Origin of the sequence: Streptomyces telluris, from assembly GCF_024519335.1 — a bacterium.
Classification (GTDB): Bacteria; Actinomycetota; Actinomycetes; order Streptomycetales; family Streptomycetaceae; genus Streptomyces; species Streptomyces telluris.
The window spans coordinates 115,344-165,508 of the sequence record NZ_JANIID010000017.1; the positions used below are offsets into that span (position 1 = coordinate 115,344).

At 72.2% G+C, this 50,165-nt stretch carries 42 protein-coding genes (1 of these 42 only partly in view); 20 read left to right on the forward strand and 22 right to left on the reverse strand.

Translation table 11 applies throughout. The features are described from left to right. The 5 genes from NQU55_RS19510 to NQU55_RS19530 form a co-directional block, all read right to left on the reverse strand. A protein-coding gene (locus NQU55_RS19510; RefSeq protein ID WP_168095814.1) for a metallophosphoesterase family protein crosses the window boundary here: on the reverse strand, nucleotides 1-428 show its 5' portion. It extends 82 nt beyond the left edge of the window; only the first 428 of its 510 coding nucleotides appear in the window; it begins with the start codon at nucleotides 426-428; the stop codon falls past the left edge of the window. Nucleotides 429-444: 16 nt separating this feature from the next. Continuing rightward, a complete protein-coding gene (locus NQU55_RS19515) occupies nucleotides 445-2,562 on the reverse strand; it encodes a catalase (RefSeq protein WP_372504747.1) in 2,118 nt (705 codons plus the stop codon). 227 nt (nucleotides 2,563-2,789) lie between these two features. Beyond that, nucleotides 2,790-3,479 (reverse strand): HAD family hydrolase, encoded by a 690-nt coding sequence (locus tag NQU55_RS19520; RefSeq protein WP_168096608.1) that lies wholly within the window; start codon nucleotides 3,477-3,479, stop codon nucleotides 2,790-2,792. Further along, nucleotides 3,476-4,678, reverse strand: coding sequence for a zinc-dependent alcohol dehydrogenase (locus tag NQU55_RS19525; RefSeq protein ID WP_256790905.1), 1,203 nt, complete (start codon nucleotides 4,676-4,678; stop codon nucleotides 3,476-3,478). Before NQU55_RS19525 ends, NQU55_RS19520 begins: the two co-directional genes overlap by 4 nt. Before the next feature lie 188 nt (nucleotides 4,679-4,866). After that, the gene (locus NQU55_RS19530) at nucleotides 4,867-5,865 is read right to left on the reverse strand and encodes an L-histidine N(alpha)-methyltransferase (RefSeq protein WP_168093099.1); all 999 of its coding nucleotides are present in this window, start codon (nucleotides 5,863-5,865) and stop codon (nucleotides 4,867-4,869) included. Nucleotides 5,866-6,098: 233 nt separating this feature from the next. Between NQU55_RS19530 and NQU55_RS19535 the strand changes: the two genes are divergently transcribed. After that, a complete protein-coding gene (locus NQU55_RS19535; protein ID WP_168093098.1) occupies nucleotides 6,099-6,758 on the forward strand; it encodes an endonuclease in 660 nt (219 codons plus the stop codon). Between the two features lie 115 nt (nucleotides 6,759-6,873). Here the strand turns inward: NQU55_RS19535 and NQU55_RS19540 are convergent, their stop codons facing one another. Continuing rightward, entirely contained in the window at nucleotides 6,874-7,455 is a 582-nt protein-coding gene (locus tag NQU55_RS19540) for a hemerythrin domain-containing protein (RefSeq protein ID WP_168093097.1), read from the reverse strand. A gap of 154 nt (nucleotides 7,456-7,609) precedes the next feature. Between NQU55_RS19540 and NQU55_RS19545 the strand changes: the two genes are divergently transcribed. Then, nucleotides 7,610-7,975 carry a DUF488 domain-containing protein gene (locus tag NQU55_RS19545; protein ID WP_168093096.1) on the forward strand — a complete coding sequence of 122 codons (366 nt, stop codon included), beginning with the start codon at nucleotides 7,610-7,612 and terminating at the stop codon, nucleotides 7,973-7,975. 140 nt (nucleotides 7,976-8,115) lie between these two features. Here the strand turns inward: NQU55_RS19545 and NQU55_RS19550 are convergent, their stop codons facing one another. Then, nucleotides 8,116-8,973, reverse strand: a complete 858-nt coding sequence (locus tag NQU55_RS19550) for a geranyl diphosphate 2-C-methyltransferase (protein ID WP_168093095.1) — start codon at nucleotides 8,971-8,973, stop codon at nucleotides 8,116-8,118. A 75-nt stretch (nucleotides 8,974-9,048) separates the two neighbouring features. Continuing rightward, a complete protein-coding gene (locus NQU55_RS19555) occupies nucleotides 9,049-10,326 on the reverse strand; it encodes a family 2 encapsulin nanocompartment cargo protein terpene cyclase (protein WP_277355349.1) in 1,278 nt (425 codons plus the stop codon). Between the two features lie 537 nt (nucleotides 10,327-10,863). Between NQU55_RS19555 and NQU55_RS19560 the strand changes: the two genes are divergently transcribed. The 3 genes from NQU55_RS19560 to NQU55_RS19570 all read left to right on the forward strand — a co-directional run bounded on the left by NQU55_RS19560 (nucleotide 10,864) and on the right by NQU55_RS19570 (nucleotide 15,309). Then, the gene (locus tag NQU55_RS19560; RefSeq protein WP_256790907.1) at nucleotides 10,864-12,078 is read left to right on the forward strand and encodes a phosphatidylserine decarboxylase; all 1,215 of its coding nucleotides are present in this window, start codon (nucleotides 10,864-10,866) and stop codon (nucleotides 12,076-12,078) included. A gap of 41 nt (nucleotides 12,079-12,119) precedes the next feature. Next, the gene (locus NQU55_RS19565) at nucleotides 12,120-13,526 is read left to right on the forward strand and encodes a S10 family serine carboxypeptidase-like protein (RefSeq protein ID WP_168093093.1); all 1,407 of its coding nucleotides are present in this window, start codon (nucleotides 12,120-12,122) and stop codon (nucleotides 13,524-13,526) included. 418 nt (nucleotides 13,527-13,944) lie between these two features. Continuing rightward, nucleotides 13,945-15,309: a cytochrome P450 gene (locus NQU55_RS19570; RefSeq protein ID WP_168093092.1), complete on the forward strand. Its 1,365-nt coding sequence runs from the start codon at nucleotides 13,945-13,947 to the stop codon at nucleotides 15,307-15,309. A gap of 16 nt (nucleotides 15,310-15,325) precedes the next feature. On the opposite strand, the gene NQU55_RS19575 is transcribed toward NQU55_RS19570, so the two are convergent. Further along, nucleotides 15,326-16,264 carry an amidohydrolase family protein gene (locus NQU55_RS19575; protein ID WP_168093091.1) on the reverse strand — a complete coding sequence of 313 codons (939 nt, stop codon included), beginning with the start codon at nucleotides 16,262-16,264 and terminating at the stop codon, nucleotides 15,326-15,328. 322 nt (nucleotides 16,265-16,586) lie between these two features. Between NQU55_RS19575 and NQU55_RS19580 the strand changes: the two genes are divergently transcribed. Next, nucleotides 16,587-17,192 carry a carbonic anhydrase gene (locus tag NQU55_RS19580; RefSeq protein WP_168093090.1) on the forward strand — a complete coding sequence of 202 codons (606 nt, stop codon included), beginning with the start codon at nucleotides 16,587-16,589 and terminating at the stop codon, nucleotides 17,190-17,192. An 82-nt stretch (nucleotides 17,193-17,274) separates the two neighbouring features. Then, entirely contained in the window at nucleotides 17,275-17,514 is a 240-nt protein-coding gene (locus NQU55_RS19585) for a hypothetical protein (protein WP_168093089.1), read from the forward strand. Nucleotides 17,515-17,619: 105 nt separating this feature from the next. Here the strand turns inward: NQU55_RS19585 and NQU55_RS19590 are convergent, their stop codons facing one another. Further along, nucleotides 17,620-18,054 carry an ester cyclase gene (locus tag NQU55_RS19590; RefSeq protein ID WP_168093088.1) on the reverse strand — a complete coding sequence of 145 codons (435 nt, stop codon included), beginning with the start codon at nucleotides 18,052-18,054 and terminating at the stop codon, nucleotides 17,620-17,622. Nucleotides 18,055-18,214: 160 nt separating this feature from the next. On the opposite strand from NQU55_RS19590, the gene NQU55_RS19595 reads away from it, so the two are divergent. From NQU55_RS19595 to NQU55_RS19615, 5 genes are all read left to right on the forward strand, one after another. Then, complete coding sequence (locus tag NQU55_RS19595) at nucleotides 18,215-18,703, forward strand: hypothetical protein (protein ID WP_168093087.1); 489 nt, start codon at nucleotides 18,215-18,217, stop codon at nucleotides 18,701-18,703. 340 nt (nucleotides 18,704-19,043) lie between these two features. Continuing rightward, a complete protein-coding gene (locus NQU55_RS19600) occupies nucleotides 19,044-20,171 on the forward strand; it encodes an outer membrane protein assembly factor BamB family protein (protein ID WP_168093086.1) in 1,128 nt (375 codons plus the stop codon). Between the two features lie 147 nt (nucleotides 20,172-20,318). Then, nucleotides 20,319-20,672 carry an SH3 domain-containing protein gene (locus NQU55_RS36845; protein ID WP_168093085.1) on the forward strand — a complete coding sequence of 118 codons (354 nt, stop codon included), beginning with the start codon at nucleotides 20,319-20,321 and terminating at the stop codon, nucleotides 20,670-20,672. 214 nt (nucleotides 20,673-20,886) lie between these two features. Further along, on the forward strand, nucleotides 20,887-21,219 hold the full coding sequence (locus NQU55_RS19610; RefSeq protein ID WP_168093084.1) for an antibiotic biosynthesis monooxygenase family protein: 333 nt from the start codon (nucleotides 20,887-20,889) through the stop codon (nucleotides 21,217-21,219). A gap of 223 nt (nucleotides 21,220-21,442) precedes the next feature. Next, nucleotides 21,443-21,634, forward strand: a complete 192-nt coding sequence (locus NQU55_RS19615) for a DUF1272 domain-containing protein (protein ID WP_168096418.1) — start codon at nucleotides 21,443-21,445, stop codon at nucleotides 21,632-21,634. A 26-nt stretch (nucleotides 21,635-21,660) separates the two neighbouring features. On the opposite strand, the gene NQU55_RS19620 is transcribed toward NQU55_RS19615, so the two are convergent. Both NQU55_RS19620 and NQU55_RS19625 read right to left on the reverse strand, forming a co-directional pair. Then, on the reverse strand, nucleotides 21,661-22,695 hold the full coding sequence (locus NQU55_RS19620; RefSeq protein WP_168096419.1) for a MerR family transcriptional regulator: 1,035 nt from the start codon (nucleotides 22,693-22,695) through the stop codon (nucleotides 21,661-21,663). A 190-nt stretch (nucleotides 22,696-22,885) separates the two neighbouring features. Next, the gene (locus tag NQU55_RS19625) at nucleotides 22,886-23,599 is read right to left on the reverse strand and encodes an MOSC domain-containing protein (RefSeq protein WP_168096420.1); all 714 of its coding nucleotides are present in this window, start codon (nucleotides 23,597-23,599) and stop codon (nucleotides 22,886-22,888) included. An 82-nt stretch (nucleotides 23,600-23,681) separates the two neighbouring features. Here NQU55_RS19625 and NQU55_RS19630 point away from each other — a divergent pair, with 82 nt between their 5' ends. Beyond that, entirely contained in the window at nucleotides 23,682-24,371 is a 690-nt protein-coding gene (locus NQU55_RS19630) for a LysE family translocator (RefSeq protein ID WP_168096421.1), read from the forward strand. A 133-nt stretch (nucleotides 24,372-24,504) separates the two neighbouring features. Here NQU55_RS19630 and NQU55_RS19635 read toward each other — a convergent pair whose 3' ends face one another. From NQU55_RS19635 to NQU55_RS19650, 4 genes are all read right to left on the reverse strand, one after another. Then, nucleotides 24,505-25,626 (reverse strand): alpha/beta hydrolase, encoded by a 1,122-nt coding sequence (locus NQU55_RS19635; protein WP_256790908.1) that lies wholly within the window; start codon nucleotides 25,624-25,626, stop codon nucleotides 24,505-24,507. Nucleotides 25,627-26,013: 387 nt separating this feature from the next. Next, nucleotides 26,014-27,711, reverse strand: coding sequence for an amidase (locus NQU55_RS19640; RefSeq protein WP_168096378.1), 1,698 nt, complete (start codon nucleotides 27,709-27,711; stop codon nucleotides 26,014-26,016). 167 nt (nucleotides 27,712-27,878) lie between these two features. Beyond that, the gene (locus tag NQU55_RS19645; protein WP_256790909.1) at nucleotides 27,879-29,147 is read right to left on the reverse strand and encodes an aspartate aminotransferase type Ic; all 1,269 of its coding nucleotides are present in this window, start codon (nucleotides 29,145-29,147) and stop codon (nucleotides 27,879-27,881) included. A 211-nt stretch (nucleotides 29,148-29,358) separates the two neighbouring features. Then, nucleotides 29,359-30,177 (reverse strand): NAD(P)H-binding protein, encoded by an 819-nt coding sequence (locus NQU55_RS19650; RefSeq protein WP_256790910.1) that lies wholly within the window; start codon nucleotides 30,175-30,177, stop codon nucleotides 29,359-29,361. Nucleotides 30,178-30,264: 87 nt separating this feature from the next. On the opposite strand from NQU55_RS19650, the gene NQU55_RS19655 reads away from it, so the two are divergent. Next, nucleotides 30,265-31,251 (forward strand): AraC family transcriptional regulator, encoded by a 987-nt coding sequence (locus NQU55_RS19655; RefSeq protein ID WP_168093436.1) that lies wholly within the window; start codon nucleotides 30,265-30,267, stop codon nucleotides 31,249-31,251. A 57-nt stretch (nucleotides 31,252-31,308) separates the two neighbouring features. Here the strand turns inward: NQU55_RS19655 and NQU55_RS19660 are convergent, their stop codons facing one another. Continuing rightward, entirely contained in the window at nucleotides 31,309-32,847 is a 1,539-nt protein-coding gene (locus NQU55_RS19660) for a hypothetical protein (protein ID WP_256790911.1), read from the reverse strand. Nucleotides 32,848-33,521: 674 nt separating this feature from the next. Between NQU55_RS19660 and NQU55_RS19665 the strand changes: the two genes are divergently transcribed. The 3 genes from NQU55_RS19665 to NQU55_RS19675 are packed head-to-tail and all read left to right on the forward strand — an operon-like array spanning nucleotide 33,522 to nucleotide 38,183. Further along, complete coding sequence (locus NQU55_RS19665) at nucleotides 33,522-35,426, forward strand: ATP-binding protein (protein WP_168093435.1); 1,905 nt, start codon at nucleotides 33,522-33,524, stop codon at nucleotides 35,424-35,426. Then, nucleotides 35,332-37,176: an ATP-binding protein gene (locus NQU55_RS19670; protein WP_256790912.1), complete on the forward strand. Its 1,845-nt coding sequence runs from the start codon at nucleotides 35,332-35,334 to the stop codon at nucleotides 37,174-37,176. The genes NQU55_RS19665 and NQU55_RS19670 overlap by 95 nt, the downstream gene beginning before the upstream one ends. A 23-nt stretch (nucleotides 37,177-37,199) precedes the next feature. Then, the gene (locus NQU55_RS19675; RefSeq protein WP_256790913.1) at nucleotides 37,200-38,183 is read left to right on the forward strand and encodes a hypothetical protein; all 984 of its coding nucleotides are present in this window, start codon (nucleotides 37,200-37,202) and stop codon (nucleotides 38,181-38,183) included. A 92-nt stretch (nucleotides 38,184-38,275) separates the two neighbouring features. Here NQU55_RS19675 and NQU55_RS19680 read toward each other — a convergent pair whose 3' ends face one another. After that, nucleotides 38,276-39,475: a serine hydrolase domain-containing protein gene (locus NQU55_RS19680; protein WP_256790914.1), complete on the reverse strand. Its 1,200-nt coding sequence runs from the start codon at nucleotides 39,473-39,475 to the stop codon at nucleotides 38,276-38,278. Nucleotides 39,476-39,802: 327 nt separating this feature from the next. Between NQU55_RS19680 and NQU55_RS19685 the strand changes: the two genes are divergently transcribed. After that, complete coding sequence (locus tag NQU55_RS19685) at nucleotides 39,803-41,428, forward strand: alkaline phosphatase D family protein (protein WP_168093599.1); 1,626 nt, start codon at nucleotides 39,803-39,805, stop codon at nucleotides 41,426-41,428. Between the two features lie 49 nt (nucleotides 41,429-41,477). Here NQU55_RS19685 and NQU55_RS19690 read toward each other — a convergent pair whose 3' ends face one another. From NQU55_RS19690 to NQU55_RS36850, 4 genes are all read right to left on the reverse strand, one after another. Next, a complete protein-coding gene (locus NQU55_RS19690) occupies nucleotides 41,478-42,302 on the reverse strand; it encodes a nucleotidyltransferase domain-containing protein (RefSeq protein ID WP_168093600.1) in 825 nt (274 codons plus the stop codon). Continuing rightward, nucleotides 42,269-43,087 (reverse strand): phosphotransferase enzyme family protein, encoded by an 819-nt coding sequence (locus tag NQU55_RS19695; protein ID WP_168093607.1) that lies wholly within the window; start codon nucleotides 43,085-43,087, stop codon nucleotides 42,269-42,271. Before NQU55_RS19695 ends, NQU55_RS19690 begins: the two co-directional genes overlap by 34 nt. Before the next feature lie 96 nt (nucleotides 43,088-43,183). Then, nucleotides 43,184-43,957, reverse strand: a complete 774-nt coding sequence (locus tag NQU55_RS19700; RefSeq protein ID WP_168093601.1) for an SOS response-associated peptidase — start codon at nucleotides 43,955-43,957, stop codon at nucleotides 43,184-43,186. Nucleotides 43,958-43,981: 24 nt separating this feature from the next. Then, a complete protein-coding gene (locus NQU55_RS36850; protein ID WP_168093602.1) occupies nucleotides 43,982-46,501 on the reverse strand; it encodes a polyprenyl synthetase family protein in 2,520 nt (839 codons plus the stop codon). Nucleotides 46,502-46,738: 237 nt separating this feature from the next. Here NQU55_RS36850 and NQU55_RS19710 point away from each other — a divergent pair, with 237 nt between their 5' ends. Continuing rightward, a complete protein-coding gene (locus NQU55_RS19710) occupies nucleotides 46,739-49,000 on the forward strand; it encodes an MMPL family transporter (protein WP_168093603.1) in 2,262 nt (753 codons plus the stop codon). Continuing rightward, on the forward strand, nucleotides 48,997-49,701 hold the full coding sequence (locus NQU55_RS19715) for a hypothetical protein (RefSeq protein WP_168093604.1): 705 nt from the start codon (nucleotides 48,997-48,999) through the stop codon (nucleotides 49,699-49,701). The genes NQU55_RS19710 and NQU55_RS19715 overlap by 4 nt, the downstream gene beginning before the upstream one ends. Nucleotides 49,702-50,165: the final 464 nt, after the last annotated feature.

A 50,165-nucleotide genomic window follows, 5' to 3' on the forward strand; every position in this document is an offset into this window, starting at 1 on the left:
CGGTAGGGCTGGCGGCGCCGGTCGGTCGGTGAGCCGGGGTTCAGCAGGCGCAGGCCGCCGGGGGCGGTGGTGTCCCAGGGAATGTGGCTGTGGCCGAAGACCAGGACGTCGGTGGAGGGGAAGCGTTCGGCACAGCGGCTCTCACGGCCGCGGGCCGGGCCGGTCTCGTGGACGACGGCGAAGCGCAGCCCGCCGAGCTCGGCGTGAGCGGTCTCGGGCAGGCGGGCACGCAGTTCGGGGCCGTCGTTGTTGCCGTGGACGGCGATGAGGCGGCGGGCGCGGGCGGTGAACAGCTCCAGGGTGGCGACGTCGGTCCAGTCACCGGCGTGGAGGACGACGTCGGCGTCGTCGATCGCGGCCAGGAGGGGCGGCGGCAGCCTGCGGGCCCGGGTGGGCAGGTGGGTGTCGGAGGTCAGCAGCAGCCGCATGACGCCGGCCCCCACCTCAGTTGAGCAGTCCGGGACGGTGGGGGAACCGGTGCTGCCCGACGGCGTCGGCGAAGGCGTCGGCGAGGTCCTCCGCCGGGGCGGTGCCGTTGCCGGTGAACACCCCGTAGTCCGGAGCGGACTCGCCCAGGACGGTGTCCTCGGGCAGCCGCGCGGCGGTGAGCAGCCGGGTGCCTTCGCCGAGGACGGCCAGCGGCTTGCCGTGCCGGTACGCCTCCTCGACGAACCTCACGGCCGCGGGGTCGGCGGCCAGGGCGGAGACCGCCCGGGCGCCGTCGGGGACGAGGACCGCGTCGTAGAGGACGGAGCCCATGGTCGGCAGGGCGCGGTCGACGTCGAGGGGTTCGCCTCCGGCGCCCTGGACGGTGCCGGCCCTGGCGGCCAGGACCTCGACGATCGCGCCCCGGGCGGTGAGCCGGTCGCGGACCGCCGTGACCTGCCCGGCGTCCGTGCCGTCGGCGGCCAGGACGGCGACCTTGCGGGTGCGGATGCCCTCGCCGGCCAGGTTCTCCTGGCTGAGGGCGGGTGAGGCGGCCGAGGTGACGCCGCCGACCGGTGCCGGGGCGGGCAGGCCGAGGCCCTCGGCGACCTCGGCCGCCAGGTCCTGGCTGACGTGGGCGAGGTTGCCGGTCATCCGCTCGCGCACCTCGACCGCGTTGACCTTGCCCAGCTCGAAGCGGAACGCCTCGACGATGTGCCGCCGCTCCCAGTCGGCCATGCTGTTCCAGAACAGCGCCGCCTGGCTGTAGTGGTCCTTGAAGCTCTCGCTGCGCACCCGGATCTTGTCGCCGTCCACGCGCTCCGCGTAGTGCCGGAAGACCCCGGCGCCGCCGCCCGCGCCCGCGTGGGCGGGGCAGCCGCCGCCGAGCGAGTTCGGGAAGTAGTTGGTGCCCGGGTGGATGACCTGCTGACCGAAGCCGTCGCGGTGGTTGTGGTGGACGTCCGCGATCGGCCGGTTGACGGGGAGCTGGCTGAAGTTGGGCCCGCCGAGGCGGATCAGCTGGGTGTCGAGGTAGGAGAAGTTGCGTCCCTGGAGCAGCGGGTCGTTGGTGAAGTCGATGCCCGGGACGACGTTCGCCGTGTGGAAGGCGACCTGTTCGGTCTCGGCGAAGAAGTTCTGCGGGTTGCGGTCGAGGACGAGCCGGCCGACCGGCCGTACGGGCACCTGCTCCTCGGGGATGATCTTCGTGGCGTCGAGCAGGTCGAAGTCGAAGGCGAACTCGTCCTCCTCCGGCACGAGCTGGACGCCGAGCTCCCACTCCGGGTACGCGCCCGCCTCGATGGCCTCCCACAGGTCGCGGCGGTTGAAGTCGGGGTCGCGGCCGGCCGCGATCTGCGCCTCGTCCCACACGAGGGAGTGGACGCCGAGCGCGGGCTTCCAGTGGAACTTCACGAACGTGCCGCGCCCGTCGGCGGTGACGAAGCGGAAGGTGTGCACGCCGAAGCCCTGCATCATCCGGAAGCTGCGCGGGATGGCCCGGTCCGACATCAGCCACATCAGCATGTGGGTCGACTCGGGCTGGAGGGAGCAGAAGTCCCAGAAGGTGTCGTGCGCGGAGGCGCCGGTGGGCATCTCGTTCTGCGGCTCCATCTTCACCGCGTGCACGAAGTCGGGGAACTTGATCGCGTCCTGGATGAAGAACACCGGCATGTTGTTGCCGACGAGGTCGTAATTGCCCTCGCGGGTGTAGAACTTGGTGGCGAAGCCGCGGACGTCGCGGACCGTGTCGGCGGATCCGCGCGGCCCCTGCACGGTGGAGAATCGGACGAACACCGGTGTGCGGCGGCCCGCCTCGGCGAGGAAGTCGGCGCAGGTGTACTCGCTGAGCGACGCGTACGGCTCGAAGTAGCCGTAGGCGCCCGCACCCCGGGCGTGCACGACGCGTTCGGGGATGCGCTCGTGGTCGAAGTGCGTGATCTTCTCGCGGTTGTGGAAGTCCTCCAGCAGGGTGGGGCCGCGGTGCCCGGCGCGCAGGGCGTTGTCGGTGTCGTCGACGCGCACCCCCTGGTCGGTGGTGAGCGCGTCGTGCCGCGGCGCGGCGCGGAACCGGTCCAGCTGCTGGTCCTTGGCGTCCGGGTCCGAGGAGCCTCGGCCTGACGCGGAGTGAGCGGGCACGCGTGTACGTCCTTCCTCGTCATGCGGTTCTCCCGGGGCCGGCGGCGGCGCCGCTCGCCCCTTCAGGCTGACCCGCCTGCCCGGGGGCGGCAAGCCGAAACGGGTGGGCCGCCCGCGCCGGGAATGCTCCAGGTGGCCCAGCGGTGTGCCTGCGCACCGCCGGTCCGCCGGTCCGTCGGCCGACGGCGGGGCACGAACGGGTGCCGTGGGGAGGCGGGCCCGGCGCCTTACCGTTCGCCTTCCCGTTCCCGGCCGGCGAACGGGCTGTCGTCCAGCCCTGCCAGCAGGTCGGCCGGGTTCCGGTAGACGGCCACGGCGCCCTCCGCCTCGAGTTCGGCGCGGGCGATGCCGCCCGATCGCAGGGCGACGCAGTCCACCCCGGCGGCGCGGGCCGCCTTGACGTCCCACACGGTGTCCCCGACGAACAGGGCACGTCCGGCGTCGGTCCCGGCCTGCTCCAGCGCCTGGTGGACGGGATCCGGCGCGGGCTTGCTGGAGTCCACGTCGTCGGCGCTGGTGGCGGCGTGGATGACGTCGTCGGCGCCGATCGCGCGGCGGAGCGCGCCGAGCTCGGAGCCTTGGGCGGAGGTCACCAGGACGATCCGCCAGCCGCGGCTCGCGAGGGCCCGCAGCAGGTCGGGCGCGCCGTCGAGGACCGGCAGCCGGTCGAACCACGTCGCGTAGATCGCCTTGTGCGCACAGCTGACGGCCTCGTCCCCGGCCCGGTCGCGGTCCTCGCCGAGCAGGCGGTCCAGCAGCCGGCCCGATCCCATGCCGACGGTGTGGTGGATGTCCGTCATGGCGACCCGGTGCCCGGCCTGGTGGAACGCCTCCCACCAGCTGACCGCGTGCAGGTAGTTGGTGTCGACCAGAGTGCCGTCCACGTCGAACAGCGCCGCCCGGGGCCGGGGGCTCATGCCACCGCTCCCGGGGTGAGCACGGTCTTGACCATGCCGTCCTGCTTGGCCTGGAAGGTGCGGTAGGCGCCGGGGCCGTCCTCCAGGGGCAGGGTGTGCGTGGCGAAGCCCTCGACGCCCAGCGGGTCGGCGTCGGTGAGCAGGGGCAGGATGTCGGGCACCCAGCGGTGGACGTTGGCCTGGCCCATGCGCAGCTGGATCTGCTTGTCGAAGAGCGTCAGCATCGGCAGTGGGTCCGTCATCCCTCCGTACACGCCGGAGAGGGAGATCGTGCCGCCGCGCCGGACCGCTTCGATCGCGGTGCGGAGCGCGGCCATGCGGTCCACACCGGCCCGTTCCATGAGCTTTTCCGCCCAGGCGTCGGGCAGGAATCCGACGAGTTGCTGGGCGGCCTTCGCGCCCGAGGATCCGTGGGCCTCCATGCCGACGGCGTCGATGACGGCATCGGTGCCGCGGCCCGCGGTCAGGTCGCGGACGGCGGTGACGACATCGCCACCTCCGGTGTGGGAGCGCAGGTCGAGGACGGTGACGCCGCGGGCGGCGGCCCGTGCCAGCCGCTCGGGCACCAGGTCCACGCCCACCACCAGGCCGGCGCCCCGGTGCAGGGCGATCCGGGCGGCCATGTCGCCGATGGGTCCCAGGCCGAGGACGGTCACGCTGCCGCCGGGCGGGATCGCGGCGTACTCGACGGCCTGCCACGCCGTGGGCAGGACGTCGGAGAGGTAGACGTACCGCTCGTCGGGCGGGCCGTGGGGCACCTTGACGGGCAAGGTGTTCCCGAACGGCACCCGCAGGAACTCCGCCTGGCCACCGGGCACCTGTCCGTAGAGCTTGCTGTACCCGAAGAGGGCGGCGCCCTTGCCCCGGGTCCGTACCTGGGTGGTCTCGCACTGCGAGTGCAGTCCCTGGCCGCACATGAAGCAGGCGCCGCACGACACGTTGAAGGGCACGACGACCCGGTCGCCGGGCACCACGGCGCTGACGGCCGGGCCGGTCTCCTCGACGATGCCCATCGGCTCGTGGCCGAGGATGTCCCCGGGCTCCAGGTAGGGGCCGAGGATCTCGTAGAGGTGGAGGTCCGATCCGCAGATGCCGGTGGAGGTGACGCGGACGATCACGTCCGTGGGGTCCTCCAGCCGGGGGTCGGGAACGGTCTCCACCCGGACGTCCCGTCTGCCGTGCCAGGTCAGGGCCCGCATGGTGTCTCCTTGTGCTTTCGCCGGTGTTCGCCCACCGGCAGCCCCGCACCGGCGTCCACCGGCGCGGGGCTGGTGACGGGTCCCGGGTTCCCCGGGGCGGGACGGGCAAACAACGCGGCGGCAGGTCCCGTGCCGGGCACCCCGTACGGCCTCAGCGCCCCCCTGCGAGCCGTGCCCGACGACTCGGCTCACCTCAGCAGCAGGGCCGCGTACTGGAATTCCTCCTCCACCCAGTGTCGGCGGCACCGGAAGCCGAAGGATTCCACTTCCCCCAGCAGTTCGCCCAGCTCGAACTTGTGCAGCACGTCGAAGAAGAACGTCTCGTCCTCGGCGAAGTCGAGGGCCGTGCCGAGCCGTGAGACCACCACCCGCTGGCGCCTGGTGCTGCGGATCTCACCTCGGACCTGCCTGCGGGGGACGTCGTAGACCACGTCCGGTTCGAAGAAGGCCGGGTCGAAATCGGCTCCGTATTCCCTGTTGAGGTGAGCCAGGGTGTTGAGGGCGAACAAACGGCGCACCGGCCGTTCCCCCGTGCAGCCGGCGCGGTAGGCCCGGCGTACGGCGTCCACCGGCTGGAAGAGGTCGGCGCAGATCAGCACGTGGTCGCCCGGTCCGCAGCAGGCCCGCAAGGCGCGCAGGAAGCCGGACCGCTCGGGTGGCGTCAGACACCCGAAGGTACTGCCGAGCATGACCATGAGGCGTCCTGTCCCGCCGCCCCGGAGCCACGGCAGGGCGGTGGCGAAGTCGCCGTGCACCAGAGTGATGCGGGCCGCCGGCCACCGGGTCCCGAGACGGCGGGCGGCGGCCCGCATCGGTTCGAGGCTCACGTCGATGCCGGTGTACGCACCGAGGAGCCCGCTCGTCTCCATGGCCGCGAGCAGGATCTCCGACTTCTCCGCGCTGCCGGCCCCGAGGTCCACGAGTTCGGTGGCGCCCGACAGGCGCACCATCTCGGCTCCGTGGTCGCGCAGCAGCCTGCGTTCCGAGCGAGGAGGGTAGTAGGCGGGCAGGCGGCTGATCTCCTCGAACAGCTGTGAGCCCACCGTGTCGTAGCCGTAGCGGTGCGGGATCCGGCGAGGCCTCTCGGCGAGGCCCGCCCGCAGCTCGTCCTCCTCGCCGCCGGCCGGCCGCGAGTCCGGCGCGAGAGCGACCTCGACGACACCGGCCCCGAGACGCTCCACGCTCATCCACTGCTCCTGGCTCTCGGGCCGCCGGCCTTCGCCCCGTCCTATCACCGCCCCCGCGGCATCGCTTGCGCAGGAGAGCGGGTCAGAGGCCGTACGGCCGCCGCCGGAGCCGCCCTCCAGCCGATTCCGGCCTTCCCGAATGGCTTCGGCCTTCCGGGTGATCGCGCGGAGCGGGCGAGGCGACGACGGGCGTCCGCCGACCGGGCGGGGCCGGAGCAGGACACACTCGTCCCATGAGCACCGGCGACCAGCGGACCGCGGCCACGCTGCTGCGGATGTACGGGCGGACGTACGCCGAGGAGGCGGGCATCCGGCTGCGGGACACCCCGCAGCCGCTGTACCGGCTCGTGGTTCTGGCCTGTCTGCTCAGTGCGCGGATCCGGGCGCCCGTCGCGGTCGCAGCCGCACGCTGCCTGGCGGAGGCCGGGATAAAGGATCCGCGGCGGATGGCCGGGGCGACCTGGCAGCAGCGCGTGGACGCCCTGGGCAAGGGCGGCTACCGCCGCTACGACGAGCGCACGGCCACCCAGCTCGGCGACGGCGCGCACCTCCTGCTCGACCGCTATCGCGGCGACGTCCGGCGGCTGCGCGAGGAAGCGGACGGCGATCCCGGGCGGCTGCGGAAGCTGCTGCAAGAGCTTCCGGGACTCGGGCCGGCGGGCGTGAACATCTTCCTGCGGGAAGTCCAGGGCGTGTGGCCGGAGGTGCACCCGTGTTTCGACGCCAAGGCCGCCGAGGGAGCCGCACGCCTCGGCTTGCCGCGCGCGTCCGGCGCGCTGGCAGGGCTCGTCAAGCATGACGATGCTCCGGCGTTCGCGGCCGCGCTGGTGAGGGCCGCCCTGGACAAGGAGGTCGCCGAAGAAGTGAGGAAAGCCGCCCGGAAGGGGACCTGACCGGCGCCGAAGGACGCCCCGCAGGCCGGCGGGGCGTCGTCACCGAGACGGCTGCCGACCGAGGTGAGGGCCCACCGTCCCACGGTCGGCGCCGGGTCGACGGCCTCGCCCCGGCTCAGCTCCGGCCCAGCACCTTGCGCATCGCGTCACGGGCGCGGTCCGCCACGGCGGCGGGAGGGCCGAACAGGGCGTTCTTGGCGGCGGAATCCGTCCCCGGGTGCGGGCGTGTCGGTGCGACGGCCTCCGCCGCGCGCACGGCCTTGGCGAGCGCCTGCAGCCGGGCAGGGTCGCCGGCGTCCAGCAGCCGGGTGAACTCGTACGTCTCCTCGGCCCGCGCGTGGGCGCGCACGGACTCGCGCAGGGACGTGAACTCCTCGACGAAGGCGGGGCCGTCGGGATCCAGGCTCTCCAGCCGCTTCAGCGCCCGCTTGGCCTCGTCCTCCTCCTTGAGCCGGTCGGCCACCACGTGTTCGCCGCCCTCCGCGGCCCGCCGGGCATAGGGGTGGACGACCTCTTCCTCGGCGGTCTCGTGCACCGCGAGCAGGTGGACGAGATGCCGGAAGGTATGCCGCCGCTCCTCTCCGGTGTGTTCCAGTACTTCGTCGAGCAGAGTCCGGATCTCCTCGTGCTGCTTCATGAGCAGAGCCACGACGTCATTGCTCTCCGGCCGCAGGCCGGCGGTGTCCGGGTACCCCATGAGTGTCCTCCTCGGGGATGTCGGTCGTATGCGTCGGCACGGTTCTGCGGCTACCCCGGAACGCGTCCCTGACACGACCGGAAGTCCCGGACCGGACCCCGGCCCCGGCCCCGCTCCACGTGCGTTCCGCCCGGACGCGCGGAACGATGGGCCCATGCAGCGGTCACGGCAGGTGCGGGTGCGCAGGGTCTACGACCCGCCCGAGGAGACCGACGGGAGCCGGGTGCTCGTCGACCGCATCTGGCCGCGAGGTCTGAGCAAGGACGCCGCCGCACTCGACGAGTGGTGCAAGGACGTCGCGCCCTCCACCGAGCTGCGCAAGTGGTACGGACACGACCCCGCCCGCTTCGAGGAGTTCACCCGCCGGTACCACTCCGAGCTGGACGACACGGCCCACGCGGCGGCGCTCCGGCACCTGAAGGACCTGGCCCGGCACGGAACCGTCACCCTTCTCACCGCGACGAAGGACCGCGACATCAGCGCCGCAGCAGTTCTCGGGGAGCTCCTGACGCGGAGGTGACGCCCGCGAGCGGCCCGAGCGGCCCGAGCGGCACGCGGCACGCGGCACGCGGCACGCGGCAGCAGCCAGCGCTTCGGCCCCCGACGAACTCTCCGTCGGGGGCCGAAGGGCTGTGCCCGGTCGGACCCGGTCAGAGCCGGTCAGACCCGGTCGGCCGCGATGAGCAGGTACTGGAAGCTGCCGTCCTTGTACGCGGTCAGGAAGGCCTTCTCGATGCCCGTGGCCAGCGGCGACTGGGCGCGCAGCTCCCAGTACGGGATGGTGGCCTCGGTCAGGTCCAGGACGGCGGCCGGGACGAGACGGTTCTTCGCCATCTCCTTGAAGTAGCTGCTCCGCGGGTGGATGTCACAGATGTAGTGGGCGTTGATCTCGCTGACGGCCCGCGACGGCAGCCCGTAGGCGTCGTTGTAGCAGCCGGTGATGGTCACGTACCGCCCGCCGTGGCTCAGCATCCGGGCGTACTCCGGGAACAGCTGGGACAGGTCGACGTACATGGTGCTCTCGTTGTTCCAGATGGCCCGGAACCGGCCCGTCTCGAAGCCCGTGTCCAGCATGTTCTTGAGGTGGAAGCGCACCTTGTCGGCCACGCCGTGCTTGCCGGCCTGCTCATTGGCGAACGCCACCTGGGTCTCGGAGATGGAGACCCCGTCGACGTGGCAGCCGAACCGCTGGTTGGCCACGAGGCTGCTGCCGCCGCGGCCCGACCCGGAGTCCAGCAGGTGGTCGTCGGGGCCGATGGGGCCCAGGTGGCTCAGCAGCAGGTCCGCCTGGGCGCACTCCAGGCGGTGCAGTTCGGCGGTGATCCGCTCGTCGCGGGTCTCCTCGGGGCCTTCCAGGACCGACCAGTCGGCATCGCCGATTCCGTAGTGGTGGTGGTAGATGCCGTCCACTTCGCCGAGGCGGAGGTTGACCGGGTTCTTCTCCCGGTTCCAGTAGTCGGCGACGGACCGCTGGTAAGCACTGGCGAGAACCGGGGCGTGGGTCTCCTGAATGGTCACCGTGTCTTCTCTTTCCGTTAGCTGATGAACTGATATGGCTTCACTGGGCCGTTGCGGGGGCCTGCGCGACGCGGCTCACTGAGACGGCGGGCCGTGGTACCGGGGGCTGGTGGCGTGCCACTCCTTGCTGCCGCCCATCCAGGCCCACAGCCCCGCGAGGTAGCGCCGCAGCTCGGGAGAGCCGGCCGCGCTCAGGAGGGCGCACTCCGCCTCCACGGTGTGCATGAGCTCGTCGTGGATGCACGCCGCGCGGTCGACGGCCTCCTGCAGCGAGCAGTTGTCCTCGCCGGCGATGAGGTTGGGAAGGTTGGTGTCGGTGGGGTCTTCCTTGCTCATCGAATACAGGTCGTTGAGCAGCACATTGGCCGTGCCGGCGTACAGATAGGTGCGGCGCACGCGCGCGTCGGCGAATTCCGCGGCCGGGAGCTCGTAGCCGCCGACCGGGTCGATCAGGACCATGCACGGGTAGAAGGCGTTCTCGTAGCGGTGCAGCATGTACTCCCACACGGCGGGGGTCCGCCCGGAGCTGCGCCACTCCGCCTCCTGGTTGTAGCCCACGAACATCACGGCCAGTTCGTGACGCAGCCGGGCGACCTGGGTGGGGCTCGCGATCTCCGCCAGGTGATCGAGACAGGAGCGGAAGGCGCGCAGGACCGGCTCCTTCCGGACGAGGTTCTCGAACTCCGCCAGGTAGCGGGCCGGGAGCCGGACGGGGTCGACGACGGCGTGGGCCATGGCCAGGCGGGAGCCGATCAGCTCGGGGGTGGTGTCCTCCCCCTCGTCGACCCAGTGGTCGTCCACGGCCCATTCGGAGAGACCGCACTTGGCGGCGATGAGGATGCGCTCCGGGTCGTCGGTGTCGGGATGGGCCAGCATGAAGAGCCGGCCGAAGTTGTGGGACCGCAGCCGCTCGAGACGGCCCTGGAAGATCCCGATCTCCTCCGCCCACTCGACCAGCCGGTTGTTCACCTCTTCGCCGAGGGCCGGGTCGTCCCGCTCGGCATCCGGGCAGTAGAGCGGCGGTACGCGCACGGAAGACCCCTCCGAGGAACCCTCCGAGGACCCGCCCGAGGACCCTTCTGCGGGCCGGGCCCCGGCGGCCTCGGCGTCCGTGGACTGCGCAAGCGCCGACGCACCGGGGGTTCCGGAAACCTGCCGCCCGTCTCCCACCGACGGAGCGAGATCCGTACGGAACAGGCGGGCCGCCGACGTGCCCAGCCCCGTCGGCCCGGCGAGGAGCCCGTGCAGCGCGTCCGCCACAGCCGGTGCCGTGGCGCCGGGTGCGAGATCGTGTGGGCGGAGGGCACTGCGCGCACCCGCGTTGAGCGGAGAAGCGCGGTCGAGCTGGGGCATCCGGGGGTCCCTTCGCTACGCGAGCAGGCATCGTGAACGGCGGTCCGTGACACCGGAGTTCTGGGTCACGGCACCCGGCCGACGATGCGCGCGGCGGCAACCGCAGGCACCACCGGTCACCGTTCGCCACCCCGATCAGGCCATGCAGCAGCGTGACCGATCGGCAGGCTGCCGCACAGCAGAAGCAACGCAAGTTCATCCGTATGTAGCTGTGTATGTTTATCCGGTCGGCTAGTGACGCAGATTCAACAGAAGGCCCCGAGGCCTCAGCCGGAGCTAGCCGGGCCGATCGGCCGGGAGTCGTTCGACGCGCCGAGGACCGCGCCGCATGCAGCGCGGTGGCGCTCCTCTTCCCGCTTCGTGCACATGCCGGCTGATGGCCATTTTGCGCGCTCGCGCCCGGGCCCGGGGACACGGCACATTGAACGGCGGCGCGCGCGCAGGCGGACCCCTGCCGGCCACACACTGCCCGATGTCTGCAGGGCAGCGGGCAGCGGGCACCTTCCGCCGGCACTCCCTCACATAGGAGCCCCGAACGTGACCCAGCACATCGAATCGTATTCGGAGACCCTCGAAGACTTTCTCGGCAAAATCCGCAGGTGGTTCCACAACGACCACAAGGGTTTCAAGACCCTGTACTGCGCGGCCGTCCAGAACGTGGTGCCGTACCCGGACGACACACCCGAAGAGGTGCGCTGCGACTGGAAGGACCAGGGCATCGATTTCCTGTGTCAGTTCTTCACGGACTGGTACAACTGGCAGCCGGGCGTCCACAACGGGCTGGACTACATCGAGAAGTTCAGCTGGCTGAACTACGAGAACGACTACGGCATGGTCTTCGTGACCTGCGGCCCGGGGTACGAGATGACCGCCGACTTCACGCACCTGCAAGGCTTGCAGATGGACGAGTCGGGACCCAGGGCGAAGGAACTCATCAACAAGTGGGTCGACGAACTCGGGCCGAAGCGCATGAAGGACTACCACATCGAGGACTGGCAGACCTTCAACGAGTTCTTCATCCGGGAGATCAAGAAGAAGAGGCGGCCGGTCGACGCTCCGAGCGACGACAGCGTGGTGGTCGCCCCGGCGGACTGCGTCATCAACATGATCGTCGACGAGCTGACCGAGACGACGCCGATCCCGGTCAAGACGGTCACCATGAACGTCAGGCAGCTGCTCGGCGACTCCGGCTACGCGGACCGCTTCATCGGCGGCACGGCGGTGTCGTGCATCCTGATGCCCGACAGCTACCACCGGTACCACGCCCCCGTGGCGGGCGAGGCGGTGGAGGCCCGCGATGACATCGGCGGCGTGTACTACGGGATGCGGGACTTCCCCGGACTGCTCGACAAGGGTGACGTCGGCTACGGCTACGACTACTCGATGTTCGACGACTTCCGCCGGGGATACGTGATCATCAGGACCGAGTACCTGGACCGCTTCGGACGCCGCGACGGCGAAGGGTACGTCGGTCTGGTGCCCGTCGGTCTCAACTCGATCGCCTCCGTGAATTTCCTGCCCAAGTTCAAGGGCCTCGACGAGCCGGTCAGGGTGGAGAAGGGAGAGGAGATCGGGAACTTCATGTACGGCGGGTCGCTGAACATCCTGCTCTTCGAGCCCAACCGGTTCCCCGCGCTGCAAATGCTCCAGGGGCAGCGTATCGGGGTACTGGAGGATCCGGAACGGACGACCGGGCTGTTCAGCCGCTCCTACCACCGGCCGTCCCGGCGCCGCCGCCCCCTGAGTCCCTGATCCCCTGCCCCCTGACCCCGCTGCCGAACGGAGGCTGAACCATGTCCGCGGACGACCTCGTCGCCTCGATTCCGGCGAACATCCCCAACACCCAGCGCATCGACTTCTACACCGAGGACACCAAGAAGGCCCGCTCCTACGCCGGGCATGTGCACATCGACAGCACGGAGCACCCGGGCACGCGGAACCACCTCTTTTACTGGTTCTTCGAGAGCCAGACCTGCAATCCCCACGTCGCGGTCCCCGACCAGCAGGAGCTGATCAGCCGGACGCCGCTGCTGATCTGGCTCAACGGCGGGCCCGGCGCCTCCTCGCTGCTGGGGCTGTTCCTGGAGAACGGGCCGCTGTCCGTCGCCGACGACGCCGCCGGGACGATATCGGTGAACCCCGGCTCCTGGAACCAGGAGGCGCACGTCGTCTTCTGGGACCAGCCCCTCGGCACCGGCTACAGCTACTCCGACGTCGGCGAGTACGTCCACGACGAGAAGGCCCTCAGCCGGATGTTCTGGGAGGGCCTGCAGAAGTTCTTCGGCGCGCACCCGGAGTACGCGCAATGCCCGCTCTACGTCTGCGGTGAGAGCTACGCCGGCAAGTACGTGCCGGCGATCGCCATGGAGATCGACGAGCGCAACCGCCACGAGGCGGCCGAGCGACGCATCAATCTCAAGGGAATCGCCGTCGGCAACGGCTGGATCAAGCCCGAGCTGTCGCTCCGCGCCCTGATCGACTACGCCTACACGACCGGATTCCTCGGCATCAGCCAGAAGGAATCCCTGTACAAGGCCTACGACGCCTTCCGCGAAGCCCTCGATGCGGGAAAGCTGAAGAAGGCCACCAAGCTCGGCAATGAACTGGTGGCAACGACCCTGTCGTACGGAGGGAACTTCGACCTCTACGACGTGCGCCGCTGGGACGACTTGCCCATGGGGGCGCTGCGGGCCTATCTGGACAGCGAGGAGATGAAGAAGTCCCTGCACGTTCCGGCGGACGTCGCCTGGCAGTGCGCCGACAACGACGGACCGGTGGCCGAATGGCTGGTCAAGGACAACATGGTGGACTGCTCCTGGCGGTACGCCAAAATCATCGACGAGGGCTACAAGACCCTGCTCTACACCGGGAACTTCGACACCGCCTGCGGGTACCGCAGCACCGAGGAGATCCTGGACCACCTCATGGAGCAGAAGGGCGAGCACGAGCACGCGGAGTGGCGCAACGCTCCCCGGCTGATCTGGACACAGGCGCAGGGGAACCCGAAGGGGTTCGTCCGCCGGCACGGGAACCTGACGCAGGTCGGCGTGCCCGGCTCCGGACACCAGGTGCCCGCGTTCCAGCCGCAGGTCTCCCGGGAAATGCTCTACAACTGGCTCTTCGACCGCCCCTTCCCCGGCTACGACCCGCAGCAGCAGCTCAAACACCGCAACGGCAACACCGGTATGCGTAAGGCCTGAACCCTCCCAGGAGGGAGGAGAATGCGACCGGCTGCGAGCGTGCGTACGGGCTTCGGCTCATTCCCGTCAGCCGGTCGCCGTTTTCCACGGGCTGTACGGGACCGCAGCCGCGGCCGTGTCCTTCACAATCCGCCCGGCGGTGCCGAGGCGCTGAGGCGCTGCGGCCGACCTGCCAGTCCCTACCCGGTGCGCCGGGACCCGAGGCGTCCAAGGCGGTGAGATCGTGCGATACGCCGACGGCCCGCGCTCGATGATCGTCTACGAGGACGGGGCGACGCTCCGTGTGGCCTGGCCGGTGACCGCCCCGGCTCCCTCGGCCTCAGCGTCCCGTATGCGTTCATGGTGACCGTCTTCCCCGCGCGGAGGAGACTGGCCGGTGCCCTGCGCATCGGGCTGTCGGCGAGAGCGAGGAGGAGCCATGGACATCCCCGGTCCCGAGCCCCGGGCGGACGGTGGCGTCGGTGCTGTCGCGGCCGCGGGCGGCCTGCATCAATACCAGTTGCAACTGCACGCCGCGTACGGGCCTGTGGTGCGCTTCCAGCTTCCGGGTGCGCAGGCCGCCGTATCGGTTGCCGACCCCGTATTGCTGGAGGGGACCGCTCACATCGACAAGCGGCCGGAGCAGCTGTTCGAGTTCCTGGCGCCGTTGTTCGAGACGGGCAATCTGCAGGTGATGCCGGCCTATGAGCACGGGCCGTGGCGGCGCCTACTGCTGTCGGTGCTGGCCGGCCGGCCTTCCCACGAGCGGCATTTCGCGCGGTTCACCACGCTCGTGACGGGGCTCGCGGACCGCTGGGCCGAACAGGCCGAACAGGCCGGCCGGACCGGCCGGACCGCTCCCGTCGAGCTGCAGCAGGAGCTCACGGCTCTGTCCCTGCGGATGATCTGCGCGTACGCGCTGGGAGGCGAGGTCGCCGATCCCGGCAGGGTCGTGGCCGCCTTCGAGGACGTGCTCACCGAGCACTTGGGGCAGCTCTACGGGGTTCCCGCCCCCGGCACACGGGAGGAACGGTCAGAGCGGGCTCAGGCGGCCCTCGCCCATCTGCGGGCGACGGTCGATCAGGTCGTCGCGGAACACCGCTCCGGCGACCGCGTCGGCGACCGTGCCGACAGGAGCGATCTGATCGGGGCGCTCGTGGAGGCCGGTGAACGCCCCGCGCGGATCCGCGACACCGTCATGGTGATGATGCTGGCCGCCCACCACACCACCGGCGTGGCGGTTTCGTGGACCCTGCACCTGCTGGGCCGTCACCCCGACGTCGCCGAACGCGTCGCCGAGGAGCTGGACAGCGTACTCGGCGACCGTGCGGCACCCGAGTACGCCGATCTGCGTCGGCTCACGTACCTGGACATGGTCCTCAGGGAGTCGATGCGGCTCTTCCCGCCAGGGCCGTACGGCGCGCGGGAGACGACCGAGACCCTCTTCCTGGGCGAGCGGGGCGAGTACGAGATTCCGGCCGGGACGACGGTCTTCTATCCGATCCGGGCCGTCCACATGAACCCCGCTCACTGGCCCGAGCCCGAGAAGTTCGTGCCCGAGCGGTTCACCCCGGAGGAGACGGCCAGGCGGCCGCGGCTGGCCTACATCCCCTTCGGCATCGGGCCCCGCAGCTGCGAGGGCGCCGCCCTGGCCGTGGTCGAAGCCGAGCTCGTCCTGGCCGTGCTCCTCAAGCGCTTCCGCTTCCGGCCCGTTCCGGGACATGAGGTGACGCCGATCGAACGGTTCGTGCTCCGGGCGGCCGACGACATCCGCATGACCGTGAGCCCGCGGGTCCCGGAGTGACCGGAACGGGGCGGGGTCAGCGCCGGGCGAGCCGGGGAAGGAGGGCTTCGGCGTTGCCGCGGTTGACGGCGTGGAGTTGCCCGGGTTCCCAGTGCGGGTGGTTGTCCAGCGCCTCGTCGTAGCCGGTGCCCCATTCCTCGGGGACCATGGGGAAGTCGCTGCCGTACAGCACGCGCGCGGGGTCCGCGAAGGCCAGGAGCGAGGGCAGCGAGGACGGGCCGGTCATGAAGGCGGTGTCGAAGTAGAAGCGGCGCAGGTCGGCCAGGACCTCCTCCGGGGAGGTGTCGGGCCGCAGCCGCCCCGCGCCGGCGAACCGGTGGGCCGCGTACGGCACGAAGCCTCCGGCGTGCGGCAGGATCATCCTGAGCCGCGGGTGGCGGCGCGGAACCCCGTTGACGACCAGGTGCAGAGCGGTGCGGGTGGTGTCGTAGGGGAAGTCCACGAGCGGGCCGGGCAGGTCGGGGAGCGCGGCGCCCGGGGGTGCGGTGGGGTGGATCAGGACGACCGCGGCGCGTGCGTCCAGTTCGGCCCAGAGCGGCTCGAAGAGCGGGTCGCCGAGGTACCGGCCGTGGGCGTTGGAGAGCACCATCACCCCGTCGGCGTCCAGCTCGTCGAGGGCGTGCGCGGCTTCGGCGAGCGCGCCGTCCACGTCGGGCAGGGGCAGGACGGCGAAGTGCCCGAACCGGTCGGGCCGGTCTTTGACCAGTTCCGCGGTGTACTCGTTGACCGCGCGGGCCGTGGCGCGGGCCCCGCCGGGGTCGTCCGGCGGGCCGACCGGGGCGGCGAACGACAGCACGCCGGCGGCGATCGACCGGCGGTCCATCATGGCGATCGCGCTCTGCACGTCCCAGACCGGCGCGGGCCAGCCGAAGACGGCGGCGCGGCCGGAGATCGCGCGGCGTTGCCCTGGCGGGATCAGATGCTGGTGGACGTCGATGCGTACGGGATCCGTCATTGCCTTTCCGAACCTCCTCGAATTCCCGGAGGGGCGCACGCCGATTGTTCACTACCAAGGCGTACGCCCTGGTAGTTCGCCGTACGACTGTGCCTGAATTACGCATCCAAGGGCATTGCTTGGGCAGCCTTTGACCCACCTCCGTAAGGTAATGTGTTGGCAAAGGGGTGGCTGTACCCGCCGAGCCCGGCCCGGCCGTGGACGCCCCTGTCCCCCGCGCCGGCCGCCGTGCCCCTCGCACCACCACGGCACCCGGCATCCAGTGCTGACCTTGAACACCGCGCTCCCCGGCATGCCCGCGGGCCGCAGGAGAAAGGCCATCATGAAGTCCCTTGCAGACAACGCCCGGTCCTTCACTACGCACGTGGCGGAGCGCGCCGACGAGTTCCGCGCCCTCGAAGCCGGCCAGTGCCCGCAGGCACTGTTCATCACCTGCTCCGACTCCCGCGTCGTGCCCGCCCTGATCACGGGCGCACGGCCGGGCGAGTTGTTCGAACTGCGCACGGCGGGCAACATCGTGCCCGAGTACCGCAGCGACCAGCCCACCGGCGAGACGGCCACCATCGAGTACGCGGTCCGCGTCCTGGGCGTCAGCGACATCGTGGTGTGCGGGCACTCCCACTGCGGCGCGGTCAGCGCCCTGGTGCGAGGCGACGACCTCTCCCGCGCGCCGGCCGTGCGCGGCTGGCTGGAGCGGGCCGCCCCACAGCCCGGGCCGGCGATGCCCGACTCCCCCGACCTGGCGGAAGCGGTCCAGCGGCACGCCATGGCCCAGGTGGAACGGCTCCACGCACATCCGTGCGTGGCGGAGCGGATGGAGGACGGCACGCTGTCGGTGCACGCCTGGTACTACGAGGTGCACACCGGCGTGGTCAGGGCGCACCGGGCCGACGCGACGACCGGGGACCAGTGGTTCCGGCCGCTGTGAACGCCGGGCACGGCGCCGGGCACGACGGGTCCGGCGGAGCACGAAGGAGATCACAGTGTTCGACCTCAAAGCAGAGGCAGACATGCGTCTGTTCTCGGACCGGCTGGCAGCGGACCTGGCCCGGCTGAAGCGCAGCAAGGAGGGCGAGGAGACGGAGGAGGCAGACGGGGGGACCGAGGAGACGAGCGGGGAGACGGAGGAGGCGAAGGGAGACGACGAGACGGCCCCTTCGGCGGACACGCCTCCCCCGGCGCCCGAGGAGCCTCAAGAGCCCGGCGACGACGGCGACGGTCACACGCCCGAGGAGGGCGGCACGAGGTGAAGTCCCGGCGGCCGTCCCGTACACCGGCCCGGCCGCCGGTCGCCGGGTCGCCGGTCACCAGGCCTCCGGTCGCCGGGTCGCCGGGCCACCGGTCGCCGGTCTCCCTCACTCGTTCGGAATGCCGAGCGACGGAACGACACCGAGCTGTTGCAGGAAGCGCAGGACGTCCTTGTCGGCCCACTTCTCGGCCAGCTTCCCGTTCTCGATGCGGTGGATGACCGTCGCCGTGATCTCCACGTGGTTGCCCGTGGCGGGGATGCCCGGGAGGTCGCCCTCGTGGGTGCCACGGCACAGCAGCCGCGTGGCGACCTTGTCGCCCTCCGCCACCTGGTCCTGGATCTCGTGCGTACCCGGGGTCGCCTCCCAGAAGACCTGGAAGATCTCCTTCAGCCCCGCGCGGCCGGCACTGAAACCGGGGAAGGGCGGTGGGGAGTGGTCCAGATAGTCCTCCGCCACGAGGTCGTCGAAGGCGTCGACGTCACCGTTGTCGATCGCGGCGTAGAAGCGGCGGACGAGCTGCTTGTTCTCTTCGATGGACACCCGAGCAGTGTGACCAACGGAGCCGATCCCCCCGGAGATGGCGCGCCATGCCTCCGCCAAGGATCACTCCTCCGGCATGCCGGGCGGTGACGTCGTCGGGGCCGGGCACGGCCCAGACCCCCACCGCCGTGGCCTCCGGGGCGCCAGCGATGATGCCTCCATGGCAACAGACCTCAAGCTCTTCGCGGACTACTTCCAGATCCACCTCCTGGACGACGAGTCCGACGGCGACCTCAGCGACGTGTGGACCGAGCAGACCGTCCTGGACGGCCTGGGCGTCACCGAGGACGCCCTGGCCGTGGGCACCGCCGTCAACGTCAACGTGGCCGTCAGCGTCCACGTCCTCGCGGCACAGCCGGAGGACGACGGCGACGACTACGACCACATCGTCGAGGCGAGCCTCAACCTGGCCTCGGGACGCCTCGTCGTGCTGGGCTGCACCGACTACTTCCCCGACGCGGCACGCTTCGCCATGCCCGCGGGGTGGACCCGCATACGGGCTTCCCGGCGGAACCTGGCCGCGGCCGTCCTCGCGGACATCGACTCGGACAACACCCCCGAAACCACGGAACAGTTGCGCCTGCAGGCCTGGCCAGCGCCGTACGCCGAGCCGCAGATCATCAAGCGGTGGGAACGGCCCACGGCGTAGCAGGGGTCCGGGCCGTACGGCTGCGCCATGCGCGGCCGCTGACGGGAAGGACTTCGCGGTAACCGTCGCCACGATCAACCGTGACGGCGGCCGTTCACGGGAACGGCCGGGAGTTCACTTGATCAGGCGAAGGCGGTCCCGGAAGCCGGCTCCGTGAGGATCCGGCTTCTGCCACTCTCTGGTGCCCATGAGCTCCATGGAGATGGGTATGGGTATGGATTCCGCGAACCGGCGTAAGCCCGGACGGCGTCGCCTGTCTGCCGCCTTGGCTGTCACCGGTTTGCTCTGCGCCGCGATAGCCGCGTGCGGAAGCGGCGGTGGCCAACGCCGGTCCGAGGGCGTGCGGGACACGAAGCCGACGGCCCCGGCCGGGGCCCTGCCGATGACCCCCGTCACCACGTTCCAAGGCCCCTGGCCCTCCCCGGTCGGCGACGGCGGTCCCGCCGACATGGTGGCGCTGGGCGCGCGCCTCGCCTACGCCTACGACCGGGACGACGTCGGTATCACCGCCTACGGGCTCGACTCCGGTGAGCCCGTCTGGCACACGGCCGTACCGGACGGCGTCACCGTCGCCCGGACTCCGCGCCTGGTCGGCGACAAGGTCATCGGCGCCTTCGACACCACGGAAGAGGGCAGCGGGACTTACGCCGACCGGCGCGGCATCACCGTCGTCGCGCTGGACGCACGCACCGGCCGGAGCGTGTGGTCGCGCGAGATTCCCGGTGGCAAGGACAGGCCGGCTGAGGCCGCCCCTCATGTGGTCGGCGCCGACAGCCGGCACGTGCTCGTGGCGTCGTACGAAGAGGGCTACGCGGAGGCTCCTCCCCTGTCCGCCCTGCTCGACAGCCAGACCGGTCAAGTCATCTGGTCCGACGCCGATTTCAAGGGGGTGGACCTGGAAGGGTCGGTGGCCGTCGGCATGCGCGGCGACGGTGACTTCGTGGGCAAGGCCACCTCCGACGGCGACCAGTTGTGGAAGCGGGACCTCCGGCTGGGCGAGGCCATGACGTCGGACCCCGGCCCCGGACTGACCCGGGCCGACGGAACCCAGGCCGGCGGCACCCTGCTGATCGACCCCGTAACCGGCGCGACCCGCCTGAACTCGGGCGACACCTCCCTGTCCAGTTGCCACTACGACGGCTGGAACACGACGGTCTGCGCCGGAGCCGACGGTTCCGGCGAGGCGACCGTGTGGGCCGTGGACGTGCGCACCGCCCGCGTCCTGTGGCGCCTGCCCGACGAGGCGGCCGGCCGTACGGCCCCCGACATCACTTCGGCGTGGCACGGGGTGGTCTACGCCCGAGCCGATCAGGCCATGACCCTGGACGCCCGCACGGGCAGCGACTTGCGTACGGACCTCGGCGCGGTCTCTCCGTCGCTGGTCAACGACGGCTACGGGCTGGTCTACGACCCCCTGGCCCGGGCGATCGACGTCTACCGGGCCACCGGGACCGCCGCCTCCGACTGAGCGCGCACGGGTGCGTGGCACGCCTGGCTTGCTCACAGGCAAGTCGTGACAGGGGCGTGACAAGATCACTGCCGGATGGTCTTCCGGACCTGCCTATGGTGATCGCGCGGCATCCGCCGCACCACAAGAACCACTTCCGGAGGATCCGTGCGACGCATATCCCTCGCACTCACCACCGTCGCCCTCGTCGGCGCCACCGCGGCCCTGGCCGCCCCGGCCCAGGCCGCCCCCGCGGCCGCCACCCGGCCCGCCGCGAGCGCCAAGGCGTGCCACGCGGACAACGCCATGATCTACAGCGACGGCACCCGCCTGCGCACGAAGGCCGGCACGTCGGGCGCGGTCAAGGGCCAGCTGTACTTCGGCGACCCGATCCGCATCCTCCGCTCGTCCGGCGGCTGGGACAACGTCGAGCTGAAGGCCAAGAGCAAGGGCGGCCTGTCCAAGGGCACCCGCGGCTGGGTCGCCCACAAGAACATCATCCCGCCGTTCTGCGGCATGTGACGGCAGAGCAGACGCTGATGGCAGAGCAAGCAGCCAGGCGCTGACGGCAGAGCACTGCTGACCAGGCAGCATCGCACTTCACGCAGGTGCGCGAGCCCGACGGCCCGGACCGGCTCTCGGTCCGGGCCGTCGCGGCGGCCGTAACGGGATGTCCGGTATGCGCCACCGGCACCCCCTGACCGGTTCCCTTCCGGGGGTGGGGCAGGATGGGCCCATGAGTGTTGTGAAGATCAACATGCTGAACGTCCCCGCCGAGCAGCGAGAGGTCCTGGAGCAGCGCTTCGCGGCCCGCGCCGGCTCCGTCGAGAGCTCCGACGGCTTCGAGTGGTTCGAGCTCCTCCGCCCCGTCGAGGGAACGGACACCTACCTGGTCTACACCCGCTGGCGCAGCGAGGAGGACTTCAAGGCGTGGATGGAGGGGCCGATGAAGGCCGCGCACCAGGGCGGCGGCGACGGCGCCCCCAAGCAGAAGCCGGCCGCGTCCGGGTCCACCCTGTGGTCCTTCGAGGTCGTCCAGCAGGCCGCACCCAAGGTGAAGGACGCCTGACCTGACCCCAGCGGGTCGGTGACCGGTCACCGATCGGGAGTCCCGGCCGGCCGACGCTTGCGCCGCGTCCGGGACTCATGGCCTTGCACTGGCCGGATCTTGCGTAAAGCTGGCCCTGCCGACGCTTTCCGGCCAAGATCACCGCGCCGAGGATGGGCATCCGAATCCCTTCCATCCGGTGCCGGTGACCAGGCGGCGGATGCCCGAACCCGCTAGGAGAGTCATGTCTTTGGAGATGCGCAACCTCTGCGAACGGTGCGAGACCACGCCCCTGCCGCAGGACTCGCCCGCCCGCATCTGCTCGCACGAGTGCACGTTCTGCGTGCCCTGCAGCGACGCCATGCAGAACGTCTGCCCCAACTGCGGCGGCGAGCTCGTAGCGCGCCCCCGCCGCGTGTCGTCCCCTGCCGGCTGACCGAAGCGAACACTCCTCGCGCAGGGCTACAGCGGATTGTCGCGCAGCCAGGCCAGGACCTGCTCCGCATGCTCGTTCGGCGGGAAGACCGGATAGAAGACGTGCTCGATCACTCCGTCACGGATGATCAGCGTCAGCCTCCTGTAGAGCGTCATTCCGCTGATCTCGAACGTGGGCAGGCGGAGCGTCTCCGCCAGGTCCGACGCAGGGTCGGACAGCATCTGGAACGGCAGGTCGAGGCGCTCGACGACCTCACGCTGGTAGCCGGTGTCCTGGCTGGACAGGCCGAACACGCCGGCGGCTCCGGCGGCCAGAAGGTCCTGGTAGTGGTCACGGAAGCCGCACGACTCGGGGGTGCAGCCGCGCGCGCCGGGGATCGAGTCCCAGCCTTCGGGCAGGTCGGTGCCCGGGCGGCCGGTGAGCGGGTAGACGTAGATCACCGTTCGGCCCGCGCCGAGCGCGTCGATGCGGATCGTCTCGCCGGCCGTACCCGCAAAGGCCGTGGACGGCGCCTTCATGCCGGGAAGGTGGCCGGCCGCGCCGTCGTCGTCGGGGACGGGCAGGTCGTCGGGCAGGCTCAAGTAGTCGTTCATCGGATCCTCCGTCAGGGCATCGCTCAGGCCCTCTGCTTCGTGGGCCGGGTGGGGGTGGCCGGCTCGACCGGCCTGGTCGGGTGGGTGGTTCGCGTGGACCGGGGCGACGGTGCTGTTCCGGTGAGCCGCCTCCTGGAGGTGCGAGATCAGTGCCGCCCGCCGGGCGGTGAGCGCCTCGATCCGCTCGGTGAGCTCGTCGATGGCGTCCCGGTATCCGGCCAGTGAGGCCGGGCAGTCGTCGGCGTGCCGGCGGCCGGCTTCGAGGCAGTCCAGGAACGGGCGGGTGCGCTCCGCAGGGATCCCGAGGCTTCTGAGCGCCCGGATCTCCTGCGCGAGTCGTACGTCGTCCTCGTCGTAGTCCCGGTAGCCGTTGGCCAGCCTCCGGGGAGTGACCAGCCCCAGCGCTTCGTAGTAACGCACCGCCTTGGTCGTCACCCCCGCGCGGCGGGCCAGCTCACTGATGCGCATGCCACGTGCCCTTCATGTCGACCCCGCCCTCACTGTCGGCCCTGCCCTCGCTCTCGGCCTCGGACTGGGCCCTGGACTGGGCCTCGGCCTCGGCCTGGGAAAACGCTAAACCTTGCCCTCGGGGGCAAGGTCAATCCGAGCCCGGGCGCTCCACGGCGGGAGACGCCGTCGCGAGGAGCGGTACCCCTCGTCAGATGAGAGCGACGGCGTCCCCGGCATCCACCCGGCCGGGCGCAACGACCGTCGCCAGGGCGTCCAGTCGCGCGTCGTGCGCCTTCGCGATCGCCCGCAGGATCAGCGGGGAATGCGGGAGGTCCTGCTGGGCCTCGTTGGTCATCACGCACCGTTCGCTGGAGCGCACGAACTCCACGCACAGACCGTCGCCGATCCGTGCCTTGCGTCCGAACCACTCGTCCTCCACGAAGGGCGGCGTGCCCGGAGGCGTACAAACGAGGAGGTTGGGGCGGAAGCGCCGCTCGTCGACCGGGACGCCGGGAACGGCCGAGCGTACCCAGTCGAGGGTGGCGGTGGTCAGGATGCTGAGCGGGAGCTGGTCGAAGTGGGAGACCGTTTCTTCGCGGGCCAGTTCGACGTCGTTCCGGCCGAGGTACCGGCGGAGGTAAGCGGTCGGTTCCGGAACGGGCACACCCTGCGGGTCCAGCAGCTCGGGGCGTTCCGCCGGCCCGTCCGGGTAGCGGGAGCGCAGCCGGAGCAGGCCGGGCATGCGGCGAAAGCGCCGGGTGTTCTTCCCCGAGCCGAACCGGCCTTCCCCGTCGCGCACCGCGAACAGCCGGTCGCCCACCAGACCCCGCACGTCGACGTCCGCTCGCCGCAGCCGCTCGCCGCCCGTCGATTTGATCGGATAGCGCCAAATGCGCTCGATGATCCCCACCTCGTCTGCCATTTGACAGACGATACAAGAGCCTCCTGCCCGACTTCGGGCAGAAAATGGGGAGTTGGTGACTCCGGCGGTACAGTGACCATTCATGATCACCGTCTCCGCGCTGGGGTCCTTCGCACTGATCGTCGGACTCCTCACCCTCACACCCGGCCTCGACACCGCCCTCATCCTGCGCACCGCCGCCGTGGGGCACCACAGACGCGTCTGGGGTGTGGTCCTCGGCATCCAGACGGGAACCCTCCTCTGGGGAGTGCTCAGCGCGCTCGGCATCACCGCCGTGCTGACCGCTTCCCACCTCGCCTACGCGATGCTCCGCTGGGCGGGCGCCGCGTATCTGGTGTGGATGGGAGGCCGGATCCTCATACCGGCCCTGCGCCGGCAGGCGGCCGGCACCGATCCTGACCCCGGCACCGACCCCGACTCCCCCGACGCGCTCCCCGACGCCGCGGGCGCACCGGGCGAGCCGGACGCCGGGGACAGCTTCCTGGGCGGCTGGCGCCGGGGCACCGTGACCAACCTGCTCAACCCCAAGATGGGCGCCTTCTACGTGGCCGTCCTGCCGCAGTTCATCCCGGCCGGCGCCTCGCACCTGATGGCCGGCACGATGCTGGCCGGCGTGCACATCCTGCTCGCGACCCTCTGGTCGGGCGTGCTGATCGCCTTCGCCCGGGCGCTCCGCACCAGCCTGCGGCGGCCCTCGGCGCGGCGGATCCTGGACCGGATCAGCGGCACGGTGATCGCCGGCTTCGGCGTCCACCTCGCCCTCGGCGACTGAGCGGCCCTGCTCAGCCGCTCCGCAGCCCCATCGCTCCGCCTCCTGCGGAACCGCCTCGGCCCCGGCCGGCCGCTCGAACAACGAGCAACCGGCCGGGGCCGAGGCGATGGATACGGATAGCGGAAGGGCCCGCTCAGAACGCAGGAATGGGGTCCGACAGCTGCTCGCTGATGAACTGGATCGGGCCCTGGCCCATACTCGGGACGTACGTGGCGGCGTCGTGCTTGCCGCCCGGAATCTCCTTGACCGAGGTGTGCACGGGGCCGTTCCCGTACTGCGCCACGAAGTTCTTGACCCCGTTGATGGTGATGGGATCCTCGCGCGTGCCGTACTGGAAGGCGATGTAGACGTCCGGGCCCTTCCGGGCGATCAGGTCCTTCGCGAGCAGCTTGGGGTCGTTCTCGTCCCGCTCCTTGTCGTGGCCCTTCCACAGCGGGGAGTCCGGGAAGAAGTCCGGGCCGGAGGCGATCGCGGCCTTGAACTTGTCCGGGTGCTTCAGCACGGCCTTCATTCCGGCGAAGCCGCCGGAGGAGGAGCCCATGAACGCCCAGCCGTCGCGCGACTTGATCGTGCGGAAGTTGGCCTTCATCAGCTCCGGGACATCCTCGGTCAGCCAGGTGCCCATCTTCGGCTGGCCCGGAATGTCACTTCCGTCCCAGTATGTACCATTGTTCTTGGGGTTGAGGACCGGCATGGCCAGGAGGAACGGCTTGCTCTTGCCCTCGGCGTACCACTTGCTGATCGACGACTGGAGCTTGAGGTTGGTGCCCATCCAGTAGTTGTTCGGGAAACCGGGGCCGCCGGGCAGGGCGATCAGGACCGGGAAGCCGTGGTCCTTGAACTTCGCGTCCTTGTACTCCTTGGGCGCCCAGACCCACACCTTGCCCGTGAAACCGGACTTCTTGCCCTCCAGCGTGGTGACGGCGATGTGCGTGCCGTCACCGAGGGTCTCGGAATTCTTGAAGTCGGCAGCGGGCCCGGTCGGCATCAGGATCTTGGAGTCCGGCTTCTGCGCGCCGTTCGCGCCGCCGGCCTGACCGCCGCCGCTGCCACTGCCACCGCCCGCGGCCTGCTCCTGGCCGAAGCTGACCGGCGCCCCCTTGTCGGAGAACGGACCGATCTTGAGGTACTTGAGCACGCCGGTGGCTATCAGCCCTACGACGGCCAGGGACACCAGCACGATGGTCCACCGCTTGGCGCGACGCGCGCGGACGTACCCCTCTGCCTGATAGATCCCGCTGCTCGCTTGCGTCATCACGTCACTCCGGACATTCCTGCTGCTGCCCCGAAGGACATGACCTGTGTTTCCGCCCATGTGGAGGGGCAAAGCCGTCCACCGGTTCCGTCCGTGGCTATGACCTGCGTCGCTCTCGCGAGCGCGCCGGCCTCCACGACCCACGGGAGATCGTAAATGCCTCGCCCCGCGCCTCGGTCGCCCGGGTGTCAGGTGACCGCGCCCGCGGTGATGCCCGCGTGCGCGACGGCGACGAGTTCGCCGAGGTGGGCCGCGTTCAGGGAGGCCTCGCCCGGCGCCGGCCTCGTAGATCAGGCCTCCTTCGGCCTGGCGGTCCGGCGCGGCCGCCGCCGCCAGGCCGCCGGGCCGTTCGTTCAGCCAGGCCGTTCGTTCCGCCAGGCCTTTCGTTCAGCCAGAGGCGCCGGTCCCCACAGTCGGCAGGTATCGCGGCGCCCGCCAGGCCTTCAGGCGGTGTTCCACCGCGGCTCCCAGCGACAGCAGCTTGGTGTCCTGGCGGTCACCGGTCATCAGGAGGAGGCCTACGGGGAGCTCGCCCACGAACCCTGCGGGCACCGACAGCGACGGGTACCCGGCGACGGCCGCGGGGGTCGAGGAGGGGATCACGTCGTTGTCGCCGCGACCGCAGTCGGTCGTCCAGGCGGGCGGGTTCGTCGGCGCGGCGATGGCGTCCAGCCGGTGGGCGGCCATGGTCTCGTCCAGGGAACGCCGGGAAAGGTCCTTCAGCTCGGCGCGCATGGCCCGGTACCCCGGATCGGTGGTGGGGGGCGCGGCGAGGGCCTGCTCGAAGAGCTCCTGGCCGGCGAAGCACGTCCGCTCCGCGGGGTGGGTGCGGTTGAACTCGATCAGCTCGGCGAGGTTGCGGGGCCCGTTGCGCGTGGCGAGGTAGGCGTCGATGTCCCGGTGGAACTCGCTCAGCAGCGCCGGGAACTCGAGTTGGGCGAGTCGCTCCTGGTACGGGGGCGTCACCGGCACGACCTCGGCCCCCGCGCTGCGGAGTCTGTCCGCCGTACGGGTCATCAAGGCGTCCACCTCGGGCCCGAGCGAGGGCAGCCGCCACAGGCCGATCCGTTTGCCGCGCAGGCCGCCGGGGCCGGGGTGCGTCAGCTCGTCCGGAAGGGGGAGGCCGCCGAGAGCGTGGGGCACGCCGTGGGCGCCGGGGCGCGAGGTGCCGTCGCCGCGGAGCACCGACAGGGTGAGCGCCGCGTCGATGACGTTGCGCGCCATGGGCCCCGCGGTGTCCTGCTCGGCGGAGATCGGCACCACGCCGTCCCCGCTGACCAGCCCGAGGCTGGGCTTGTGGCCGACGACCCCGTTCATCCCGGCCGGGCACACGATGGAGCCGTCCGTCTCGGTGCCGATCGCCACCTGCGCCAGCGACGCGGCGAGTGCCGCCGCCGAACCGGCGGACGACCCGCACGGATTCCTGTCCAGCACGTAGGGATTGCTGGTCTGCCCGCCCACCGCCGACCATCCCGATGTCGGCTTCGCGGCACGGAAGTTCGCCCACTCGGACAGGTTGGTCTTCCCGAGGATCACCGCCCCCGCCTCGCGCAGGCGCGTCACCAGGGCCGCGTCCGTGCGGGGCGGGCTCCCGGCCAGCGCCAGCGAACCAGCGGTCGTCGGCATGTCGCGGGTGTCCACGTTGTCCTTGAGCAGGACGGGAATGCCGTCGAGCGGGCTCCGGACGCCGCCGTTCCGGCGCCTGGCGTCACTGGCGGCCGCCTGGCGCAGGGCGGTCGGGTCGGTGCGCAGCACCGCATTGATCTTGGGATCGAAGGTCTCGATGCGGCGCAGGTAGGCGGCGGTCAGGGCCGCCGCAGTCAGCGATCCGTCCGCCATGCGAGCCTGCAGCTCCGGGATCGTCACCGTGTCGAGATCGACGCCCGGCCCCGGCGGATGGTGCGCACCGGTCGGCGACGCCGCACCGCCGGCGCCGGAGTGGCCGACTCCGGCGCCGGAGTCGGAGTCGGCGGCCCGCGCGCCCGGGATCGGTGCGCCTGGCAAGCCCGGTACGCCTGGCAGGCCTGTGAAAAGGGAGCTCATGGCCACGACGGCAATCAGCGTGGCAACGCTTCTCTGCCTCATGGGCCTCAGCCGACTACATGCGGACGGCCCGGCGCAAGGGTGCGGCAGCACGTACGCCCGCCGCGGCCCGTCCGTGCTGAGCCGGACCGGGCCGCTGCCACGGGTGCGTTCGCGTGGCAGCGGCCCTTACGCGCTCCGGTACGGCCGGGGCGCCCGGCCTCCGCCCGCTAGCGGACGCGCTGCTCGTACCCCACGAGCCGGACGCAGACGGCGAGGCCTGCGATCGCCTGCTCCAGTTCGGCGAGGCCGGGGTAGCTGGGGGCGATGCGGATGACCGCGTCGCGCGGGTCGTCGCCGTAGGGGTGCGTGGCGCCGGCCGGGGTGAGCACGATGCCCGCCTCGGCGGCGCGGCGTACGACCTCCTTGGCGCAGCCGTCCTGCACTTCGAGGGTCACGAAGTAGCCGCCCTTGGGCGAGGTCCAGGTCGCCAGCCCGGTGCCGCCGAGCTCGGCGTCCAGGATCCGCGCGACCGCCTCGAACTTGGGCTGCAGCAGGGCGCGCTGGCGCTCCATGTGGGCCTGCAGACCCTCGGCGTCCTGCAGGAACATCACGTGGCGCAGCTGGTTGACCTTGTCGGGGCCGATCGACCGCTTGGCGTTGTTGCCGAGCAGCCACTGCACGTTCGCGGGCGACGAGCCGAAGAAGGCGACGCCCGCGCCCGCCGCGGTGATCTTCGAGGTGGAGCCGAACACGAACGTCCGGTCCGGGTTCCCGGCCTCGGCGCAGGCGGCGAGCAGGTCGGCGATCGCGACGGGCTCGTCGGTGAGGTGGTGGACGGCGTAGGCGTTGTCCCAGAAGATCCGGAAGTCGGGCGCGGCGGTGGTCATCGAGGCGAGCCGCGCCACGGTCGCGTCGCTGTAGCAGACGCCGTCGGGGTTGCTGTACTTCGGCACGCACCAGATGCCCTTGACCGCCGGGTCCTCGGCGACGAGCCGCTCGACGACGTCCATGTCCGGGCCTTCGGCGGTCATCGGCACCGGGATCATGTCGATCCCGAACCGCTCGCAGAGCGCGAAGTGCCGGTCGTAGCCGGGGACCGGGCACAGGAACGCGATCCGCTCCTGCTCCACCCAGCGCGACTCGACGCCCGGCAGCACGCTCAGCAGGGCGTGCACCAGGCAGTCGTGCATCAGCTCGAGGCTGGAGTTCCCGGCCGCGAGGAGCTGGGCGGCCGGCACCTGGAGCGCCCCGGCGAAGATCTCCCGGAGCTCGGGCAGCCCCTGGAGCCCGCCGTAGTTGCGTACGTCCGTGCCGTCGGCGGAGGTGTGGCGCCCGCCGGGCAGGCTCAGCAGGTCCTCGGAGAGGTCGAGCTGCTCGGGGGCCGGCTTGCCCCGGGTGAGGTCGAGCGACAGGCCTCGTCCCGCGAGGTCCTGGTAGTCCCGGCGGGCCTGGTCGAGGAGCCCGGTCAGGGCGTCGGGGCTCAGCTCGGTGGTCATGGTGTTTCCTCTCGCGGGTGCCGGTCGTCGACTGCCTGCCGATGGGCCTGTCGATGAGATCGCCTGCCCGAGAATACAAACCGGCGTGGGGCGGGGCGGGGGGGGGGCACCGACGCTGCCGAGCACGTGCGTCCGGCGGGCCGGCGAACGGACCGGCGGGCCGGCTCCTCGCCGTGCGCGAGGGAGCCGGTCCGCCGGTCCGTCCGTGTGATCAGACGTTCCACACGCCCGTCGGTGCCGTCGCCCTCACGTACTCCTCGAAGGAGCGCGGAGCGCGGCCGAGGGCCTCCTGCACGCCGGTGCTGACGTAGTCGTCCTCGCCCCGGCGTATGCCGTCCAGGAAGGAGGCGACGGCTTCGGCGTCGGCGACGGGGAGGCCGGCCGCGACCTGGTCGGCGGCGTAGGCGTCCGGGGCCTGGTGGCGGTGGCGCAGCTCGCGTCCGACGGCGTCGCCGATGACGGCGAGGGCCTCGCCGAAGGTGAGTGCCCGGGGGCCGGACAGGTCGTAGGCCTTCTCCGCGTGGCCGTCGCCGGTGAGGGCGGCCACCGCCACGTCCGCGATGTCCTCCACGTCGATGAACGGTTCGCGTCCGTCCCCGGCGGGGGTCGTGAGCTCGCCGGCGAGGACCGACGGCAGGAAGAAGTCCGGTGCGGCGAAGTCCTGGGAGAACCAGCAGGGGCGCAGCATCGTCCACGCGAGCCCCGACTCCCGGACCGCTGCCTCCGTCTCCGGCACACCGCCGTCGGCGTCGAGGCCGCGCACCGACAGCTGGACGATGCGGCGGACGCCGGCGGCCTTCGCGCGGTCCACCAGCTCGGCGCGCTCGGGCAGGCCGAGCGTCTCGGTCGGGACGAAGTACACGGCCTCCGCGCCGGCCAGGGCCGCGTCCCAGGTGGACCGGTCGGTCCAGTCGAAGCGGAGTGCCGACGAGCGGGAAGCGGAACGGACGGTGTGGCCGAGGGCCTTGAGGCGGGGGACGACGCGGCTGCCGGTCTTGCCGGTGGCGCCGAGCACGAGGATCTGTGACATGTCCGTCAGTCAATACGGGCCGAACGGAACGCTCCATGGTTGATACGACCGGATCCATGCGTGATCGTTCCAGTAGCCTCGGTCGGTGTGGATCTTCTTGACGACTATCTCTCCGGGGTCAGGGCACGCGGGGCGGTGTTCTGCAGCACGGTGAGCGTCCCGCCCTGGGGGATGCGGTTCACCGAGCCCGCGCCGCTGACGCTCAGCGCGATGCTGCGCGGTGACGCGTGGCTTGTGCCCGACGCGGGCGACGGGGGCGACGGGGGCGACCCCGTCGAGCTGCCGCGGGGCGCCATCGCCCTCGTACGGGCGCGCACGCCCTACACAGTGGCGGACCGGCCGGACAGCAGGCCGCGCGTCCTCGTCGACGGCGACGACCGCTGCACCCTCGTCGGCGACGCCCCGGCCGGTCCGGGGGATCCGGCGGATCCGGGGCGCAACTGGCGGGTGACCGGCCGCACCGTCGGGGACGCGGCGGACAGCGGGACGGACCTCCTGGTCACCGCCGGGTACAGAGTCGGGGGCGACCTGTGCCGGCCGCTGCTCGACGCCCTGCCCCCGATCGCGATCGTGCGCCCGGACACGGGTCTGTCCGCGCTCCTCGACCTGATCGCCGCCGAGGTCGAGCACGACGAGCCGGGCCAGCAGGTCGTCCTGGACCGCTTCCTGGACCTCTTGCTCGTACGGGCCCTGCGCACGTGGTTCGCTCACCCGGGCGCCACCCCGCCCCCCGGCTACCGGGCCCTCGCCGACCCCGACATCGGGCACGTCCTGCGCAGGCTGCACGAGGAGCCGGCCCGGCCGTGGACGGTCGCCTCGCTCGCGGACGAGGCGGGCATGTCCCGTACCGCCTTCGCCCGCCGCTTCTCGGCCCTCGTCGGCAGGCCGCCCCTGACCTACCTCACCGACTGGCGGATGACCCTGGCCGCCGACCGGCTGCGCGCACCCGGAGCCACCGTCACGGCAGTGGCCAGGGAAGTCGGGTACGCGGACGGCTTCGCGTTCAGCGCGGCCTTCAAACGCGTACGCGGCATCAGCCCGTCCGACCACCGCGCCGGGGGGCCGCGCCCTTGATAAGCGCGGCCCCTTGGGGCAGGTCCAAACCCACCTGGCCTTACCCGTATTGCTCCCTCAGCCGTCCAGCCAGTCGCCGCCCATCGAGGTGCACGCATGGCCGAGCGTGTTCCACAAGAAGTGCGGGTGCGCACACCCGAACATGTAGACGAGGAGCGCGGTGTTCTCCCGCCAGCCCGGTGCTCCGCCCAGGCTCAGGGTGTGGAACAAGTCCGCCCCCAGGGGCCCCGAGGCGTCCTGGACGTCCCGCGCGCCCTCACCGCCCGCGAGGCAGGCGAGCACGCCCGCCACGTAGGTGCGGCGCAGGATCTCCCAGGTGGTGTCCGTGTCGCCGTGCCATTCGCCGTGCAGGGCCTCGAACGCCCCGAGTTCGGCGTGGAACGTCTCCCAGGCCTCGGGGTGGGTGCTTCGGCAGCGGGCCGAAAGTTCCGTCGCCCGCGAGCCGAGCTGCTGGACACCGAATCGCTCTCCTACGCGCAGGGTCACGCCCGAGGTGAGCAGCCCGGTGCAGGGATTCGGCTGGAGCCGGCAGAGCACGCAGTCGTCGGCCTCGGGCATGCCGCCGGTGATCCCGTCGAACCACAGGGCATGGCGGCCGTTCAGGGCCATCCACACGGCCGTGTTCCCGACCAGTTCGACGTTCCAGAGCACTCCGAGGGCTTCCGGCATGCACTGGTACTTGTTGAGCGCGATGACGCACGCCGCCAGAGCCGCCTTGTCGTGGACGGGCATGGAGGCGAGCCAGAAGTTGTTGATCTCACCGGTGACGGAGTCGGCCCTGACGTCCACCATGTCGTCCACGACGCGCGAGAGGACCAGGGTGGTGAGGTTCTCCTCCAGCCAGAGCTGGTCGTCCGGCGGTACGTGCCACCAGAGGCAGTCCATGGTCTGGAGCATGGTGTACGTGGTCATGTCCAGTGGCGTGGACTGCGGGAGCGAGACCGAGCCCGCCCGGTGACGGCCGATCCAGTACTCGTCCACGCAGCGCTTGTACTCGGTGAAGAGCCCGCTGACCAGCGCTCGGGCTCCGTTGATGCTGAAGTCCTCCGCCAGCCCCTCCTCGACGGACCGGGCCGTGCCGGCGATGTCCATCGTCATGCCGGCCCGCTTGTACTCGGGGAAGGTAAGGATGTCGTCCTCGTAGCGGTGCCGCAGGCCGAGGCCCGTCTCGGCGTCCTGCAGGGCCCGGTTCCACACCCAGCCGCCGGTCAGGACGCAGTCGAACTCCCTCCGGTAGGGCCACGTCTTTACGGCGAGCGGCAGGCCGTCGCTGCGGCGCCAGGCGTAGTCGCGGAGATGACGGCGAGGCGGCTCCGGGAGATGGGAGCAGAGGACGCACGAACAGGGCGCGTCCTGTGTCCGGAGTCCGGGGCCTCCCACGGGAAGCGGGCCGGACGACGCCCGCTCGCACCAGGCGCCCTCCAGCATCCTGCCGGCCAGCCGGCACATCTCGACGTCGGTACCCAGGCAGGGGAACGTTTCTCCGATGGTGGCCAGCGCTTGTTCGAGCCCGTCGAGCCGGGCGGCCCCGGGCCCGTCCGGCTCGGGAAACTCCCGCGGCGGCCCCGTCAGTGTGCCTACGGCGCGGATCTCCACAGTGCCACGCCGCGATGGGCTCGCGGCCCCGCCCAGACGTTCGACGCCTGCTTCCTCGCGTCGCCTGTACTCTCGGGTGCAGTGCTTGATGTTCGCCTTGATCGTATCGGCGAACCGCCTGCTTACCCCGCCTCGTAACATCGGTCCCATGGCCCTCCAGTCATCGGGGCGTTCCCTGATGCAGTGCCTTGCCGGCGTGCGGGCTGTGCGCTGCGCATGAGGTTTCCCTTCCGGCGCGACGGGTACCGGGAGGGGACGCCGCGCATCGGGGTGGGACGGGGCGTAGGCATATTCCCGGCGTGTCCTCCACAGGGGCGGCGCGACGCTCCTGTGCTCCACGTTTTCTTATGGCTTCCCACAAACCCCGGACCGAAGGAAGAGCACCGCCAGGCTCCAGAGCCCGCACAAGGTCCGGTCCGGCCCCGGGTCGGCGGGGCCGGACCTGCGGTCCCGGCTTCGGGCGCCCACCCCCGCGGGGCACCTCGGCGGGCCGTTCGCCGCGGAGCCGGGGTGTCCGGTGGGCCGTGGGCACCGGGCAGGGCGGCTGCGGGCGATGGGGATCAGCCTGGGTCACCGGTCGTGAGGAAACCTGCAGCAGAGCTGAAATGTGCTGGTCCCGGCCCGTGGCGCCGTGTCAGCCTGGGCGGCACGGGGCAGCTGTGGAAGGGGAGTTCATGGAGTTCGCTCTGCTCGGCAGCGTCGAGGCACGGGCCGGAGGCCGGCCGGTCGGCCTGGGGCACCGTCGTCAGCAGTGCGTGCTCGCGGCCCTGCTCGTCGACGCCAACCGGCTCGTCACCGTCGGGCAGCTCATCGACCGCGTCTGGGCCGAACATCCCCCGCAGCGCGCCCGCGACACCCTCTACGGCTACCTCTCCCGCCTCCGGCGCGCGCTGGCCGTCGGCGACAGCGCGCGGATCCTCCGGCGTCCCGGCGGGTACACGCTCGCCGTACCTGCACCGGCCGTGGACGTCCACCGCTTTCGTGAGCTGGCCGCGCAGGCGCGTGACGCCGGACAGGACGACCGCGCGGCACGTCTGTTCGGGCAGGCCCTCGGCCTCTGGCGCGGGGAGGCCTTCGCCGGTCTGGACACGCCGTGGATCAGCGGGGTCCGGGAGGCGCTAGCGCGGGAGCGGTCGGCGGCGCAGGCCGGATACGACGATGCCCGGCTCCGGCTCGGGCAGCACGCGGAGATGCTCGCAGGGCTGACCGGCCGGGCAAGGGCGCATCCCCTCGACGAGGGCGTGACCGGACGGCTCATGCTCGCCCTCTACCGGTGCGGTCGTCCGGCCGAGGCGCTCGACCACTACCGGCACTCGCGGTTACGCCTGGTGGAGGAGCTCGGCTGCGAACCCGGGCCGGCGCTGCAGCGGCTGCACCGGCGCATGCTGGCCGCCGACCCGGAGTTGCTGGCCCCCGGCCCGGAGCCGACGGCCTTAGCCCGGCCATCACTTCACCAGGCACCGACCTCTCCGGTGACGGACACAACGGACGCGACGGATACGACAGCCACACTCACCACACCCGCCACGCCCACCCCGCCGGAGGCAGCGCCCGCCGACCGTGCGGCCCGGCCCCGGGAGAACCGGATCGTCGGGCGAGTGGCCGAGCTGGCCGCCCTCGACCGGGCGCTCTCGTCCGCCCGGGCGGGCGGAAGCGCCGTCGTGGAGATCGTCGGCGAGCCGGGCATCGGCAAGACGCGGCTGGCCGGTGAGCTCGGCGAACGGGCCCGCCGCCGGGGCTTCGTGGTCCTGACCGGACGGGCCGTCGAGTTCACCCGGACCCCCTACGGGGTCTTCGCGGACGCGCTCGACGACCGGCTGGTCACACCGAACGCGGACCGGGACCGGACCGCGGGGCTGCCGTCCGGCGTACTGGCCCTGCTCGGCGAGGTCTTCCCGGCGCTGGCCCGGCTCCGACCAGAGGGTACGGAGCCGGTGCTCGCCGGGCGCTGCGGATTGCAGCCGGCGATGCGGGCCCTGCTGGAGGCACTCGGCTCCGGCGCCACCGACTCGGGGCTGATGCTCGCCCTGGACGATCTGCACTGGGCCGACGAGGACTCGCTCGAACTGATCGGGCACCTGATACGTCATGCGCCCCGGGGACGCTTCCTGCTGGTGCTCGCCTACCGGCCGCGTCCCCATCCCCGCCGGCTCGCCGCGGCACTGTCCGTGGCCGAGGCGCAGGGCCGGCTCACCCGGGTCGAGCCCGGTCCGCTGTCCCCGGCCGAAACCGCCGATCTGTGCGGAGAGCTCTGCGGGGAGGGAGTGCCCCGCCGGCGGATCCGGGAACTCCACGAGGCCGGCCACGGCAACCCCTTCTACTTGCAGGCCCTGACCCGGTGGGGGCGCTCTCCAACCCGTCCCCGTTCCCGGGCCCGCCCCCGGCCCCGCCCTCCGGCCCGCCTCCGCGCCCGCCGGGGAGCCGCTGTGCGGCGAGGACCTGCCGCAGTTCCTGCGCGCCGCCCTGCAGGAGGAGCTGGACGGGTTGCCCGTCCTCACGCAGACGTGTGCCCGGGCAGGGGCCGTCCTCGGGGACTCCTTCGACGCCGAGTTGGCGTCGTTCGTCGCCGGAGCGGATGAAACGGCGGCGCTGGCGGCCTTCGACGAGCTCACCGAACGCGATCTGCTGCGCCGGGAAGGTCCCCTGGGGCGGTTCAGGTTCCGCCACCCCCTGGTGCGTACCGCGGTCTACCAGAGCGCCGGGTCCGGCTGGCGGATCGAAGCCCATAGGAAGGCGGCGAACGCCCTCGCACTGCGCGGTGCGCCGCCGGCGGCCCGGGCGCCGCACATCCGGCAGTCGGCCCGGCCGGGAGACGCCCGCGCCGTCGAGGACCTGATCGCAGCCGCGGAGCAGATGACGGCGCTCGCCCCCGTGACGGCCGCCGAGTGGCTGGGCGCCGCCATCGCGCTCTCCGGCCCGCGGCAGGAGCGGTCGCAGCCGGAACTGCTGCTGAAGCAGGCCGCGGCCCTGGTCACGGCAGGCAGGCTGCGCGAAGGCCAGGACATCCTCCGCACCGCCGCCCACGCCCTCCCCGAGGACGACCTCCGCCTGCGGGCGCGGATCACCGCGACGCGGGCCGACGTGGAGTACCAGCTGGGCCATTACCACCAGGCGACGGCCCTCCTGCTGCGCGAGTTGAAGGACGGCGCCGACGGCCTGTCACCCGCCGAGATCGCGGACCTGCAGCTGGGTGTCGCCTCCGTGGCCCTGCGCCGCGGCGATGTGGACTCGGCGGCCGAACGGAGCGAAGAGGCGCTGCGCACCCTGCAGGAGCCGGGCGGCGACGGGCCGGGGCGCGAGCCGATGCGGGCGGCCAGGGCCGGGAGTCTGCTGGCCCTGGCCCACGCCACGGCCGGGGACGCGGCGCAGGCCGACCTGCACCTGGCGCGGGCGGTGCAGACGCTCGACGACACCGACGACCGGATCCTCGCGCCGCACGTCGACGTGCCGGCCCTGACCGGGTGGGCGGAGCTGACCCGCGGCGACCTCGACGCCGCCCTGCGCCACCTCGACCGCGGACTGCGGCTGGCCCGCCTCACCGGCCGGACCGCCGTGGCCGCCGACCTGTACGCCGCCTCCGCCCACGTCCTCACGCTGCTCGGTCGCCTGGACGAGGCCGAGGCCCACGCCGAGGACGCGGCCGAGGCGGCCGTGCTCATCGGCAACGACGAACCCCGATCGCTGGCGGCATCGGCCCGCAGCGCCATCGCATTGTGGCGCGGTGACGTCGCCAGGGCGCTCGCCGCCTGCGAGGAGGCGATGTCCCGGGACAGTCTCGCGCCCGGACCACCGCGGGCGGCGATCGGCGGGATGCTCGGGCCGTGCCTGCTGGAAAGCGGTGACCCGGCGGGATGCGTGCGTGCCGTGCTCACGGCGGGCGGCGGTACGGACCTCCTCCGCTTCGGGGCGCTCACGCGTCCCCGGTGGTTCCGCGTCCTGACGCGCGCGGAGCTGGCACGAGGCGACGTCGCGGCGGCCGGACGCCGGGCGGAGGACGCGGCCGCGGCGCTGACGCCCGACAGCCCGGCGGGGCAGCGCGGGTTCGCCCTGCTGGCCCGGGCCGAGGTCGGGCTCTCCTTAAAAGAGGCGGAGTCGGAGGCGGCCGAGCAGGCCGACGAAGCGGCGACGGCGTTCCGGACCGCTCGCATGCCACTGTACGAGGCCACCGCCTCCCTGGCGGCCGGGTCCGCCCTCGCGGCCTGCGGCCGTCACGCCGAGGCCCTGACACGCTTCGTCCGCGCGCGGGACCTGTCGGCGGCCTGCGGAGTGCCCGCCCTGCGCGACCGGGCCGAGGAACGCCTCCGTCGTTCCGCGGACGTCCGGCCTTGATTCCCGCGCTTAGGATCACCCGCGTGACAGAGATCGACTACGGGCAATTCCACGAGTGGCTGCAGCAGGCGCGCAGTGCCGCCGAGGGCGGTACCACGGGCACTGCGAACCCTGCAGGCACTACGGGCACTACGGGCACTACGGGCGCTGCAGGTACCGATGTGCGGTGGGAGCTGCTCCGCAGGTTCCAGGAGGGCTGGGGTTACGAGCCCACCGGCGGAGAGCGGTGGGAACGGGAGGAACCCGATGCCCACAAGACGTACGTATCCGGCCTGAGGGCCGGTGCAGGTGCAGGTGCCGGGTCCTGCGACACCCCGGAGGACGACGAGCCCCGCGACGTCGACCCCTCGCTCGCGATACCCGCCGCGCTGGGCGAGTGGTGGGAGCTGCCGTTCAACTCCTTCGCGGACCGGTGGCGCCTGTACTGGACCAACCCGGTGTGGCCGCCCACCGTTCGCCCCGACCCCACCGGCTACGGCGTCGCCGGCGGCCTGCCCCCGGCGAACCCCTTTACCGGCCCGTCCGAGGACCTGCGGGTCTGCGTGTTCATGGCCGAGGACCAGTACTGCAACGAGTGGGGCTACCCCGCGGCCCGCAGCCACCTCGCCGATCCGCCGGTGCTGGTCTCCGCCCGGGACGACGACGGGCAAGAGGCATGGGTGCTGCAGAGCCGCTCGCTCTCGGAGTTCTTCCTCCTGCTGGCCGTCACGCGCCTGCCCGCCCACTACGGCTGGACCGTCGAGGAGGGCACCATCGCCCCGGAGGTCCTGGCCCGGCTGCGGGAGAAGCTGCGCCCGATGGGGCTGCTGCCGTGGCGTGAACTGGGGGCCCGTACGGAGTTCTTCGGCGGCCCGGACGTCATCGTGGCCCACGACACCGGATACGGCGACTCCGAGCTCGTCGCGTACGGACGCACCGAGCACGCGCTGGAACGCCTGGCCGGGACACTCGGCGTGGACTGGTCGGAGTCGATCTGCGAGCCGGAAAGCCACCGTGAGGAAGAGTGACGGTCCCGACGCCGGAGCCTGGTTGACCGGCTGGCCAGCGGGCCAACGGGCCTGCTGGCCTGCGGCCGGCGACCGACGCCAGGCCGCACCGCTCACTTCGCGCACAAGGCCGTAGTGAACGCCTTCAGCGCGGCCGTGCCTGCCTTCTCCGGCATGGTGAGGCTGGTGTTGACGGCGAGGGTGATCTGCCGCTTGCCGTCGGCCGATGTGAAGCTGAAAGTGCTGTAGCCGGGGACGCTGCCGGTGTGGCCCCATACGGGCTTCTCGCCGGGGCAGTAGGCGGCCCGGCTCTCCAGACCGAGACCGTACGTCCGCTCGGGTCCGCGATCGGTCTCCCGGAACGTCCACATCTCCTGCCAGAGGTGGGACGGCAGCAGCTTGCCACCGGCGAGCGCGCGGTAGAAGCGGTTCAGGTCGGCGGTGGTGGAGACGATGTTGCCGGGGCCCCAGAAGGCCGTGGGGCTGAAGTCGGTGAAGTCGGCCGGCTCGGTCTCTCCGGGCAGTCGCTCGTAACCGTTCAGATGGCGGCCCGGCAGACGCGAGGAGGCGGGGACGGTGGTGTCGGTGAGGTGGAGGGGGTGCACGATGCGGCGGTCGATCTCCCGGTCGAGCGTGCGGCCGGTGGCCCTCTCGATCAGCATCGCGAGAAGGACGTAATTGGTGTTGGAGTAGGCCCACTTCCCCGGCTCCCCGGGGTTGAACGGACGCGGCTCCTTCAGCGCGAGCTCGACGAGCTCCCGGGGGGTGTGGCGGGAGTTCTGGACTTTGCGTACGGGGTCGTCACCGCGCCGGAGGACGTCGGTGTGGTTGGGGATCCCGCTGGTGTGGCCGAGCAGTTGGCGTACGGTGACGGGCGCGCCGTCGTCCCCGTCGGGGACGAGGCCGGGCAGATGCCGGCCGATGGGGTCGTCCAGGCCGAGCCTGCCCTCGTCGGCGAGTTGCAGCACGACCGTGGCGACGAAGGACTTGGTCACGCTCCCGGCCCGGAACCGGTCCCCGGGCTTCGCCCGCCGCCCGTCCCGCAGGTCGGCGGTGCCGCTGCCCGCCTTCCACACCCGGTCGCCCGCGCGCACCTCGGCGATCGCGCCGGGCACCCCCTCGGCGACGATGCCGTCCAGGGCCCGTTGCAGCGCGGCGCCCTTGCCCTCAACAGCCCGTGCAGCGACTCCGCGTGCGGTCTCCCGGTCCGTCCCGCGCTCACCGGCGGGCGCGGCAGCGGCGGCCGGGACCGCCGCGGAGACGAGGGCGGTTGCGGCGAGCAGAGCGGAGACAGCGGCTGTCGGGCGGCGCATGGTGGGGTTCCTTCCGTCGTGCGGTGGTGCCCTCACCGTATGGAGCCCTGCCCCTGCCCGTGATCATGATCAAGAATGATCACGGAGCGCCCTCCCCCTACAGGTCCCCCCGACGCCGGGTCGGGGTCCGGCCCCGGCTCGCCTCAGGGCCCACCGCGGCTCGCCTCGGGGCCCACCCCGACGTACCTCGGGATCCGGCCCCGCTCGCCTCGGGGTTGAGGTGACGGCGGATACACCGGCGCGCCGCCTTGGCACGGGAGACGGCGCTTCCTCCTGGGTATCCCTTCCGCAGGAGTGACCGGCGATTCTGGAGGGAGACGTCACGTCATGACGGGTCATCAGGGCCATGACCGGCCCGGCACCGCATCGGTCTCGTACCTCAGACGAAGATTCCTCACGCTGACGGCCGCCGCGACCGTGCTGGCGTTCTCGTCCGAGCCCGGCCGCGCAAGAGCCGAAGAGCTGGGCGATCGCGTCCTCGGCGACGATCCGTTCACCCTCGGCGTCGCCTCGGGCGACCCCTTACCGGACGCCGTGGTGCTGTGGACGCGGCTGGCGCCGCGCCCGTGGGAGCCGGACGGCGGGCTGCCAGCCACCGGGGTGATCCCCGTGAGCTGGGAAGTGGCGGAGGACGAACGGTTCTCGCGCGTCGTACGCCGCGGACGGGCCGACGCCGACGCCGAGTTCGGATACAGCGTGCACGTCGACGCCCGGGGTCTCAAGGCAGGGCGCACCTACTGGTACCGCTTCCGGGCCGGCTCCTGGGTGAGCCGCGCCGGCCGGACCCGTACCGCTCCCGCTGCCGGAAGCTCTCCCGCGCAGCTGCGCCTGGGCGTGGCCTCGTGCCAGCAGTACGACGAGGGCTACTACACCGCGCTGTCGCACCTGGCCCGCGAGGACCTCGACGTCGTCTTCTTCCTCGGCGACTACATCTACGAGAACGCCATCGACGCCCGGGCCGGGGACCGGCAACTCCCGGAGGGCAGCAAGCTCCCCGACGTCTTCGCGCACGAGACCGTCACGTTGCAGGACTACCGCCTGCGCTACGCCCTGGGCAAGTCCGACCCCGACCTGCAGTCCGCGCACGCCGCCCATCCCTGGTGCGTCACCTGGGACGACCACGAGGTGGAGAACAACTACGCGGCGCACGTGTCGCAGGACAACGATCCGACCGACGCGTTCCTGCTGCGCCGGGCCGCGGCCTACCGTGCGTACTGGGAGAACATGCCCCTGCGCCTCCCGCACCCCACGGGGCCGGACATGCGGCTCTTCCGCCGTCTCCGCTTCGGCAGGCTCGCGCAGTTCGACATCCTGGACACGCGGCAGTACCGCTCCGACCAGGCCTACGGGGACGGCTGGAAGCAGCCCGGACCCGATTCCGAAGACCCCTCCCGCACCCTCCTCGGCCCCGCGCAGGAGCAGTGGCTCTCCAACGGATTCCGCAGCTCGTCGGCCGTCTGGAACGTCCTGCCCCAGCAGGTCGCCTTCTCCCGGCGCCGGCTGAGGGCCCAGAACTCCCCCTTGTCCATGGATGCCTGGGACGGATACCCGGCGGCCCGCAAGCGGCTCCTCGACGCCGCGCGCACCGCGCGGATCACCAACCTCATGGTGCTCTCCGGTGACTCCCACATCCACCTCGCCATGGACATCAAGGAAGACTTCGACAACCTCTCCTCCCCCACGCGCGGCGTCGAGATCCTCGGCACGTCCATCTCCAGCGGAGCCGACGGAGTCGAGAAACCCGAGGACTGGGAGAGCCTCCTCGCCGTCAACCCGCACATGGCGTACTACGCCAAGCGCCGCGGCTACGTCGTCATCACGCTCACTCCGTCGCAAGCCCGCGTCGACTACCGCACCCTCCCCTACGTCACCCGCCCGGGCGCTCCCGTCTCCACCGCCACCAGCCTGACCTGCCGGGCGGGCCGCCCCGGGTTCGAAAGGCCGTCTCCGTAACGGCGATGCCGTGGGAGCGGAGACGCTGCTGTGCCAGTAGGGGCGTCTCTCACGGGCGCGGAGCCTTCTCCCCATGAACGGCTGTGTAGCGGGCGGCGAGCCAGGGTCCCAGGTCGTCGGTGAGCATGCCGAGCACCGCCGGATCGGCCGACGGCGTACGGCCGGTGGTTGCAGCGGTGCGCATCTGCCCGGCCCGCTCCGGGTAGTAGCGGCCGAAGAGCTCGGCGGACTCGCCGAGGTCGCTGGTCCAGCCGCCCCAGCGGGGCATGACCAGGGTGAATCCGGTGCGTACGAGACGCCGGGCGACGCCGCGGGCGAGGGCCTTGCGTTCGGTGTCCGTGGCGGCCTCGGCGGCCCGCGTGCGCCAGCGGGGAAGGGCGAGGGCGAGGTCGCCGTTGGTTTCGCGGGCGAGCAGGGAAGTGGGGCGGTAGCGGGGCAGTTCTCCGGCGAGGTCGGGGCCGAGCAGCGGGGTGCACAGGCAGGCGACGAAGAAGCCGAGATCGTGGCGTTCGAGGTCGCTCAGCAGGGTGCGCACGCCGAACAGCAGGATGCCCGCGCCGTCGATCTGGGGAAAAGCGCGGTCGAGCGTGGCCTCGATCTCCTTCGCGGCGGCGCGGTCGGCGTCGGTGGGCTCGTCGTGGAGGGCGAGCAGGAGGTCGAGGTCGGAGCGTCCGGGGGTGGCGGTGCCGCGGGGAATGCTGCCGTAGAGATAGGCGCTGTGCAGCCGCGTACGGCCGTCGTACGTATCGGCGAGGTGGGCGCGCGCGGCGTCGACGACGGGGGCGAACGCCGCAGGCACCCGGTCCGGGGCGCCTTCGCGGGCGATCGTCCCGTCGTGGTTCAGCCCTCGCCGGTGAGCAGGGCACGCAGCCACTGGTCTTCACGCTCCTCGATGTAGGCGGTGTCATGGCGCCAGGTGTCGCCGTGGCCTTCGGCCCACAGGGTGGCCCAGGGCTGATCGCCCCGGGCGGTCCGGTCGCGCAGGAAGTCGTGCATGGAGCGGGTACGCCGGCCCAGCAGGGGGACCAGGTGGCGCCGTTCGGCCTCGTCGAGCCCGTAGGCGTCGGCGAAGGCCCGCAGCCGGTCGGCCGCGTCGGTGCGCTGCCGGGCGGGGTCCGCGGACAGCGGGATGAAGCCGTGCGCGGCGTAGGCGACGTCCCACAGCCGCGAACCGGGGCCGGCCGCGTCCCAGTCGATGAACGCCCACTCGTCCTCGCCGCCGATCACGAGGTTCCACGGCGCCAGGTCGTGGTGGGCGATGATGTCGGCTCCCTCGGCGGGAATGAGCTCCTGCCAGCGGGCGTCGGCCGGTGGCGTGAACCCCTCCACGGCATCGTGGAAGTCCCTGATCAGGCGCGCCACCCGGGCCAGCCGTCGCGGCGGCTCCAGCAGGGCGAACCGGCCGGGCCAGACCACTTCGCCCGGCGCGAAGGTCAGGACCTCCCGGCCCCGGTCGTCGATGCCGAGGGGGCGGGGAGCCGCCCGGAAGCCCGCTGCGTGGAGATGGTCCAGCAGTGCGTGCACCGCCGGGGTCCACGGGCCCGCGGGGCGGCGGACGGTGTCGCCGACACGGACGACGCCGTCACTGACGTTCCCGCCGGACAGCGGCCGCTCCTCGGCATGGTGGTTCTCGTCGTGGCGCTTCTTGCCGATGTGCATCTCGTCGTGGCACTGCTCGTCGGAGTGCTTCTCGTCATGCTGCTCGTCGCCATGCTGCACGGCGCAAGTCTGCTCGACGGGTCCTTGACGATCACCTCATTTACCGGTCCGGCCGGTGGACGGCGGGGCGATCGGCTTGCCCGGCTCGGCGTCGTCCAGCAAGTGGGGGCCGTTGTTGCGGACGTCGTTGACCGCGGTCGACACCGGGCGGGCGCCGAGGTCGCCGCCCGCGGGAGTGGTCAGGAGTGCGCGGAGCTCTTCGGGGTCCTGGTGGGTGGGGTCGAGCCAGGTGTCGTAGTCGGCCGGCGCGATGGCCAGCGGCATGCGGGGGTGGATGCGGCCGGCGGTGTCGGTGGCTTCGGTGGTGATGATGCTGCAGGTGGTCCACCACTGCGCCGGGCCGTCGTCTCCGGTCGCCGGGTCGCGCCAGAACTCGTACAGACCCGCCAGCGCCATCACCCGGCCGTCCGTGGGGCTGATGAAGTACGGCTGTTTGTAGGCCTTCGCGGTGGGGGTCGCGGCGACGGGCTCCCATTCGTAGAAGCCGTCGGCCGGGAGCAGGCAGCGGTGCTTGGCGAAGGCGCGGCGGTAGGCGGGCTTCTCGTGCACCGTCTCCACCCGGGCATTGATCATCTTCGCGCCGGTGCTCAGGCTCTTCGCCCAGGACGGCACCAGGCCCCACCGCAGCGCGCGCAGTTGCCGCTCGATCGCGCCGCTCTCGCGGTCGGCGCGCTCCAGCACGGCCCATACGTCGTCGGTCGGGGCGACGTTCCAGCTCGGTTCCAGGAGGGGTTCCGGGTCCCACTGGGTGACGGAGAACAGCCCGGCCAGATCCTGGGGACTGCGAGTGGAGACGTAACGGCCGCACATGTCCGACCCTCGCCGGTCCTCTCGTCAGACCCGGTCGCCGGTGAAGTGCAGCGGCTTGCGCGGGGCCGGGGGCCGGCCGTCCGCGGCCGGGTCGGGGACGTCGTCCTCGCGTTCGGCCGCGTACCAGCCCAGGCCGCGCAGGATCGCCTTGGGCATCGTCGGCGGCAGGGCGCGGTCGAGGGCCGGCCAGGCCTCCTCGAGGAGGGCCCGGGCCTGGGCGCGGGCGGCGTCCACCGCTCCGCACTCGGTGAGGACGGCGGCGACGGCTTCCGCCGTCCGCGGAGTCGCGCGGCCGCCGCGCACGGACTCCCACACGGCGCGCAGCCGGTCAGGAGGCAGCAGGGGCACGGCGTGGGCGAGCGGCACCGTGACCTTGCCGTTGAGCAGGTCCTCGGCCACGCGCTTGGCCGCGCGGCGGCGTCCGCCGCGTCTGACGGTGCCGATGCCGCGCAGGTCCGCGACGTCGTCGCTGATCTGGTAGGCCACGCCGAGGGCCTCGAAGTACGCGCCGACGGCGGCGGTCTCCGCTTCCCCGGCGCCGGCCAGCAAGGCGCTGACCTCGGCGAACATCCGCACCGGCAGACCGGACTTCAGCCGGTGGGTGGAGTGCAGCCGCTGCATCACCACCGAGGCGTCGCCGGTGGCCACGGCGGCGTCCATGGCCTGGTCGTGGCCGGCGATGTCGAGGGCCTGTCCGGCGTGGCCGGCGCGCAGGGCGCGCAGGAAGGCCCGGTGCAGGCGCAGGCGCAGCGCGGGGTCGTCGGGCAGGACGTCGTCCGCCAGCCGGTCGAAGACGAAGTAGGCGGCCGTGCCCGCGTTGACGGCGGTCGGCGCTCCGAAGACCTCGTGGACGGTGGGGCCGCCGCGGCGCATCGGAGAAGTGTCCGCCACGTCGTCGACGATGAGGGACCCGGCGTGCACCAGTTCGGTGACGGCCATCAGGGGGCGGTAACGGTCCGCGGCCTCGCAGAAGAGGGCCATGACGCAGGCGGAGGCGAACGACCGCCACGACTTCCCGCCCAGGTCGGCGAGGTGGCGTACGGGCAGGACGAGCCCGGCGTGCACCTCGCTCGTCGAGGCCTCGTCGAGCGGGGCGTGGCCTTCGAGTCCGGCCAGGGAGCCCAGCACCCGGGGGTCGGCGGTGTCGGGGTAGAACCGGCGCACTTCCGTCCGGGTGATCCGGCCGATGCGGCGCATGAAGTCTTCGAGGTCGCCGATGGTGTTGGGCGGAACGAACTCCACGCGCGCGTGGCCGCCGACGGGCCGCCCGCCCATCGTGCCCTCCACCCGGCACCGGCCGTGCCAGAAGGCACGGCCCAGGGACATCGACAAGACCTCTTGCGCGTACGGGGACGCGACGAGCCGCACGTCGAGGCCCGTCTCGGGGATCCGCAACCGGGCGGCGACGGGGTAGGAGTTCATGGTGACCGAGGAGTCCCAGCGGCGCGTGGTGCACAGCTCCGCCGCTGCCTGCCGCCCGTGTCCGTCGGGCCCCGATACGGTGCACACCGTGTGCTGTGCCCGCGTCATGTGGGTGGCCATGGGCCGGTCGGGCGGTTCCTGTGTGGAGGGCAACGGCTCGGAGTCGGTGGTCTCCTCGACGAGGCTGGTGCGCAGGAGCGCCACGTCCCAGCCGTTGTCCAGCTGCACCTGAACCCGCATCCAGGCGGTATCCGCGCCGCCGGGGCGGTGCGCGCCCTCCGGGCAGGTGCCGTAGGAGTGCTCCAGCCACGCCTCCCCCGTGACGTGTACGCGCGCCGGGTCGCGGCCGGAGGCGGACACGGTGCCTTCGGCCGTCATGCGCGGCAGACACGACGAGGACAGAGCCCCGGGTGATGCCGTTGCGTCACCTTCGCGCAGTCGCAGGGGCGGCTTGCCCGGCGTGAGGGTCAGCGCGAAGCCCCCGGGGTCGCCGGTCACGGTCAGGCCGTACGAACCGTCCGGGTGCCGGGTGAGGGTGGCGACGCCGCCGAAGTCCAGGTCCAGCCGGTGCGCGGCGAGGCGTACGGGCGCGTGCAGGAGCCGGTCGGGCAGGAGCGGTTCGCCTCCTGCCAGGGCGTCGAGGACGGCCCGGCGCACGTGGGGGTCCCACGCCGAGGTGTCCTCGAATGCGGAGCGCGCCTCGGCGAGGGCCGCCTCGTCCAGCCAGGACTCGGTGGTGCGGTCGCCGGTGGCGTGGTCGGCGTGGGACCAGATGACGGTGTGGCCGGGGGGCCGGTCCGTTCCCCCGCCGGCCATGGCGGCTCCGGCAGCCCCTCCCTTGCCCGGCACGGCGGCTCCGGCAGCCTCTCCCCTGCCCGGCACGGCGGCTCCGGCAGCCTCTCCCCTGCCCGGCACGGCGGTTCCCGCCCCTTCCCCGGCGCCCGGCCGCCGGCACAGGAACTGCACGGACAGGCTGTGCTCTTCGCCTTCGGCCGTCCGAACCGAGGCGTTGACGGACCACCGTTCGACGGGACGGTCCGGGTGAGGCAGGCCCTCGCCCACGGGGTCGGTGGAGTGGGCGGCGGGCGAGGACGGCGGTGCCTGTGCGGCGTGCTTGTTCACGGGTGTCCCAAGAGGAGTCCTGCGGCGGGGGTTGCGTACTGGCCGTAACCGCCCAACCGCACGAGCGTCAACACGGTTACCTGCGACCACCCGTATGCATCGCCCGTGGTGGGTGATCCGTGCCCTGTCGGGTGCATTCGGGTGAGTGCGGGCGTGCCGCCCGCAGGGGTGCCCGGCCGCCGCCGTATACCCGGGACACGACGGATGGAGCGGTGGACGACGATGATGACGCGGTGGGTGGTTTCCCGTCCCTGGCGGGTCCTGGCCGGGGCGGGCCTGCTGGGCGCGGTACTGGGGCTGTGGTTGCTGGGGGCCCGCCCCCAGTTCAGCGGAGGCGGCTTTCTCGCCACCGGGACCGAGGCCGCTCGCGCCGACGCCGTCCTGGCCGAGCGGTTCCACGCGGGCCTGCCGGACCTGGTGCTGCGCGCGGACGCCCGATCCCCCGCCGGTTCGGAGGACGTCTCCCGCGCGGGCCTGGACCTCACCGTCAGGCTCTCCCGGCAGCCGGGCGTCGAGCGCGTCTACTCGTACTGGAACACGGGCGCCTCCGAGCTGCTGAGCAAGAACGGGCGCAGCGCCTTGGTCGTGGCCGACCTGGCGGGGGACGACGCGGCAACGGCACGGGCCGCCGCGCGGCTGGTGCCCCGCTTCACCGGTGCCCACGGTCCGCTGCGGGTGTCGGCCACGGGCACCTCCTACGTCTCGGCGCAGGCCACCGAGGTCAGCGGGCGGGAGCTGCTCCGGGCCGAACTGCTCGGCGTGCCGCTGGCCGCGCTGGCGCTGCTGCTGGCCTTCGGTTCCCCGGTCGCGGCCCTGCTGCCGGTGCTGACCGGGTTGTTCGCGGTGCTGGGCGCCTATTCCCTGCTGAGTGCGCTGGCCGGCGTGATGCCCGTGTCGGCGCTCGCCACGAACGTCGCCACGGCGCTCGGTTTCGGCGTGGCGGTCGACTACGGGCTGCTCCTCGTCAGCCGCTACCGCCAGGAACTCGCCGCCGGGGAAGGCGACGACGCGCACGGTGCGCACGACACCCACGGCAGCCTCGGCACCCGGGGCGCCACGCTGCGCACCATGCGCACCGCCGGGCGCACCGTGTTCTTCTCCAGCGGCACCATCGCGGTCTGCCTGACCCCCATGCTGCTGTTCCCCCTGCCGTTCCTGCGGTCGCTGGCCTGCGCGGGCATCGCGGTCGTGCTGTGCTGCGGGCTCGCCACGGCTGTCGTCCTGCCGGCGCTGCTGGTTCTGCTCGGCCGCTGGATCGACCGCGGCGACCCGCTGGCCCGGTGGCGCCGGGCGCGTTCCGCGGAGAGCCCGCTGTGGCGGCGGGTGGCCCGTGCCGCCACCGGCCGGCCCGTCCTGGCCGGCGGCTGCTGTGTGCTGCTGCTCGCCGCGTCGGCGCTGCCGTTCGCCCACGTCCGCTTCGGTGTCACCGACTACCGGGTGCTGCCGGGCGAGCTGGAGTCCCACGCCGTCGCCGCCGGGATCGAGCGCGACTTCTCCCTCCCCTGGGACCGCGCCGTCACCGTTCTGTTGTCGGCCACGGATGCTGTGGAGCAGGAGGCGGAGGTGACCGCCTACGCCCGGCAGTTGTCCGAACGGCCCGACGTCGCGAGCGTGGTGACGGGCCTGGGCACGTACGCGCACGGGCGCCGGGTGGCCGGGCCGACGCCCGGATCGCTGCTGCAGATCACCATGGGCGGCACCTGGCTCGCGGTGACGGGATCCGGTCCGCCCGCGAGCGACCCGGACCTCGTACGGACCCTGCGGGCACTGCCCTCCCCCGGCCCGCACCTGGTCACCGGCTGCCCGGCGCGCGTGCTGGACACCAAGACGGCCCTGGCGCACGTCCTGCCCTTCATCGGCGTGCTGCTGATCGGCTGCGTGCTGGTCCTGCTCTTCCTGTTCACCGGCTCGCTGCTCATCCCGCTCAAGGCCGTGGTACTCGCCGCGCTGAGCATGTGCGCCGCTTTCGGCGCCATGGTGCACGTCTTCCAGGACGGCCATCTGCGCGGTCTCCTCGGCTCGTTCGAGGTGACGGGCGAGCTGGAGACGGCCATGCCGGTGGTGATGTTCTGCTTCGCCTTCGGGGTCTCGGTGGACTACGAACTCTTCCTCCTCGCCCGCATCCAGGAGGAGTACCGGGCCGGCGCCGACTGCCGCACCGCCGTCGTCAACGGCATCGCGCGCACCGGCCGGGTGATCACCACGGCGTCGCTGCTCGTCGCCATCGCCGTGCTGCCGCTGCTGACCTCGCGCGTGGTGCTGCTGAAGATGTTCGGGTGCGGCATCGCCCTCGCCGTGCTCGTGGACGCGACCGTCGTCCGCGGTGTCCTCGTGCCCGCCTTCATGCGGCTGGCCGGGCGCGCCAACTGGTGGGCGCCCGCGCCCCTGCGCCGCCTCCACCGGCGCCTCGGACTCCACACCGCCTTCCTGCCGCAGGCACCCACGGGTGCCGTGCCGGCCCAGCAGAAACAGACCCCGAGGAAGAAGATCCGCACATGACCACCACGCACCGTCCGCGCCGCCCACGTCGTCCGCAGCGGCCGCGCACCGCGACGATCCACGCGGCCCTGGGCGCCCTGCTGCTCGGCGCCCTCTGCACGACCGCCGGCCCCGGGACCACGCCGGCGGCGGCCGCCCCCGCGCTCGGCACGGCCCGGACGGCTCCGGCCGCCGCCACCCTGAGCACCGTGACCGGGACGGCGGCGGCCCCGGACCGTACCGCCTTGGCCGGGACCGCCCTGTCCTGCTCCCTGCAGACCGCCCCCGGCGACCCGCTCGTCTTCCGGCCGCCCGTCACCGGCCGCGTGCAACAGGTGTCGGCCACGGGCACGGTCCTGCTCGACCGCTGCACCTCCGCGGACGGCAGCCAGTACGGGATCCGGTCCGGACGGATGGTCCTGCGGGGCTCGGCGACGGCCAACTGCCTCACCGCGGCCCGCCCGGAGGGGTCCGCCGTCATCACCTGGTACCACGGCTGGGCCCAGCGCGGCCGGACCGCCGGGACCTCTCACCTGAGGCCGTCCGCGCGCGGCGGTGGCGGCTACACCCCGGCGGACACCTTCCTCAGCGGCGACGTCGTCTCGGGACGGATGGCGCACCGCCACGTACGCGGCTGGGCGGTGCCCACCACCGACGTGACCGCCTGCGCGGCCCGCGGCCTGCGGACGGTCGCGGGACGGGGCAACATCTCCTTCTCCTGACCTCCGCGGCGCGCCGGCCCCGGGCCGCGGCTACCGGCCGCGCCGGCCGGCCGAGCGCGGGCGCAGCAGTGCCGCGGCCAGCACGGCCGGGGTGGTGAGCAGCAGGGTGAGGGTCACCAGCGACAAGCCCCGGAGCTGCTTCTCTGTCGCCGACGGGAGGATCTTCCGGTAGGAGGGGCAACGGTTCCTGGGTCCGCACAGGTTGGTGGGCGGGTTCGGAACAGGCGCCGTGTTCGGCGGGGCAGGAGGCTGAGCGGGGCGGGGCGGCGTCCTCACCACCGGGACGGGCGCCGGCGGGAGTTGGGCCGGGGGCGCCGGAGCCGGCGGCGGGGCCACGGGCGCGGGGACGGGAGGTGCCGGGGCCGGGGGGACTCGTGGTGCACCCGGCGGGGGGACAGGGGCGGGCGGAGCCGGAGGAGCTGGCGCGGGCGGGGCGGGTGCAGGCGGTGCCGGGGCAGGCGGAG

What these genes read in the sequence shown, in the direction of transcription:
- NQU55_RS19520 (WP_168096608.1), bottom strand. Translation starts at nt 3,479, where the DNA reads ATGAGCCCCCGGCCCCGGGCGGCGCTGTTCGACGTGGACGGCACTCTG.
- NQU55_RS19525 (WP_256790905.1), bottom strand. Translation starts at nt 4,678, where the DNA reads ATGCGGGCCCTGACCTGGCACGGCAGACGGGACGTCCGGGTGGAGACC.
- NQU55_RS19530 (WP_168093099.1), bottom strand. Translation starts at nt 5,865, where the DNA reads ATGAGCGTGGAGCGTCTCGGGGCCGGTGTCGTCGAGGTCGCTCTCGCG.
- NQU55_RS19535 (WP_168093098.1), top strand. Translation starts at nt 6,099, where the DNA reads ATGAGCACCGGCGACCAGCGGACCGCGGCCACGCTGCTGCGGATGTAC.
- NQU55_RS19540 (WP_168093097.1), bottom strand. Translation starts at nt 7,455, where the DNA reads ATGGGGTACCCGGACACCGCCGGCCTGCGGCCGGAGAGCAATGACGTC.
- NQU55_RS19545 (WP_168093096.1), top strand. Translation starts at nt 7,610, where the DNA reads ATGCAGCGGTCACGGCAGGTGCGGGTGCGCAGGGTCTACGACCCGCCC.
- NQU55_RS19555 (WP_277355349.1), bottom strand. Translation starts at nt 10,326, where the DNA reads ATGCCCCAGCTCGACCGCGCTTCTCCGCTCAACGCGGGTGCGCGCAGT.
- NQU55_RS19565 (WP_168093093.1), top strand. Translation starts at nt 12,120, where the DNA reads ATGTCCGCGGACGACCTCGTCGCCTCGATTCCGGCGAACATCCCCAAC.
- NQU55_RS19570 (WP_168093092.1), top strand. Translation starts at nt 13,945, where the DNA reads ATGGACATCCCCGGTCCCGAGCCCCGGGCGGACGGTGGCGTCGGTGCT.
- NQU55_RS19575 (WP_168093091.1), bottom strand. Translation starts at nt 16,264, where the DNA reads ATGACGGATCCCGTACGCATCGACGTCCACCAGCATCTGATCCCGCCA.
- NQU55_RS19580 (WP_168093090.1), top strand. Translation starts at nt 16,587, where the DNA reads ATGAAGTCCCTTGCAGACAACGCCCGGTCCTTCACTACGCACGTGGCG.
- NQU55_RS19585 (WP_168093089.1), top strand. Translation starts at nt 17,275, where the DNA reads ATGCGTCTGTTCTCGGACCGGCTGGCAGCGGACCTGGCCCGGCTGAAG.
- NQU55_RS19595 (WP_168093087.1), top strand. Translation starts at nt 18,215, where the DNA reads ATGGCAACAGACCTCAAGCTCTTCGCGGACTACTTCCAGATCCACCTC.
- NQU55_RS19610 (WP_168093084.1), top strand. Translation starts at nt 20,887, where the DNA reads ATGAGTGTTGTGAAGATCAACATGCTGAACGTCCCCGCCGAGCAGCGA.
- NQU55_RS19615 (WP_168096418.1), top strand. Translation starts at nt 21,443, where the DNA reads ATGTCTTTGGAGATGCGCAACCTCTGCGAACGGTGCGAGACCACGCCC.
- NQU55_RS19620 (WP_168096419.1), bottom strand. Translation starts at nt 22,695, where the DNA reads ATGCGCATCAGTGAGCTGGCCCGCCGCGCGGGGGTGACGACCAAGGCG.
- NQU55_RS19625 (WP_168096420.1), bottom strand. Translation starts at nt 23,599, where the DNA reads ATGGCAGACGAGGTGGGGATCATCGAGCGCATTTGGCGCTATCCGATC.
- NQU55_RS19630 (WP_168096421.1), top strand. Translation starts at nt 23,682, where the DNA reads ATGATCACCGTCTCCGCGCTGGGGTCCTTCGCACTGATCGTCGGACTC.
- NQU55_RS19635 (WP_256790908.1), bottom strand. Translation starts at nt 25,626, where the DNA reads ATGACGCAAGCGAGCAGCGGGATCTATCAGGCAGAGGGGTACGTCCGC.
- NQU55_RS19640 (WP_168096378.1), bottom strand. Translation starts at nt 27,711, where the DNA reads ATGAGGCAGAGAAGCGTTGCCACGCTGATTGCCGTCGTGGCCATGAGC.
- NQU55_RS19645 (WP_256790909.1), bottom strand. Translation starts at nt 29,147, where the DNA reads ATGACCACCGAGCTGAGCCCCGACGCCCTGACCGGGCTCCTCGACCAG.
- NQU55_RS19650 (WP_256790910.1), bottom strand. Translation starts at nt 30,177, where the DNA reads ATGTCACAGATCCTCGTGCTCGGCGCCACCGGCAAGACCGGCAGCCGC.
- NQU55_RS19665 (WP_168093435.1), top strand. Translation starts at nt 33,522, where the DNA reads ATGGAGTTCGCTCTGCTCGGCAGCGTCGAGGCACGGGCCGGAGGCCGG.
- NQU55_RS19680 (WP_256790914.1), bottom strand. Translation starts at nt 39,475, where the DNA reads ATGCGCCGCCCGACAGCCGCTGTCTCCGCTCTGCTCGCCGCAACCGCC.
- NQU55_RS19685 (WP_168093599.1), top strand. Translation starts at nt 39,803, where the DNA reads ATGACGGGTCATCAGGGCCATGACCGGCCCGGCACCGCATCGGTCTCG.
- NQU55_RS19695 (WP_168093607.1), bottom strand. Translation starts at nt 43,087, where the DNA reads ATGCACATCGGCAAGAAGCGCCACGACGAGAACCACCATGCCGAGGAG.
- NQU55_RS19700 (WP_168093601.1), bottom strand. Translation starts at nt 43,957, where the DNA reads ATGTGCGGCCGTTACGTCTCCACTCGCAGTCCCCAGGATCTGGCCGGG.
- NQU55_RS19715 (WP_168093604.1), top strand. Translation starts at nt 48,997, where the DNA reads ATGACCACCACGCACCGTCCGCGCCGCCCACGTCGTCCGCAGCGGCCG.